59 protein-coding genes, 1 tRNA gene and 1 pseudogene (1 of these 61 only partly in view) are annotated in these 54864 nt (G+C 68.6%); 33 read left to right on the plus strand and 28 right to left on the minus strand.

Annotated features, from left to right (window positions below):
* Together BLT27_RS13320 and BLT27_RS13325 are read right to left on the minus strand one after the other, a co-directional pair.
* Nucleotides 1-245, minus strand: a pseudogene (locus BLT27_RS13320) (IS5/IS1182 family transposase); the annotation flags it as partial.
* A 166-nt stretch (nucleotides 246-411) separates the two neighbouring features.
* Nucleotides 412-1017, minus strand: coding sequence for a DUF6498-containing protein (locus tag BLT27_RS13325; RefSeq protein ID WP_089734697.1), 606 nt, complete (start codon nucleotides 1015-1017; stop codon nucleotides 412-414).
* Nucleotides 1018-1217: 200 nt separating this feature from the next.
* Here BLT27_RS13325 and BLT27_RS13330 point away from each other — a divergent pair, with 200 nt between their 5' ends.
* A complete protein-coding gene (locus tag BLT27_RS13330) occupies nucleotides 1218-1823 on the plus strand; it encodes a site-specific integrase (protein ID WP_089734699.1) in 606 nt (201 codons plus the stop codon).
* A gap of 40 nt (nucleotides 1824-1863) precedes the next feature.
* Here the strand turns inward: BLT27_RS13330 and BLT27_RS13335 are convergent, their stop codons facing one another.
* From BLT27_RS13335 to BLT27_RS13350, 4 genes are all read right to left on the minus strand, one after another.
* A complete protein-coding gene (locus tag BLT27_RS13335; RefSeq protein ID WP_089734701.1) occupies nucleotides 1864-2181 on the minus strand; it encodes a cupin domain-containing protein in 318 nt (105 codons plus the stop codon).
* 173 nt (nucleotides 2182-2354) lie between these two features.
* The gene (locus BLT27_RS13340) at nucleotides 2355-3098 is read right to left on the minus strand and encodes a DNA-directed RNA polymerase subunit epsilon (RefSeq protein ID WP_089734703.1); all 744 of its coding nucleotides are present in this window, start codon (nucleotides 3096-3098) and stop codon (nucleotides 2355-2357) included.
* A gap of 164 nt (nucleotides 3099-3262) precedes the next feature.
* Nucleotides 3263-3580 (minus strand): DUF7521 family protein, encoded by a 318-nt coding sequence (locus BLT27_RS13345; RefSeq protein ID WP_089734705.1) that lies wholly within the window; start codon nucleotides 3578-3580, stop codon nucleotides 3263-3265.
* A 2-nt stretch (nucleotides 3581-3582) separates the two neighbouring features.
* The gene (locus BLT27_RS13350; protein ID WP_089734707.1) at nucleotides 3583-3927 is read right to left on the minus strand and encodes a winged helix-turn-helix domain-containing protein; all 345 of its coding nucleotides are present in this window, start codon (nucleotides 3925-3927) and stop codon (nucleotides 3583-3585) included.
* A gap of 150 nt (nucleotides 3928-4077) precedes the next feature.
* On the opposite strand from BLT27_RS13350, the gene BLT27_RS13355 reads away from it, so the two are divergent.
* The 3 genes from BLT27_RS13355 (at nucleotide 4078) to BLT27_RS13365 (ending at nucleotide 6119) form a co-directional block, all read left to right on the plus strand.
* The gene (locus BLT27_RS13355) at nucleotides 4078-4608 is read left to right on the plus strand and encodes a DUF7523 family protein (protein WP_089734709.1); all 531 of its coding nucleotides are present in this window, start codon (nucleotides 4078-4080) and stop codon (nucleotides 4606-4608) included.
* 87 nt (nucleotides 4609-4695) lie between these two features.
* Entirely contained in the window at nucleotides 4696-5412 is a 717-nt protein-coding gene (locus BLT27_RS13360) for a queuosine precursor transporter (RefSeq protein ID WP_089734710.1), read from the plus strand.
* Nucleotides 5413-5732: 320 nt separating this feature from the next.
* On the plus strand, nucleotides 5733-6119 hold the full coding sequence (locus BLT27_RS13365; RefSeq protein WP_089734712.1) for a PaaI family thioesterase: 387 nt from the start codon (nucleotides 5733-5735) through the stop codon (nucleotides 6117-6119).
* Between the two features lie 201 nt (nucleotides 6120-6320).
* Here BLT27_RS13365 and BLT27_RS13370 read toward each other — a convergent pair whose 3' ends face one another.
* Entirely contained in the window at nucleotides 6321-6953 is a 633-nt protein-coding gene (locus BLT27_RS13370) for a helix-turn-helix domain-containing protein (protein ID WP_089734714.1), read from the minus strand.
* A 133-nt stretch (nucleotides 6954-7086) separates the two neighbouring features.
* On the opposite strand from BLT27_RS13370, the gene paaA reads away from it, so the two are divergent.
* The 10 genes from paaA to BLT27_RS13415 all read left to right on the plus strand — a co-directional run bounded on the left by paaA (nucleotide 7087) and on the right by BLT27_RS13415 (nucleotide 14196).
* Complete coding sequence (gene paaA, locus BLT27_RS13375; RefSeq protein WP_089734716.1) at nucleotides 7087-8031, plus strand: 1,2-phenylacetyl-CoA epoxidase subunit PaaA; 945 nt, start codon at nucleotides 7087-7089, stop codon at nucleotides 8029-8031.
* Between the two features lie 4 nt (nucleotides 8032-8035).
* Nucleotides 8036-8365 (plus strand): 1,2-phenylacetyl-CoA epoxidase subunit PaaB, encoded by a 330-nt coding sequence (paaB, locus tag BLT27_RS13380; RefSeq protein ID WP_089734718.1) that lies wholly within the window; start codon nucleotides 8036-8038, stop codon nucleotides 8363-8365.
* Nucleotides 8365-9237, plus strand: coding sequence for a 1,2-phenylacetyl-CoA epoxidase subunit PaaC (gene paaC, locus BLT27_RS13385; RefSeq protein WP_089734720.1), 873 nt, complete (start codon nucleotides 8365-8367; stop codon nucleotides 9235-9237). Before paaB ends, paaC begins: the two co-directional genes overlap by 1 nt.
* A complete protein-coding gene (paaD, locus tag BLT27_RS13390; protein ID WP_089734722.1) occupies nucleotides 9230-9700 on the plus strand; it encodes a 1,2-phenylacetyl-CoA epoxidase subunit PaaD in 471 nt (156 codons plus the stop codon). Before paaC ends, paaD begins: the two co-directional genes overlap by 8 nt.
* A complete protein-coding gene (paaE, locus tag BLT27_RS19850) occupies nucleotides 9697-9864 on the plus strand; it encodes a 1,2-phenylacetyl-CoA epoxidase subunit PaaE (protein ID WP_175526465.1) in 168 nt (55 codons plus the stop codon). The genes paaD and paaE overlap by 4 nt, the downstream gene beginning before the upstream one ends.
* 532 nt (nucleotides 9865-10396) lie before the next feature.
* Nucleotides 10397-11251, plus strand: coding sequence for an NOP5/NOP56 family protein (locus BLT27_RS13395; RefSeq protein ID WP_089734724.1), 855 nt, complete (start codon nucleotides 10397-10399; stop codon nucleotides 11249-11251).
* Nucleotides 11248-11910, plus strand: coding sequence for a fibrillarin-like rRNA/tRNA 2'-O-methyltransferase (locus tag BLT27_RS13400; protein ID WP_089734727.1), 663 nt, complete (start codon nucleotides 11248-11250; stop codon nucleotides 11908-11910). The genes BLT27_RS13395 and BLT27_RS13400 overlap by 4 nt, the downstream gene beginning before the upstream one ends.
* A gap of 51 nt (nucleotides 11911-11961) precedes the next feature.
* Nucleotides 11962-13047, plus strand: coding sequence for a glutamate--cysteine ligase (locus BLT27_RS13405; protein WP_089734729.1), 1086 nt, complete (start codon nucleotides 11962-11964; stop codon nucleotides 13045-13047).
* 47 nt (nucleotides 13048-13094) lie between these two features.
* Nucleotides 13095-13643: a helix-turn-helix domain-containing protein gene (locus BLT27_RS13410; RefSeq protein WP_089734731.1), complete on the plus strand. Its 549-nt coding sequence runs from the start codon at nucleotides 13095-13097 to the stop codon at nucleotides 13641-13643.
* A 64-nt stretch (nucleotides 13644-13707) separates the two neighbouring features.
* Entirely contained in the window at nucleotides 13708-14196 is a 489-nt protein-coding gene (locus tag BLT27_RS13415; RefSeq protein WP_089734733.1) for a phosphopantetheine adenylyltransferase, read from the plus strand.
* Between the two features lies 1 nt (nucleotide 14197).
* On the opposite strand, the gene BLT27_RS13420 is transcribed toward BLT27_RS13415, so the two are convergent.
* The gene (locus BLT27_RS13420) at nucleotides 14198-14506 is read right to left on the minus strand and encodes a transcription initiation factor IIB family protein (protein WP_089734736.1); all 309 of its coding nucleotides are present in this window, start codon (nucleotides 14504-14506) and stop codon (nucleotides 14198-14200) included.
* An 87-nt stretch (nucleotides 14507-14593) separates the two neighbouring features.
* On the opposite strand from BLT27_RS13420, the gene BLT27_RS13425 reads away from it, so the two are divergent.
* From BLT27_RS13425 to BLT27_RS13440, 4 genes are all read left to right on the plus strand, one after another.
* Nucleotides 14594-14677: transfer RNA gene (locus BLT27_RS13425), tRNA-Leu, on the plus strand.
* 233 nt (nucleotides 14678-14910) lie between these two features.
* Nucleotides 14911-15414, plus strand: a complete 504-nt coding sequence (locus tag BLT27_RS13430) for a type IV pilin domain-containing protein (RefSeq protein ID WP_089734738.1) — start codon at nucleotides 14911-14913, stop codon at nucleotides 15412-15414.
* 64 nt (nucleotides 15415-15478) lie between these two features.
* Nucleotides 15479-16291 (plus strand): diadenylate cyclase DacZ, encoded by an 813-nt coding sequence (gene dacZ, locus BLT27_RS13435; protein ID WP_089734740.1) that lies wholly within the window; start codon nucleotides 15479-15481, stop codon nucleotides 16289-16291.
* 74 nt (nucleotides 16292-16365) lie between these two features.
* Entirely contained in the window at nucleotides 16366-17133 is a 768-nt protein-coding gene (locus BLT27_RS13440) for a mechanosensitive ion channel family protein (protein WP_175526468.1), read from the plus strand.
* 29 nt (nucleotides 17134-17162) lie between these two features.
* Here BLT27_RS13440 and BLT27_RS13445 read toward each other — a convergent pair whose 3' ends face one another.
* On the minus strand, nucleotides 17163-17678 hold the full coding sequence (locus BLT27_RS13445) for an acyltransferase (protein ID WP_245707758.1): 516 nt from the start codon (nucleotides 17676-17678) through the stop codon (nucleotides 17163-17165).
* A 49-nt stretch (nucleotides 17679-17727) separates the two neighbouring features.
* Entirely contained in the window at nucleotides 17728-19056 is a 1329-nt protein-coding gene (gene purD, locus BLT27_RS13450) for a phosphoribosylamine--glycine ligase (RefSeq protein ID WP_089734744.1), read from the minus strand.
* Nucleotides 19057-19335: 279 nt separating this feature from the next.
* Here purD and BLT27_RS13455 point away from each other — a divergent pair, with 279 nt between their 5' ends.
* On the plus strand, nucleotides 19336-21456 hold the full coding sequence (locus tag BLT27_RS13455; RefSeq protein ID WP_089734746.1) for a thioredoxin domain-containing protein: 2121 nt from the start codon (nucleotides 19336-19338) through the stop codon (nucleotides 21454-21456).
* Between the two features lie 2 nt (nucleotides 21457-21458).
* Here BLT27_RS13455 and BLT27_RS13460 read toward each other — a convergent pair whose 3' ends face one another.
* Entirely contained in the window at nucleotides 21459-21845 is a 387-nt protein-coding gene (locus tag BLT27_RS13460) for a TlpA family protein disulfide reductase (protein WP_089734748.1), read from the minus strand.
* Nucleotides 21846-21972: 127 nt separating this feature from the next.
* Here BLT27_RS13460 and BLT27_RS13465 point away from each other — a divergent pair, with 127 nt between their 5' ends.
* Nucleotides 21973-22947: a PLP-dependent cysteine synthase family protein gene (locus BLT27_RS13465; RefSeq protein WP_089734750.1), complete on the plus strand. Its 975-nt coding sequence runs from the start codon at nucleotides 21973-21975 to the stop codon at nucleotides 22945-22947.
* 9 nt (nucleotides 22948-22956) lie between these two features.
* On the opposite strand, the gene BLT27_RS13470 is transcribed toward BLT27_RS13465, so the two are convergent.
* The 5 genes from BLT27_RS13470 to cyaB all read right to left on the minus strand — a co-directional run bounded on the left by BLT27_RS13470 (nucleotide 22957) and on the right by cyaB (nucleotide 27483).
* Nucleotides 22957-23841 (minus strand): alpha/beta fold hydrolase, encoded by an 885-nt coding sequence (locus BLT27_RS13470; protein ID WP_089734752.1) that lies wholly within the window; start codon nucleotides 23839-23841, stop codon nucleotides 22957-22959.
* A complete protein-coding gene (locus BLT27_RS13475; RefSeq protein WP_089734754.1) occupies nucleotides 23838-24308 on the minus strand; it encodes a DUF5804 family protein in 471 nt (156 codons plus the stop codon). The genes BLT27_RS13470 and BLT27_RS13475 overlap by 4 nt, the downstream gene beginning before the upstream one ends.
* Nucleotides 24309-24358: 50 nt before the next feature.
* Nucleotides 24359-25537 (minus strand): tRNA sulfurtransferase, encoded by a 1179-nt coding sequence (locus BLT27_RS13480; RefSeq protein ID WP_089734756.1) that lies wholly within the window; start codon nucleotides 25535-25537, stop codon nucleotides 24359-24361.
* Between the two features lie 66 nt (nucleotides 25538-25603).
* Nucleotides 25604-26824, minus strand: coding sequence for a methionine adenosyltransferase (locus tag BLT27_RS13485; protein WP_089734758.1), 1221 nt, complete (start codon nucleotides 26822-26824; stop codon nucleotides 25604-25606).
* Between the two features lie 80 nt (nucleotides 26825-26904).
* The gene (gene cyaB, locus BLT27_RS13490; RefSeq protein WP_089734760.1) at nucleotides 26905-27483 is read right to left on the minus strand and encodes a class IV adenylate cyclase; all 579 of its coding nucleotides are present in this window, start codon (nucleotides 27481-27483) and stop codon (nucleotides 26905-26907) included.
* A gap of 105 nt (nucleotides 27484-27588) precedes the next feature.
* On the opposite strand from cyaB, the gene BLT27_RS13495 reads away from it, so the two are divergent.
* Nucleotides 27589-28575, plus strand: a complete 987-nt coding sequence (locus BLT27_RS13495; protein ID WP_089734762.1) for an FKBP-type peptidyl-prolyl cis-trans isomerase — start codon at nucleotides 27589-27591, stop codon at nucleotides 28573-28575.
* 198 nt (nucleotides 28576-28773) lie between these two features.
* Here BLT27_RS13495 and BLT27_RS13505 read toward each other — a convergent pair whose 3' ends face one another.
* From BLT27_RS13505 to BLT27_RS13515, 3 genes are all read right to left on the minus strand, one after another.
* Nucleotides 28774-30006, minus strand: coding sequence for a digeranylgeranylglycerophospholipid reductase (locus tag BLT27_RS13505; protein ID WP_089734764.1), 1233 nt, complete (start codon nucleotides 30004-30006; stop codon nucleotides 28774-28776).
* A gap of 123 nt (nucleotides 30007-30129) precedes the next feature.
* Nucleotides 30130-30756, minus strand: a complete 627-nt coding sequence (locus BLT27_RS13510; protein WP_089734766.1) for an RAD55 family ATPase — start codon at nucleotides 30754-30756, stop codon at nucleotides 30130-30132.
* A 26-nt stretch (nucleotides 30757-30782) separates the two neighbouring features.
* The gene (locus BLT27_RS13515) at nucleotides 30783-31406 is read right to left on the minus strand and encodes a MinD/ParA family ATP-binding protein (protein ID WP_089734768.1); all 624 of its coding nucleotides are present in this window, start codon (nucleotides 31404-31406) and stop codon (nucleotides 30783-30785) included.
* A 76-nt stretch (nucleotides 31407-31482) separates the two neighbouring features.
* Between BLT27_RS13515 and BLT27_RS13520 the strand changes: the two genes are divergently transcribed.
* Nucleotides 31483-32163, plus strand: coding sequence for a 2,5-diamino-6-(ribosylamino)-4(3H)-pyrimidinone 5'-phosphate reductase (locus BLT27_RS13520; RefSeq protein ID WP_089734771.1), 681 nt, complete (start codon nucleotides 31483-31485; stop codon nucleotides 32161-32163).
* Nucleotides 32164-32165: 2 nt separating this feature from the next.
* On the opposite strand, the gene BLT27_RS13525 is transcribed toward BLT27_RS13520, so the two are convergent.
* The 4 genes from BLT27_RS13525 to grxC form a co-directional block, all read right to left on the minus strand.
* On the minus strand, nucleotides 32166-33104 hold the full coding sequence (locus BLT27_RS13525; RefSeq protein ID WP_089734772.1) for a DNA polymerase beta superfamily protein: 939 nt from the start codon (nucleotides 33102-33104) through the stop codon (nucleotides 32166-32168).
* A gap of 63 nt (nucleotides 33105-33167) precedes the next feature.
* Nucleotides 33168-33455 (minus strand): DUF7545 family protein, encoded by a 288-nt coding sequence (locus tag BLT27_RS13530; RefSeq protein ID WP_089734774.1) that lies wholly within the window; start codon nucleotides 33453-33455, stop codon nucleotides 33168-33170.
* Between the two features lie 38 nt (nucleotides 33456-33493).
* Nucleotides 33494-34975, minus strand: coding sequence for a sensor histidine kinase (locus BLT27_RS13535; protein ID WP_089734777.1), 1482 nt, complete (start codon nucleotides 34973-34975; stop codon nucleotides 33494-33496).
* Between the two features lie 56 nt (nucleotides 34976-35031).
* Complete coding sequence (gene grxC, locus BLT27_RS13540) at nucleotides 35032-36390, minus strand: glutaredoxin 3 (RefSeq protein ID WP_089734779.1); 1359 nt, start codon at nucleotides 36388-36390, stop codon at nucleotides 35032-35034.
* Between the two features lie 131 nt (nucleotides 36391-36521).
* Here grxC and cysS point away from each other — a divergent pair, with 131 nt between their 5' ends.
* Both cysS and BLT27_RS13550 read left to right on the plus strand, forming a co-directional pair.
* Nucleotides 36522-38009, plus strand: coding sequence for a cysteine--tRNA ligase (gene cysS, locus BLT27_RS13545; RefSeq protein WP_089734781.1), 1488 nt, complete (start codon nucleotides 36522-36524; stop codon nucleotides 38007-38009).
* Nucleotides 38010-38064: 55 nt separating this feature from the next.
* Nucleotides 38065-38718: a DUF6517 family protein gene (locus tag BLT27_RS13550; protein WP_089734783.1), complete on the plus strand. Its 654-nt coding sequence runs from the start codon at nucleotides 38065-38067 to the stop codon at nucleotides 38716-38718.
* Between the two features lie 47 nt (nucleotides 38719-38765).
* Here the strand turns inward: BLT27_RS13550 and BLT27_RS13555 are convergent, their stop codons facing one another.
* From BLT27_RS13555 to BLT27_RS13565, 3 genes are all read right to left on the minus strand, one after another.
* Complete coding sequence (locus tag BLT27_RS13555) at nucleotides 38766-40457, minus strand: DUF7289 family protein (RefSeq protein ID WP_449267427.1); 1692 nt, start codon at nucleotides 40455-40457, stop codon at nucleotides 38766-38768.
* A gap of 242 nt (nucleotides 40458-40699) precedes the next feature.
* Nucleotides 40700-41548, minus strand: coding sequence for an enoyl-CoA hydratase/isomerase family protein (locus BLT27_RS13560; RefSeq protein WP_089734787.1), 849 nt, complete (start codon nucleotides 41546-41548; stop codon nucleotides 40700-40702).
* On the minus strand, nucleotides 41545-42432 hold the full coding sequence (locus BLT27_RS13565; protein ID WP_089734789.1) for a 3-hydroxyacyl-CoA dehydrogenase family protein: 888 nt from the start codon (nucleotides 42430-42432) through the stop codon (nucleotides 41545-41547). The genes BLT27_RS13560 and BLT27_RS13565 overlap by 4 nt, the downstream gene beginning before the upstream one ends.
* A gap of 100 nt (nucleotides 42433-42532) precedes the next feature.
* On the opposite strand from BLT27_RS13565, the gene BLT27_RS13570 reads away from it, so the two are divergent.
* The gene (locus BLT27_RS13570; RefSeq protein WP_089734791.1) at nucleotides 42533-42955 is read left to right on the plus strand and encodes a DUF6069 family protein; all 423 of its coding nucleotides are present in this window, start codon (nucleotides 42533-42535) and stop codon (nucleotides 42953-42955) included.
* Nucleotides 42956-42969: 14 nt separating this feature from the next.
* On the opposite strand, the gene BLT27_RS13575 is transcribed toward BLT27_RS13570, so the two are convergent.
* On the minus strand, nucleotides 42970-44400 hold the full coding sequence (locus BLT27_RS13575; protein ID WP_089734793.1) for an OB-fold domain-containing protein: 1431 nt from the start codon (nucleotides 44398-44400) through the stop codon (nucleotides 42970-42972).
* Nucleotides 44397-45572 (minus strand): thiolase C-terminal domain-containing protein, encoded by a 1176-nt coding sequence (locus BLT27_RS13580; protein WP_089734797.1) that lies wholly within the window; start codon nucleotides 45570-45572, stop codon nucleotides 44397-44399. Before BLT27_RS13580 ends, BLT27_RS13575 begins: the two co-directional genes overlap by 4 nt.
* A 90-nt stretch (nucleotides 45573-45662) precedes the next feature.
* Between BLT27_RS13580 and BLT27_RS13585 the strand changes: the two genes are divergently transcribed.
* From BLT27_RS13585 to BLT27_RS13620, 8 genes are all read left to right on the plus strand, one after another.
* On the plus strand, nucleotides 45663-45995 hold the full coding sequence (locus BLT27_RS13585) for a hypothetical protein (protein WP_089734799.1): 333 nt from the start codon (nucleotides 45663-45665) through the stop codon (nucleotides 45993-45995).
* A gap of 84 nt (nucleotides 45996-46079) precedes the next feature.
* A complete protein-coding gene (locus BLT27_RS13590; protein ID WP_089734801.1) occupies nucleotides 46080-46637 on the plus strand; it encodes a ribbon-helix-helix protein, CopG family in 558 nt (185 codons plus the stop codon).
* 145 nt (nucleotides 46638-46782) lie between these two features.
* A complete protein-coding gene (locus BLT27_RS13595; RefSeq protein WP_089734803.1) occupies nucleotides 46783-48108 on the plus strand; it encodes an ABC transporter substrate-binding protein in 1326 nt (441 codons plus the stop codon).
* A gap of 90 nt (nucleotides 48109-48198) precedes the next feature.
* Nucleotides 48199-50235 carry a hydantoinase/oxoprolinase family protein gene (locus BLT27_RS13600; protein ID WP_089734865.1) on the plus strand — a complete coding sequence of 679 codons (2037 nt, stop codon included), beginning with the start codon at nucleotides 48199-48201 and terminating at the stop codon, nucleotides 50233-50235.
* A complete protein-coding gene (locus BLT27_RS13605; protein ID WP_089734804.1) occupies nucleotides 50232-51992 on the plus strand; it encodes a hydantoinase B/oxoprolinase family protein in 1761 nt (586 codons plus the stop codon). Before BLT27_RS13600 ends, BLT27_RS13605 begins: the two co-directional genes overlap by 4 nt.
* Complete coding sequence (locus BLT27_RS13610) at nucleotides 51992-53125, plus strand: MFS transporter (protein WP_089734806.1); 1134 nt, start codon at nucleotides 51992-51994, stop codon at nucleotides 53123-53125. Before BLT27_RS13605 ends, BLT27_RS13610 begins: the two co-directional genes overlap by 1 nt.
* Before the next feature lie 61 nt (nucleotides 53126-53186).
* Nucleotides 53187-54392, plus strand: a complete 1206-nt coding sequence (locus tag BLT27_RS13615; protein ID WP_089734807.1) for a branched-chain amino acid ABC transporter permease — start codon at nucleotides 53187-53189, stop codon at nucleotides 54390-54392.
* Nucleotides 54392-54864, plus strand: partial view of a branched-chain amino acid ABC transporter permease gene (locus BLT27_RS13620; protein WP_089734809.1) — the start only. It continues 976 nt past the right edge of the window; the window shows 473 of its 1449 coding nt (coding positions 1-473); it begins with the start codon at nucleotides 54392-54394; its stop codon lies off the right edge, out of view. The genes BLT27_RS13615 and BLT27_RS13620 overlap by 1 nt, the downstream gene beginning before the upstream one ends.

Raw genomic sequence — 54864 nt, forward strand, 5'->3', positions numbered from 1 at the left:
TAGAGTGTGGTGAAGTCAGGCATATCGTCCGGATCTAGGCCAAGTGCGTCACAAATCTCGGTCATGTACTGTAGCCGATTCGGTGTTTCACGGTAGCTGTGGCCGTCTTCGAGCCGGAAACAATGGAGAACGACGTGCTTCCAGCGGGCGAACCCGCCGCTGGCGGGCTCGCCCGCGTGCTTTCCCAACGCTTGTTTGACTAGCTGCCGACACTGCTCAACGAAGTCGAGGAGATCAACTTCCATAGCCAGAATCGATTTCCTCGGCTTCGCCCTTCTAACCCGTGACAACCGTCGATTAGATCGCTATTCAACACGGCAGATTAATCCATATTGGGCTGTGTTTCACGCTTGTAGTTCAGTCTGAATCTGTCGGGAGCGGAGCAACCGACGCCTCGCCACGGGGTGGCTGTCACGCGGTGTAGCGCTCGTCGGCCGACAACGGTATCCAGTCGTGGTCCCAGACGTGGACGAGAATGTCCAGTAGCGTCTTCAGGGTGACGAGCGTCCATATCATCCAGTACGCTCCGCCGTAGAACGCGATACCGACTGCCCCGGCGATGATGGCGAAGTTGAGCGGCGCGAGATGCAAGAACAGTTTGACCAGCAGACTGTTCGTCGTGGCCTGGCGGAACTCGCCGCTTTCGAGGAAGTCCTGACGATAGGAGACGACGTGATTTGCTGCCAGGCTGCCGGCCGACAACAAGAGCATCGCTAGCGAGAGTAGACCCAGACTGGTGAGTTCGATGCCACTGAAGAAGGCGACGAACTTGCTGTATATCCACCAGCACCAGGCGTAGCCGCCCAGAAAGAACGCGGTCTTGACGAAGCCCCTGACGCTCCCGGCGTGCCGTATCTTCGCCACGGACACGACCGCGACGATTGCACATTCGACCCAGTAGAGGAAGAGAACGACGCCAGCGTCCCACCCCACCAGGACGACTCCGACGAGCGTGAGCGCGTTCGCGAACACTAATCTGGCCACAGCGGTCCAGGTCCCCGACCGTGAACGCCACATGATACATATGTGAGCTTATGTTACCAAAGGCCTTGCTGATTCATACTACGACTGTAGGGTTACCGCTGTTTCGTGCTTGTGTGGAAGCGTGCAACGCCAGCCACCGGCCTGAACTGATTCGGTCGAAATCCGGCGTCTCACGAGACACCCCTGCCAGCGGGGGAAGACTCTAGGTGCACAACTTTCTAGAGAGGCGTGCAATGCGGAGTGAGAGAAACAAGGATGGGTCCTTCTCGGTATGGATGACCCGCGACGAGTATCACGAGCTGCCCCGCGCCGCAGACACCTTCCAGCGAGAGATCGCCATCCGCCTGATGGGCGACTGCGGGCTCCGCGTCGCCGAGGTCCTCGACGTCGAGCCGAGACACATCTCGCGGAAGTCCGACGGCACGCACTACGACCTGGAGGTCGTCTCGGGCAAGGACACCACGGGCGAGTACGAGGGCGGGAAGCACCGCGAGACCTGGCTCCCCCGCGAGCTCGAGGCGCTCATCAATCGGTACTGCCAGCAGCACGACGTCGACGACGATCAGGTGCTCATCGACAGGGGCAAGCGCACGGTGCAGTACTGGGTCGAACAGGCCGCCGAGCGCGCGGTCGAGGAGACCGGCGACGAGGATTATCGACGTGTGTCGACGCACGATCTCCGGCGTTGCTGGGCGAACCACCTGCTCGTCGAGGAGAACGTGAGCCCGCGTATCGTGATGGCGCTCGGTGGGTGGAGCAGCTACGACGCGATAGAGCCGTATCTGGCTGCTCCGACCGAAGAGAACATAATTGGCAGTATGAGCGAAGTCTCGTTATGAAGCCGAATATGCGAAGCCCCCCGGTTGTCTTCGTGGCCGGTCAGCCGGATCCGGGCATCGGACACAGGCTCGCGGTGAACACGGCCCGTTCCTCGGTATCGTTGCGTGCGCCGTGGACGACGCCGCGGTCGTGCTGGACGACGCCCGGCGCTTCGACGACGGTCTCCTCGTCGCCGCGAATCACGGTGACCGTGCCCGCCACCACGTGGAAGACGTTCGTGGAGTCGGCGTGCTCGTGCGGCGTCAACGCCGCGCCCGGGCCGAGCGCGAACGCCTTCACGAGCACGTCGTCCGTCACGACGACCTCCGCGTCGAGGACCTCGCCGTCGTCGGGGTCGAGCTGTGGATAGCTGTCCATGGCGGACGCGTCGACAGGTGACTGCAAAACGTTTCCCCCGTTGTCGCCCTTCGAGGTCGTCGGCGAGTTCGAGGTACTCTGTGTCGAGCAGACGGTGACTGCCGTCGAGACGGTCGTTGGCAGTCTCGGAGCCAACCCGGACACCGCGACCGACGAGGTGGGGGCGGCGAGAATCAGGCCGACTCGCCGTCCTCGGCGGGCGGGTCGGTGCGGATGGGCGGCAGGCTCGGGTCGCGGTAGGGCGAGCGGCCGAACACCGCGCCATCGAGCGCTTGTTCCTCGAGCTGGTCACGCAGGGTTCGGGTGAGCCGGTTCACGGCGGTCACGTCGAGGCCGTGCTCGTCCATCAACAGCCGGAACTGCCCGTCGTCGGTGAGGGACTCGAACCGTTCCGAGAGCGCGGCGAGCTCCTCGGGCGACCGTTCGCTCACCCACTCGTCGTCGTGGAGGCCGAGCCGACGTTTGCGTTCCTCGTCGACGACGTGGCGGATGACCACGAGCGCGACGCGCTGGATCGCGCGTTGGCTGCCGAACGCGGTGAGGTCGAGGTCGGCCATGATGCCCAGCGCGCGGTCGCGCTCCCAGGGCGTCAGTGCGAGGTTGTTGCAGAAGGCGTGGGTGATGCGGACCTTCTCGAGCCGGTGCATCCGCTCGCTGTGGCCGGCCATCGCGGGGTGTTGCTCGTCGTGGAGGCGGCGGAGGCTCTCGCTCACGTCCTCGTGTTCGTGGCGGGGGCGGCCGATGAGCGTCGCGCTCGGCGTGACGACGTCCCACCGCCGCACCCGCTCGTCTTTCACCGCGTCGATGCGGCCGAGCGAGCCGTCACCCGGGCCCGCGTGGACGTCGCGCGGGTCGCGCCGCTCCGGTGGCTCGCTGGAACGAGGATCGGCCGCTGGCGGCACTGCGGAGTCGGTCATTCGACTCGCCGTTGCGGCTCCAGGGTATAGAAAGGCAGGGCTCCACGTCGCGCTCGTTTTCCTCCGGAGAATCGCTCACTATGAGCCGTTATCGCGAGAAGCACTTAAACGAATCCGGGCGGCCGCCCGGGACGGACCCGCGGTGTCACGAAGGGCTCGAACCGCTACCGCGAGTACAGCGAGTAGAGGATGCAGCTCAGGCCGGCGAGCTGGGTCACGCGCACGAGGACGGTGTGGGCGTCCCGGTACGCGAGGGGGATGATGCCCTCTCGGAGGAGGATGCTCCCGCCGAAGGAGATGCTGTAGGTCACGGCCGTCAGCAGCAGCAGGCCGATGGAGAGCAGCTGCATCGGGCGGCTGTCGTGCCGGCGAAAGCCCCGGTAGGCCTGATAGCCGATGAGCAGGCCGATGGCCGTCGAGAGCGTTGCGAGCGCCACGACCAGCGCCTGCACGGGGTCGCCGATGAGTGTGAGCCCGAGCATGGTCAGAGTCTGTGCCACATGTCGGTGAACGTGTCCGCGACGTCCTGTTCGGTTCGCTGTAGTTCCATGTCGAATTCGCCCTCCGTGAGTTCGACCGAGAGCCGCTCCAGCGTGGCGAGGTAGACGCTGTAGTGGTTGCCGTCGTCCTGGAGACGGGTCTCCTCGCGCAACAGGCCACACTCCTGCAGGGACTCGGTCCGTCGGTACACCGTCGGCAGCGAAGCGTCGCACTCCTCGCTCAGCGCCTTGGCCGACTTCGGCCCCTCGCTGGTGGCTTCGAGGATCGCGCGGGCGTACTCGTCGTCGAGCAGCGCGACGACGTCCGAGAGCGCCGGGTCCTCGGTCACTGCCACCGGGTTCTCGTCCGTTCACGTAAAAACTGTCCGTCGTGTTCCGGGTCGGAAAAACCGACTGCGGTCGGGGTTCGGCCGGGGACCCGCCGAGGCCAGGTCCCGGGGACCGGGGTGTTTATCGGGGGCGGGGACTGGATTCACAGTATGACGCTCGCGGCACGGACACGAGAGGCAGCGGCTGCACATCCGTTCCTCGTCGACGCGCTTCGCGCCGGCGTCGTCAACTACGCCGCGGCGGCGCGGTTCGTCGACGTCGAGGGGGAGCCGGAGGCAGTCGCGACTGCGCTTCGCCGATACGCGGAATCGCTCCCCGACTACGCGCCGTCGTCCCCCTCGGTCCGGGTGACGATGCAGCGCGGACTGGGTCGCGTCGGTGACGGCGACGGGGCAGCGGACGACGGGTCGGACGAGGCAGTCCTTCGCGTGAACGGCGCGGGGTACGGCCCGACCGACGACGGGGACCGGACGGCGGTGCTCGCGACCGGCGCGGTCGATGCCGCCTTCGCCGCGGCCGCCCTCGACCGCCTCGCGCTCGCGGACGTGACCGTGCACGCGATGGGCTTCGACGGCGAGGCGCTCGTCGCACTCGTCGGCCGGCGAGCGGGAGCCGACGCCATCCGGGCCGTCGAAGCCGCTGCGGGGTCCGTCCCAGACCGGCCGTCTGCCGACGACTGAGGTGTTCGCCCGCGGCTGTCGAGACTCCCCGGACGACTGGGGCGAACCAGAATCCTCAAACGAGTCGCGGGAGTTCGCTCGATAGATATGGCTGACCCGATTCGGAAGGGCGACGCAGCGGACGTCGGACAGATCGCACTCGTGGGGCTGTTCATCACGGCGCTGGCGACGGCACAGGTCACGGCGAGCAAACTCCTCGCGTTCGGGATTCCGCTCTCGCTCCCGCATACCGGTGACACGCTGATACTGCCCGGTGCGGCGCTGGCGTACGCGCTGACGTTCTTCGCGAGCGACTGCTACTCGGAGGTGTACGGTCGTCGCGCGGCGACGGCGATGGTGAACGTCGGCTTCGCGATGAACTTCGTCGTCCTCGTGCTGGTCTGGAGCACCATCGCCTCGCCCGTGGCCGGCAACAGCCCGGTCGCGGCGTCGACGTTCGAGACGGTGCTCGGCGCGAGCACGAACATCGTCGTCGGCTCGTTGCTGGCGTACGTCGTCAGCCAGAACTGGGACGTCTTCGTGTTCCACCGACTCCGTGCGGCGACCGACGGCGAGTCGCTGTGGCTGCGCAACATCCTCTCGACGGCGACGAGCCAGGCCATCGACACGGTCATCTTCGTCACGGTCGCGTTCTACGTCGCCCCCAGGGTGTTCGGTGTTGGTGGTGGCCTTCCTGTCTCGGTCATCTTCGCCCTGATGGTCGGGCAGTACGTGTTCAAGCTGCTCGTCGCGGTAGCCGACACGCCGTTCGTCTACGGCGTCGTGTCGCTCGTCGAACGGTACGAGGCGAACCAACTGGAGTAGCAGAGCCCTACTGACGGCCTTCGGGCCGCTACCGCTGGCCGGAAACCGCAAGCCGGCGATGGAACTCTCTCTGGGGTGGTAGTTCCAGGAAGGGGGGTTGGGGGGAGTATGGGGGTGGCGACAGCACTTCACTGCGTTTCGCCGTCTGCACCTTGGGTGGGCAGGTAGGTAATCTTTAACTCTAATCACTTAGTGTCCAATCGAACCGGCATCTAAACAGTTAGAGTCGCGATTCGGGCTCGGTGGGGAACACGATGCGAAGAGTGGTTCGGACGTGGGGTTCCTGAAGGGTTAAGAGGATGCACCGAGCAGGGCGGAACATGGACATCGAGTCTTTCTTCGAGGAGATGCCGTTCGCCGACCTCCTTGGCGTCGAGGTGACCGAAGCGACCGACGGCCACGCGGAGGGTCGCCTGGAGATGCGCGAGGAGCTCTCCTGGAACGCCGACCAGCTGATGGCCCACGGCGGGGTGACGTTCACGCTCGCGGACACCGTCGGCGGGGCGGCACTCGTCTCGCTCGTCGACCAGCCGGTCCCGACGATAGACATGCGTATCGACTACCTGGACGCCGGCACGGGCGACCTGTACGCGGAGGCGGACGTGGTCCGTTGCGGCGGCGACGTCGGCACCGTCGACGTGGACGTGTACGCCGCGTCCGACGACACCCTGATCGCGGACGCCAGGGGCGTCTACAAGACCGGGTAGTCGAGCGGCCCGCGGACGGCGGCTGACGGTGTCCGAGGCGTCACCCGGTGCTCGCCGACGCGGGCCGAACGAACACCCGTAAGGGGCCACAGATTTGGACGCGTTCTCGGACTGACCTGCCGCGTGGACTGGCGACCGACCACCGAGTACCGTTCGCGGTGACCGGTTCGGTGGCCCGGGACGAGTCGCGGGTCGCCTCGACTAGTCGAACACCTGCGCCATGAGCGCGGCCTGTCCCCGGCGGAGCCGTTCGAGGAACGCCGACTTGCCGATGCCGAGCTCCGCCGCGACGTCGCCGGCGTCGGCCCGGCGCGGCACCTCGAAGTAGCCCATCTCGTTGGCCAGCCGGAGTGCCTCCTCCTGTGCGGGCGTGAACCCCCATCGCCGAGCGACCGCCTCGTCGTCCTCGCTCCCGAGTGGGTAGATGCGTTCGAGGGTGACGCCGACGGCCTCCCCCGCGGCCTCGAGGACACCTTCGAGCACATCGTAGCCGACGACGGCACCGGTGTAGGTCTCGACGCCGTCGGCGTAGCTCAGTGCCTCCGCCATGAACCCCGCGTCCGTCAGCTGGTGGACGACGCAGGGATGCTTGGAGAGACAGCGGTAGTTGACCCGCTCGTCTGTCGAGGAGGCGTGGAGGTACCGGATGCGTTCGTCGGCGTCGAGCACCGGCGCGATGGCGGGGTCGCCGGTGAACTGGAGGAGCGCGTTGCCGTCGGCCCGACGCTGTGGCGGCTTCGCCTCGACGGTGGTGTCCGTCTCACGCGTCGCGGTCGCGAGCGGACAGTCGTCACCCGTCACCGCGAACTCGACGACGAGGCACTCCTCTATCATGGAACGGGGTTCGCAGTGTGGACCTATGGTGTTGTCGTCGAGCCGAACATCTTGCCGCGGGTGGTATATAAACCCCACACATAGACGGGTTAACCTGTTAGTCGTTGGGCTCCGAAAATTGGGATGAACTATCATGGATATCGAGGAGGTCAAACAGCGGGCAGGACCGCGGGAGTTCAGTCCGAAGGACGAGATGCCGGAGGAGTACCGGAAGGCGGCGACCCGGATGATCCAGTTCCACGCGAACTCCGAGATCATGGGTGCGTACCTGGAGAAGCCGTTCATCCGCCAGGCACCGAGCCTGGACCGCAAGCTCGCGTTCAGCGCGAAGGTGCAGGACGAAATCGGGCACGGACAGCTGCTCTACCGGGCGGCCGAGAGCCTGGGCATCAAGACCCGCGACGAGATGCTCGACGAGCTCGCCGAGGGGAAGGGGAAGTTCCTCAACTGCTTCCACTACCCGATGGAGAGCTACGTCGAGACCCCGATGATCGCGTTCTTCGTCGACGGGGCGGCGATGCGCCGGCAGGCCACACTCAAGTCCACCTCGTGGGAGCCGTACGCCCACGCCATGGACAAGGTCTGTTTCGAGGAGGGCTTCCACGTCAAGCACGGTGAAGCCATCCTCTACGAGCTGATGACCGGCTCGAAGAAGGAACAGGAGATGACCCAGGAGGCGTTCGAGAAGTGGTGGCCGCGTATCATCCAGTTCTTCGGCCCCACCAACGAGAAGTCGACCCACCACGGCTTCGCCAGCGAGGTCGGGCTCAAGCAGATGAGCAACGACGACCTCCGGACCGCGTTCCTCAACGCCTACATCCCGAAGGCCGAGAAGTACGGCCTGGAGATTCCGGACGAGCCGCGCATCTCGAAGAACGACGACGGCACCTACGAGGTCGTCGAGGAGGACCTCGACTGGGACGAGTTCTTCACCATCGCGAAGAACGACTACGAGCCCGGCGTCGGCCAGATCAACGGCCGGAAGGCCGCTCAGGACGCCGTCGAGTGGGTCCGCGAATCGCTCGACAGCCACGAGAACCGGCTCTACGGTTCCAGCCAGCCGCAGGCGGCAGACTGAGACCATGATCTGGGAAGTATTCAGACAGGAGAAGTCGGGCGACTACCACAAGCACTGTGGGAACGTCCACGCACCGGACCGGGAGATGGCACTGCTGTTCGCCGAGGTCCAGCACGGGCGCCGCAAGCCCACGAACAGCCTGTGGGTCACCCCGCAGAAGGAGATCGGCGAGGTCGACACCGAGGACACGGCCTTCGGCGGGACGACCGACAAGTCCTACCGGTGGGCCATGACCTACAACTTCGAGGCCGCCGCGTCCGAGGTCGAGGAGTCCGAGAGCGAGCAGGCGACGGCCGACCGCGAGCGCAAGGCCCAGATCGAGGGTGGTAGCTGATGGCGGCCGTCGAGGAGCTCTCCGAGCCCGGTGAGCTGACCGCCGAGGAGCGCGAGGCCGTGCAGCACCAGCTGTTCCGGCTGGCGGACGACGAGTTCGTCGTCGCCGAACGCTACACGGAGTGGCAGGTCAAGGCTCCGACCCTCGAGTCGGACCTCGCGTTCTCGAACATCGCACAGGACGAGCTGGGTCACGCCCGGCTCTGGTACGACCTGCTCCAGGACTGGGGGGCCGAGGAGTCCGAGCTCATCTGGGAGCGCGACCCGTCGGAGTGGCGTCACTCCACGCTGGTCGAGCTGCCGTTCGACGAGGGCGACTGGGCGGACCCGGTCCTCCGCTCGTACCTCTACGACGTGGCCGAGGACATCCAGCTCCGCGCGCTGCAGGACTCGTCGTACCCGCGCATCCGCGACCGCGTCGGGAAGATACTCGGCGAGGAGGACTACCACCGCGAGCACGCGGCGAACTGGCTCGAACGGCTCTGCGAGGAGGACGAGAGCCGCGAGCGCGTCCAGGCGGCCCTCGACCGGCTGTTCCCGTACGCACTGACGCTGTTCGCGCCGACCGACGAGGAGGTCGAGGACCGCATCGACGACCTCGGCATCCGCACCGAGCCGCTCGTCACCATGCGCGAGGAGTGGCTCGACGAGGTCGTCCCGTACCTCGAGTCGCTGGGCCTCAGTATCGACGACGCCGAACTGCCCGAGCAGTACGACGTCCACCACAACCAGTTCGACCTCCCCGATGCCGTCGGCCGCGACCAGTCCCACACCGACGACTGGTACGACCTGCAGGAGGATTTCACGCACTCGTACCGGGAGCTCGGCCGCACCAGCGCCGAACGCATCATGAAGGACCCCGACGATGAGTAACGCCTACGACACCGACATCCCGGACTCGGTCGACCCAGTCGACGACGACTGCGTAGAGCCCGCCGGGGAGGCCTGTGCGTACACCGAGTACGTCGAGGGTGAGGCGTACGACGACGTGCCCGCGACCGGCGAGGGTGCCGAGGGCATCGAACGCGACGTCTGGGACACCCTATACGAGATCGAGGACCCGGAGATGCCGATCTCCATCGTCGACCTCGGGCTCATCTACGGCGTCAGCGTCGACGACACCGACGACGGCACCGTCGCCACGGTCGACATGACGCTGACGTACTCGGGCTGTCCCGCACGGGACATGCTCCAGGACCAGATGCAGGAGGCCGTGGAGGCCGTCGAGGGCGTCGACCGCGCCGACCTCCGCCTGGTCTGGTCGCCGGAGTGGAACCTCGAGCTGGTGACCGAACAGGGCGAACAGGACCTCCGCGAGTTCGGACTCAGCATATGAGACGCGCGGACCCATCCGTCACGACCAGCGGCGACATGGAGGGAGCCGAGTGTCCGTACTGCGGCTCCGAGAACACCGTCCGCGACCACCCGAAGGGCCCGTCGCTCTGCCGGTCGATGCACTACTGCAACGACTGCGAACAGCCCTTCGAGAAGTTCGAATAACCGGCCTGTTTCCTCCGCTTTCGGCAGTTTGGGCGGCCGCTCACGCTGATGATTCGGTCGCACCGACCACGCGCCGGTGCGCTGCCGACACCGTCCACCCGGGCGTTCCGGGGGTTCCGGTACCGGCGAGTCACTCCCGAACCACAGCCGCAGCTCCGGGTTCACGTTGCGGTACGTGCTGTCGCAGAGAGAATCGTGCGGGCGCTCAGTTCGGTCCCGCTACCTCGAGTGTGTAGTCAGAACGGATCCACGCGTCCTCGTTCTCCGAGTCGAAGATCTCGACTCGGCCGTCGTCGGATTCGCGTGCTCTGAATCTCGTGTCGATAGCTTGGGGGCCGTCTGCGGTCGTGTCGTTCGCGCTGTTCATAGTCTCTGTCGGGCGTTGTGGCCCGAATCGCGGTATCAAATGGAGACGGGTCCGCAGGCATAAGCTTTCCGCCGTGACTGGTTCCGGCCTCCAAACCCTTTAATCACGTTCTAGGACTGGAGCGAGTCGGTGGCCTTTACTCGTCTGGCAGGCGAAGACGCGTCCATGACAGGAGATGGGTGGTTCGCTGGCTGCGATGCCGGCGACACCGCCACGGGGGCAGAGCACGTCCGCGAGGGCCGTGCCGACGCGCCGGCGGACTGGCCCGCACGGGCCGTCGAGTCCGGCTTCGCACCCGACGAGGAGACGTACTACACGGCGCTGCACGAGGCCTGCGTGGCCGCCACACGGGACGAGGCCACCGAGGCCGAGCGCGCCGGGGACCAGCAGCTCGTCCACGCCGTCCGCGCGATGGACGACTGCATGCGGACGGCCAACGAACTCGCTGAGCGGCTGAGCGAGTGGGCGGGTGCGCTGTTCGACGCGGACGGCGGCGGCGTCGAGTTCGCGAGGGCGGTCGCGGACCGCGAGCCGACGACGCCCGACGAGGAGCGCGCGGTGTCGCTCGCCGGGCGCGTGGTCGACCTCGCCGACGAGGCTGCGGACCTGGAGGCGTACGTCGAGACCCGCGCACCGACGGTCGCGCCGAACCTCGCCGCGATGGCCGGGCCGGTGCTCGCCGCGCGGCTCGTCGCGCTCGCTGGCGGGCTGGAGTCCCTCGCGAAGAAACCCAGCGGGACGGTACAGGTGCTCGGCGCTGAGGACGCGCTCTTTGCACACCTCCGTGGTCACGCGTCGTCGCCGAAACACGGCGTCATCTACACCCACGAGTACGTTCGAGGGACGCGGCCGGCGGACCGCGGGTCCGCTGCCCGTGCGGTCGCCGGGAAGCTGGCCATCGCCGCCCGCGTCGACCACTACTCGGGCGAGCGCAAGCCGGAACTCGACGCCGAGCTGGACGAGCGCATGGCGACCATCCGGGCGCGGGCCGAGGACGACGAGGAGGGCGACGACGGATGACCGCGACGCCACTCGCCGACGGCGGCGACGGTCACCTCCCCGACGGTGTCGAACCCAGGACGTTCGACGGCGACCAGCGCCTGGCCACCCGCGGCGAACCGGTGTACGGCGAGCCCGTGCAGGACGGCTGGCGAGCGTGGGACCCCGGTCGCTCGAAGCTCGGGGCGATGCTGGGCCGCGGGGTCGAGACCGGGTTCGCGGGCGGCGACACCGTCCTCTACCTCGGTGCGGCCAGCGGGACCACCGTGAGCCACGTCGCGGACTTCGCCGGTCCGACGTACGCCGTCGAGTTCGCGCCCCGCCCGGCACGGGACCTCGTGCGGGCCGCCGAGAGCCGGCCGAACCTGTTCCCCCTGCTGAAGGACGCCCGCAAGCCGGCGACGTACGCCCACGTCGTCGAGTCGGGTGTCGACGTGTTGTTCCAGGACGTGGCGACGCGGGGGCAGGGCGAGGTCGCCTGTCGGAACCGCCAGTTCCTCGCGGACGACGGCTGGCTCGTCGCCACCATCAAGGCCCGGAGCGAGGACGTGACGGGCCCCACCGAAGTCACGTTCGGCCACGTCGTCGAGACAATCGAGTCCGAGTACGAGGTCGTCACCACGGAGCGGATGGACCCGCTCCACGAGGACCACCTCGCCGTCGTCGCGCGTCCGCGGTGAAGCTGCCCGACTCCGCACGCCTTTTGAGGCATCCCCTCGAAGGGTTGTCCGATGGAGCGAGGGTCACCCGACGCGTTCGCCGAGCAGGGAACGCTCGGGGTCGAAGAGGAGTTCTTCGTGGTCGACGAGGCCGGCTACCCCGTCTCGGGCAGTGACGAGCTGGTCTACGAGGGCGAGCGACCGGCGCGACTGGCGGACCGCCTCGACCACGAGCTGTTCAAGACCGTCATCGAGACACAGACACCGAAGTCCGAGAGCCTCGCGGCGGCGCGGGAGAACGTCCACGCCGTCCGGGAGGCACTCGTCGAGTACGCCGCCGAACACGGCTTCCGGGTCGCGGCCGCAGGGCTGCACCCGGCCGCCCGGTGGCGCGAACTCGAACACGCAGAGAAGGACCGCTACCGGGCCCAGCTCGAACGCATCCAGTACCCACAGCACCGGAACACGACCGCCGGGCTGCACGTCCACGTCGGCGTGGACGACCCCGACAAGGCGGTCTGGGTGTCGAACCGGCTGCGCTGGCACCTCCCGGTGATGCTCGCGCTCTCGGCGAACTCGCCGTACTGGAACGGCTACGACACCGGGCTCGCCTCCGCCCGCGCGAAGATCTTCGAGGGACTGCCCAACACGGGGATGCCCACCGCGTTCGCGGACTACGAGGCGTACCAGCGCTTCGAGAACCGGATGATAGACAGCGGGTCGATCAACGACCGCGGCGAGCTCTGGCACGACGTGCGGCCCCACTCCGGCCACGGGACCGTCGAGGTGCGGACACCGGACGCGCAGGCCGACCCCGCTGTCGTCCTCGCGTTCGTCGAGTACACCGAGGCGCTCGTGACCGACCTCTCGGAGCGGTACGAGGACCTGGCGGCCCCCGACGGCACGGACGGCTGCATGCGCCGCGAGGTGCTCGACGAGAACAAGTGGCGGGCGCTCCGCTACGGCCACGCCGCCTCGTTCGTCGAGCGCGAGGGAACTGGCACGGTCGACCTCGGCGAGGTCGTCGACCGCGAGTGCGACCGACTCGGCGTCTCGGGCATCCGCGACGTGTACGACGCCGACAGCGGGGCCACCCGGCAGCGACGCGTCCTCGAATCGGAGGGTCTCGACGCGCTCTGTCGGGAGCTCCTGGTGTGAGCAATGGGTTTTTACCACTCCGAGGCTTGTGTCCTCCTGTAGAGGACATGTCTTCTGACGACACAGACCACGACGAGCACGTGACCGACGACGAGTTCGAGGACTTCGACGACCGATCGAGACGAGACAGGGCCGTCGAAGGGTTCGACCAGGGCCTCGTCGACCTCCTCTCGTGGGTACTCGACACCGAGACCCGCGCGAAGATCTACGTCTACCTCCAGAAGCGCCCCGGCAGTACGAGCGAGGAGATCGCCCAGGGGACGGGCCTGTACCCCTCCACCGTCCGGGAGGCGCTCGCCGAACTGCACGACGAGGAGAAGGTCCACCGCGAGAAGCGCGAGAGCGCCGGCGCGGGGAACAATCCCTACGAGTACACGGCCATCCCGCCGAGTGAACTCGTGGGCGGTGTCGTCGGGCAGGTACAGGAGGAGCTGAACACCGTCTTCAACCTCGACAAGGTGCTCGACGAGGAGCGCCGCAGCGAGGACAGCACGGCCGAACCGGTCACGATAACCGTCGAGGAGGTCTCCGACGCGGACGCGGACGACGGCGACGGGGACTCGACGGCAGAGGACGGCCAGCCCACGTCGGAGTAGTGCTCGCCGACGGCCGACCCACGCTTTCGACTCTTTTATTGCACGGGCAGGCTTTGGCCCGTGCATGAAAGTCGCGCTGGGCGGGACGTTCGACCCGGTGCACGACGGGCACCGTGCACTGTTCGAGCGAGCGTTCGAACTCGGCGACGTGACGGTCGGCCTGACGAGCGACGAGCTCGCTCCGAAGACCCGTAACGTCGACCGATACGTCAGGCCCTACGACGAACGAGCCGCGGCCCTCGAACGGGAGTTGACAGAACTCGCCGCGGAGCACGACCGCGAGTTCGAGGTGCGCGAGCTGACCGAGCCCACCGGTATCGCGACGGAACCACAGTTCGACTATCTGGTGGTCTCGCCCGAGACCCGCGACGGCGGCGAGCTGGTCAACGAGGTCAGGCGCGACCGCGGCCACGAGCCGCTCACCGTGGAGGTCGTCGACCACGTCTACGCCGAGGACGGCGAGGTCATCTCGAGCACCCGAATCGTCGAGGGCGAGATCGACGAGCACGGCAACCGCACGCCAGAGCGCGACGGCCGCGACGCCACTCGGTAGCTCACCAACTGGGCGGCTGCAACCCGGCCGACTCGAGGACATCCTTCCACCGTTGCTGAATCGACAGCCGTGAGACGCCCGCAGCCTCGGCCACCTCGGTCTGGCTGCGGCCCTCGCTCGCCACCAGCGCGCCGGCGTAGAGACTCGCCGCCATCGCCGGCCCTTTCGAGCGGTCGGACTCCGGCACCGAGGAGAGGAACATGTCCACTGCGTACGAGCGTGCGTCGGCGCTCAGGTCGAGTCGGTCGGCGGCGGCCTCTATCTCGGCCAGCCACTCCTCGTTCTCGACCTGGTCCCGTGCGCTGTACATGCCCGGTCGTAGCGCGTTCTCGTACATAAATCGCCTGCCGTTGGAACCCGACAGGTTCTTACAGCCCTCGGGTGAAATTTGGGCCGAGCGCGGGTAGCCAAGCCAGGAAACGGCGCAGCGCTTAGGACGCTGTCCCGAAGGGGTCCGCCGGTTCAAATCCGGTCCCGCGCACTGAGCGAGGGAGCGCAGCGACCGAGCGAAGGAGCAGGACCGGATTGTGAACCAGGGAGAGACAGTGCTGCAAACCCGGCTCGGAGGGCGTCCCGAATCACCACGAGCTATTCGACGAGTTCTCAGTTTCAGAAAAGGAATTCGCCGGACGTATCTTAATATTCGAAACTGAATCTGGATAAAATACGCACTCGGCCAGCAGGTATTAATACTCGAATGGCCATGTCCCGCGTATGAGAGGGCAACGAGGTGTATCGTCCGTGGTGGCGACGGTGCTCCTCATCGCGGTGGTGCTGGTGGTCGCGGTCGCCGCGGGGAACTTCGCGCTGCAGTTCGCGGACAGCACGCAGGAGCCGGCACCGCAGGTCCACGCGTCGATGACGCCCATCGAGGCGTCGGACGGCTACCTGAACATCACGAAGAACGGCGGGGACGAGCTGCGGGTGGCGGAGCTCGAGATCCAGATCCGGAACGCGAGCGGCGGCGGGACGGTCCGCCTGGTGAACCTCCCGGCGACCGGCGGCTCGCTGAACGGCACGACCCTGGAGGGCGATGCGGGCATGGTCACCAACGCGAGCGGTGTCATCGTGAGCACCGACGCGAACGTCGAGTGGACTGCTGGCGACGAAATCGGCGTCGAGCTGCCGAACGTCGACGCCGGCGACAGGCTCGTCGTCCGTATCATCCACCCCGAGACGGACAGCATCGTCTGGGAGGAGACCGTGACGGTGTCGTAGGCGTTCTCTCGGCGTCGTGCCGGCCCCGCAAACCTTTTTCATACCCGCTTTGTTGGTTTTCCCAATGGCGAACATGGCAGCGTTGTTCGGCGAGATCTTGTCGGACGTCGATACGGTAGTGCTCTTCTCCCCGAGTGGGTCTTACTACGAGCGGTTCTCGGAGGCGGAGGACCTCGACGTCCTCGTGGTGGGGACCGAGAACGCCGTCGGTGCGGAGACGTTCGTCGAACTACCGCTCGAGTTCGAGGAGATCGCCCAGCGAGTGCGCTTCGGCCTGGAGGGCGCGCTCGAAGCGGGCTACATCGACGACGGCGACGTGTTGCTCTGTGCGACGAGTGTGTTCGATGGGAGCATCGACACCGTGTCGCGGGTCCGTGCCGACGGGTCGAGCCAGTCGGGCGTGTACGACCTGTTCTCGAGTTCGCGTGCGGAGCCGGCCGTCATCAAGGACGTATTGGAGCTGGCGGTCGAGCTGGGGAAGAAAGGCCAGAAAGGAAAGCCCGTCGGCGCCCTGTTCGTCGTCGGCGACGCCGGGAAGGTCATGAACAAGTCCCGTCCGCTGTCGTACAACCCGTTCGAGAAGTCCCACGTCCACGTCGGCGACCCCATCGTGAACGTGATGCTGAAGGAGTTCTCCCGGCTGGACGGCGCGTTCGTCATCTCCGACTCGGGGAAGATCGTCTCGGCGTACCGCTACCTGGAGCCGTCGGCCGAGGGCGTGGACATCCCGAAGGGCCTGGGCGCGCGCCATATGGCGGCCGGTGCCATCACCCGGGACACGAACGCGACGGCCATCGTGCTCTCCGAGAGCGACGGGCTGGTACGGGCGTTCAAGAACGGCGAACTGTTGCTGGAGATCGACCCGGAGGACTACTAGGGATGTCCGTGCTCGGTGGCTTGCTGTGGCTCTCACAGCAGACGACGGCGACGGCGAACCAACCCGGAGCGGATGTGCCGACGTGGGAGGCACTGGTCAACGAACCCCTCGTCAGAGCGGCGGTCGTCCTCTTTCTCGGTATCGCGCTCGGCATCGTCGTCGGGAAGCTGAACCGCCGGCTGCTGACGGCCGCTGGCGTGCCGGAGATGGTGGAGGGGACGCCGTTCGAGAGCAGTGCGCGCAGCCTCGGCAGCTCGACGGTCGACATCGTCGCGCGACTGAGTGCGTGGTTCATCTACGGTATCGCGGCGCTGGCGGCGGTCCACGTGGCAGAGATCGTCCGGACGGGCCAGTTCTGGCTCGGCGTCGTCCGCTTCGTCCCGGACGTGTTCGTGGCCGTGCTCGTGCTCATCGTGGGCTTCGTCGTCGCCGACAAGGCCGAACTCGTCGTCTCCGAGCGCCTGCGCGGCATCAAGCTCCCCGAGGTGAACCTGCTCCCGCGCGTGGTGAAGTACAGCGTCATCTACGTCGCCTTCCTCGTCGCGCTCGCCCAGGTCGGCGTGCACATGCTCGCGCTGCTCGTGCTGTTCGCGGGCTACCTGTTCGGGCTCATCTTCCTCGGTGGGCTGGCGTTCCGCGACCTGCTCCGCTCGAGCGCGGCGGGTGTCTACCTGCTGCTCAATCAGCCGTACGGTATCGGCGACCAGATAGAGATCGACGGCCACGAGGGCGTCGTTCAGGAGGTGGACCTGTTCATCACGCAGATCGAGTCCGAGGGCCGGGAGTACATCGTCCCGAACCACCGCGTGTTCAAGACCGGCGTCGTCCGCGTGCGCCAGTAGGTGTTCGTCGTCGCTTCTTCGGTGACGTCTCAGTCGTCGGCCAGCTCCTCGCTGGACATCGGCCGAGCGGGGACCCCGGCGACGGTCTCCCCCGGTGGGACGTCCTCGGTGACGAGCGAGTTCGCCGCCACCTGCGCACCCTCGCCGATTTCGACGCCCGGGAGGACGATGGCACCGGCGCCGATCATCGCTCGGTCGCCGAGGACGACATCGCCGACCCGGTACTCCTCCTGCAGGAACTCGTGGCACAGCAGCGTCGCGTCGTAGCCCACGATGACGTGGTCGCCGAGCGTGATGTGCTCCGGCCAGAACACGTCCGGCGTCGCCTCCAGACCCCAGGAGACGCCCTCGCCGACGGTCATCCCGAGCCGGCGCATCAGCCAGTTCTTCACCCGGAGACTGGGGGAGACGCGGACGATCCAGATGAGGACGTAGTTGAACGCGACCCTGAGCGGCGACTTCGCGTCGGGCCAGTGCTGGAGGGAGTTCCGCGGGCCGGTCGTCGGGTGTCGCGTGACGCGGTCGCGCCGTGGTTCGTCGCTCACGAACTGCGGTTGGATGGCACAGTTCTTGAAACCGACCGGTTCGGCGGCCTCAGTCGGTGAGCTGTTCGACGTGGTCGATGCGGCTCTGGACGAGTTCCTCGGTACCGATGTCGTGGCGGACGTGGAACCCCTCCTCGCCGGCGACGGCGATGGCGTCCTCGGCGATGGCCTCGGCCTCGCCGATAGTGTCCGCGACGCCGACGACCGCGAACGAGCGCGACGTCGTGGTGTAGAGGCCGTCGTCACCCTCGTCGACGGAGGCGTAGAACAGGAACGCGTCGCCGTCGTGGTCGGCCGCCGCGGCGGCCGCGCTCTCCGCGTCGACCTCGATGCGAGTGCCGTCCCGTGGGTCTGTCGGGTAGCCCTCCGGGACGGCGTACTTGCAGACCGTGGCGCGCGACTGGAAGTCGAGTTCGGGGATGCGCGACCCGCCGTCGCGGGCCCCGACCAGCACCTCGTAGAAGTCGGTGTTCAGGATGGGGAGGACGTTCATGGCCTCGGGGTCGCCGAAGCGGGCGTTGAACTCGACGACCTTCACGCCGTCCTCGGTGAGCATGAACTGGCCGTAGAGGACACCGCGGTAGTCGTCGAGGGCCTCGACGGTCGCTTCCAGCACCTGCAGCGCCTCGAAGCTGTGCAGTTCGGTCATGAACGGGAGCTGGAAGTCGGCCTCGGTGTAGCTCCCCATGCCGCCCGTGTTCGGTCCCTCGTCGCCCTCGTATGCGCGCTTGTGGTCCTGCACGGCGGGCGTGATGAGCACGTCGTCGCCGGCCACGAGCGCCTGCACGGTGAACTCCTCGCCGACGAGCCGCTCCTCGAGGACGACCTTCTCGTAGTCGGACTCGCGGAGGTACTCTTTCGCCTCCGCTTTCGTTATCTGGTCGCCGGTGACGCGGACGCCCTTCCCGCCGGTCAGCCCCGCGGGCTTGACAGCGAGGTCCCCGTCGTACTCGTCGATGTAGTCGCAGGCCAGCTCCATGTCGGTGAAGATGGCGTAGTCCGGACAGCCGGGGATATCGTTCGCCTCCATGAACTCCCGCTGGAACGACTTGTCAGTCTCGATGCGCGCGTCGGCCTGTCGCGGGCCGAACGCGTAGATACCCGCCTCCTCCAGCGCGTCGACGACGCCCTCCGCGAGGGGCTTCTCCGGGCCGATGACCGAGAGGGTCGCACCGATGGACTCGGCGTAGTCGACGACGGCGTCGGTGTCGCTGGTGTCGAGCGTCTCGAAGCCGTCGGTGAGCGCGGCGATACCGGGGTTCCGGTTGCCGGCGCAGGCGTAGAACTCGAACTCGTCGCGTTCCTCGGAGCGGTCGAGCGCGTGCGCGATGGCGTGTTCGCGGCCGCCACCGCCGACCAGGAGCACGGTCTCTGTCATACCCGAAGTCGGTACGCAAGGGAGTGTAATGGTTTCGGTTCTTCCGGTCGTAAGTATACACGTGGGTGGATACAAAAAGCTCTCCAATCGTCGCGGAGCCGCTGGCAACTACTGCGCGGACAGCCCCGCACCGAGTGCGATGCCGACGCCCACCATCTGCCCGTCCAGCCCTCCATCGTCGACCTCGTCCAGCATCTCCCTCCGCACACCGGCGACCGGCAAATATGCTCCGCTCCCGGAGTCGGACGGTTTTACCCGTCACCGGCCCAAGGAGGTTGCATGAGCGACCCCACAGCCCGGAACCGGCTCGACGAGGAGGCGTCGCCGTACCTGCGCCAGCACGCGGACAACCCCGTCAACTGGCAGCCATGGGACGAGGCCGCGCTCGAAGCGGCGAAGGAGCGCGACGTGCCCATCTTCCTCTCGGTCGGCTACTCGGCGTGCCACTGGTGCCACGTCATGGAGGAGGAGAGCTTCGAGGACAGCGAGGTCGCCGAGGTGCTGAACCAGGACTTCGTCCCCATCAAGGTCGACCGCGAGGAGCGCCCTGACCTCGACTCCATCTACCAGACCGTCTCGCAGCTGGTCTCCGGCCGGGGCGGCTGGCCGCTCTCCGTCTGGCTCACACCCGAGGGCAAGCCGTTCTACGTCGGCACGTACTTCCCGCGAGAGCCCCGTCGGAACGCGCCCGGTTTCCTCGACCTGCTCGGGAACATCGCGAACTCGTGGAGCAAGGCCGAGGACCGCCGGGAGATGGAGAACAGGGCCGAGCAGTGGACCCGCGCCGCGAAGGACCAGCTGGAGGACGTCCCTTCGGCCGGCGAGGACGCCCCGGACGAGGACGTCCTGACCGACGCCGCCGACGCCGTTCTCAGAGCCGTCGACGGCGAACACGGTGGCTTCGGCACCGGCCAGAAGTTCCCGCAGGAGGCACGCCTGCACCTGCTGCTCCGGGCGTACGACGGCACGGGTCGGGACGCCTACCGCGACGCGGCGGTCCAGACCCTCGACGCGATGGCCGACGGCGGACTGTACGACCACCTCGGTGGCGGCTTCCACCGCTACTGCACCGACCGCGACTGGACCGTGCCGCACTTCGAGAAGATGCTGTACGACAACGCCGAGCTGCCCCGGGTGTTCCTCGCTGGCTACCAGCTCACCGGGACGGAGCGCTACCGGACCGTCACGGAGGAGACCCTCGCGTTCGTCGAGCGGGAGCTCACGCACCCGGACGGTGGCTTCTTCTCGACGCTCGATGCCCGGTCGCCCGACGAGGACGGGGAGCACGTCGAAGGTGCGTTCTACGTCTGGACGCCCGGGGCGGTCCACGAGGTGCTCGACGACGAGCACGCCGACCTGTTCTGTGACCGCTACGGCGTCACCGACTCGGGCAACTTCGAGCACGGGCAGACCGTGCTGACCATCGACCGGGAGATAGCGGACCTGGCCGACGAGTACGACCTCGACGCAGCGACCGTCGAGGAACGACTCGACGAGGCTCGTGCGGCGCTGTTCGAGGCCCGTGGTGACCGGCCACGCCCCCGACGCGACGAGAAGGTGCTCGCGGGCTGGAACGGGCTGATGGCGTCCGCGTTCGCCGAGGCCGCCATCGTGCTCGACCCGGAGTACGCCGACGCGGCCGCGGAGGCGCTCGGGTTCGTCAGGGAGCACCTGTGGGACGGGGAATCGAAGACCCTCTCGCGGCGCTTCAAGGACGGCGACGTGAACGGCGACGCGTTCCTCGAGGACTACGCGTTCCTCGCCCGCGGCGCGTTCGACACCTACCAGGCGACGGGCGAGCCAGCGCACCTCGGCTTCGCGCTCGACCTCGCCCGGGTCGTCGTTCGGGACTTCTGGGACCCCGACGAGGGGACGGTGTTCTTCACGCCGCAGGACGGCGAGGAGCTGGTCGCTCGCCCGCAGGAGCTCCGCGACCAGTCCACGCCGTCGAGTCTCGGCGTCGCGCTCGACGTGCTGTTGTCGCTCGACGGCTTCGCACCCGACGAGGCGTTCGCCGACGTGGTGGAGGCCACGCTCGCGACCCACGGCACGCGCGTCGAGACCAGCCCGCTGGAGTACCCCACCCTCGCGCTCGTCGCGGACCGCTGGAGCGCCGGCGACGCGGAGCTGACGGTCGCCACGGACGACCGCCCACTGCCCGAGCGCTGGCGCGAGACGCTGGCCGGAACGTACCTGCCCCGGCGACTGCTGGCTCCCCGCCCCGCGACCGACGACGACCTGGCGATGTGGCTCGACGACCTCGAGCTCGACGAGGCACCGGCCGTCTGGGCCGAGCGGACGGCCCGCGACGGCGAGCCGACGGTGTACGCCTGCCGTGGCTTCGCCTGCTCGCAGCCGACACACGACATCGAAGAAGCCCTCGACTGGTTCGAGACGTAGGGCTACGTCTCGGCGTCGAGCTGTTCGGCCAGCCAGACCGCGATGGGACGGTCCGCCTCCTCGACGAAACGGGCCAGCTCGGCGCCCGTCTCGCCGTCCTCGACGACGACCGTCGGGATGTACTCGATGCCGTACTCGGAGACGCCGGGACCGACCTTCTCACCGTCCTCACGTTCGACCGGGTAGTGCTCGACGTCCTGGACCTCGGCCGCATCGAGCGCCGCCCCGAAGTCCGGCAGCTGGCTGCGACAGTCCTTGCACCAGTCCCCGCCCCAGACCTTGACGACGATGCGGTCCGCGAGCGCCTCCCAGACCGCGAGGGTTTCCTCGTAGGCGTCGGGTGCCCACGCGGGGTTCGGCCGCATCGTCTCGAGTTCTGCCTCGCTCATACCCCGGCCTACCCCGCCGACGGGGAAAACGCTCCCGCTCCTCGCAGGGGTTGCCGATGGTCCGCAGTCCCCGGCCACATCTGCCGCCGCCGGCCGCCCCTTAGTCGTCCAGCCCGTACCGGTCGGCGTGAAACGGAGCATACTGGACGCAGTCGGCTCGCCGCTGGTGCAGGTGACCTCGCCGCCGGGCGCGACGGTCGCCGCCAAGGTCGAGTCGTTCAACCCCGGCGGCTCCGCCAAGGACCGACCGGCCCGGGAGATGGTCCTCGACGCCGAGCGACGCGGGGAGATCGAACCCGGCGACAGGCTCGTGGAGCCGACGAGCGGGAACACCGGTATCGGCATCGCGATGGTCGGCGCGGCGCGCGGCTACGACGTGACCATCGTCATGCCCGCGGGGATGTCCGAGGAGCGGAAGGGCATCCTCCGGGCGTACGGGGCCGACATCGAACTCGTCGAGGGGGGCATGGTCGACGCCCGGGACCGTGCGGACCAGATAGAGGCGGAGACCGGCGCGTTCCAGCTCCGGCAGTTCGAGAACCCCGCCAACCCCCGGGCGCACTACCGGACGACCGCCGAGGAGATACTGGAGCAGGTCGACGGCCGCGAGATAGACGCCCTCGTCGCGGGTGTCGGCACGGGCGGCACCATCTCGGGCAACGCCCGCCGGCTGACGGAGGAGTTCCCCGACATGCGCGTCGTCGGCGTCGAACCAGAGGACAACGCGGTCCTGACGACGGGCGAGGCCGGCGAGGACGAGTTCCAGGGTATGGGACCCGGCTTCGTCAGCGACAACCTCGACCGCGACCTCATCGACGAGGTCCGCACCGTGAACTTCGAGGCGGCCGAGGCGGAGTGCCGCCGCCTGGCCCGCGAGGAGGGCATCTTCGTCGGCCAGTCCTCCGGCGCGTCCTGTCTGAAGGCCCGCGAAGTCGCCGCCGAGATAGCGGAGCCGAGCGCGGACTGCCCGGCGTCCGGACGCGACGCCGTCGAGCCGGGCGGCGTCGAGACCGACGGCGGCGACTACACGGACTGCCCGCTCGTCGTGACGGTGTTCTGGGACTCCGGCGAGCGGTACATGTCGGCGGGGACGTTCGACTGACCTGCCCCCTCAGGATTCGTCGGTACTCTCGCGGTCGACGGGGGACGGCACCCGCTCCCGCAGGAACTCCAACAGCGTCTCATCGAACTTCTCCGGGTGTTCGCGCGTCGGCCAGTGGCCGCAGTTCTCGAAGACGACAAGCTCCGAGTCCGGAATCCGTTCGTGGGCACGTCGCGCCCACGCCGCCGGGAACAGCGGGTCGGACTCGCCGTGGACGAGCAGCGTCGGCACCCCGACCTCTTCGAGCCGGTCCGCGAAGTTCGTCCGGGCGCGGCCGTCGGGGGTTATCTCGTTCCGCTGGAAGGCGGTGAACGCCCGGCCGGCACCGCGCTGGCTGGCGCGCTCGTTGACCGACTCGACGAACGCCTCGTCGAGCGTCGACGGGTCGTGGACGACGTTCGCGAGACCGGTGACGGTCGCGGTCCTGGAACTGCCGAGCATCGACCAGCCGGTCGCGTTCGCGCCGGGGACGTTGGCCAGCGCGTACAGCATCGGGCCGCCGGGGACCCGCGCGCCGAGCCCGTAGCTGTCGACGAGGCCCAGCGCCCGGACGCGGTCCGGGTGGTCGAGGGTGTAGCCGAGCGCGACGGCACCGCCCATCGAGATGCCGACGAGGGCGAACTCGTCGAGCCCGACCGACTCGACGAACCCCTCGAACACGTCGCGGTAGGTGTCGATGGAGTGGTCGTCGACGGGGTCGCTGTCGCCGTACTCCGGCCAGTCCGGGGCGTACACCTGGTACGACTCGGCGAGCGTCTCGACGGTGTGTCGCCAGGAGAGGTCGGCGTCGTCGACGCCCGCACCGTGGAGGAGGACGACCTGGGGCCCCTCAATGCCCGCGCGCCGGTAGTGGATGCGCAGGCCGTCGACGCGGGCGATTCCGTGGCCAGTCATCCGGCGAACTCCTCCTCGCTGACGCGGACGACCATCGTCTCCTCGACCTCGGGCCGGAGGTCGTACGCCGGGAGCTCGCCGTCGACCCGCTGGGCGAACAGGGGCTCGACGGGCTCCGGTGGGCCGTCCTCTGGATCGAGCAGGCCGTACAGCTTGCAGAACTGGTCGGTCTCGGCGGGCGCGACGGCGTCGTTGCGGACCGCCGTGGCGAGTCCGCGGGAGAGCCACTCCTCGTCGTCGACGCTCGGCTCGCGGACGAGCACCTCGTCGACGAACCGGACGATGTACCAGTCGAGGTCGTTCAACAGGGAGACGGCCGCCCCGAGGCTCACCGTGCGGAGCGCGATCGCGTTCTCGTAGGGCTCCCAGAGGTCGTAGGTCGACAGGGCCTCGCGCGAGGTCTCGCGCGAGAGGAGCTCGTACCGGAGGACCACGTCGGACGAGCCGATGAGACAGACGTCAGTCACTGCAGTCCCGTTCGTACCCAGAGGGTATGTGGATTTCGCTCGGCCGGGTCTCAGAACGACAGTCGCTCGGCCCGCTCGACGGCCGCCCGGGCTCGCTCGCGAAGGTCGGCGGGCTCCTCGCGGGCGATTGTCTCGGCCGACCCGTGTGTCTCGGGCTGGTCGGGGACGACACGGTTACAGCCCGCCGGCACGGTCGAGTCGACGAACGTGTCGATGGCGCGGGCCTGCGAGACGATGTCGTGTTTGTCCCACGAGAACAGCGGTCGGTGGACCGGCAAGTCGATGGCCTGCGAGGTGACGGCCATGTTCCGGGCCGTCTGACTCGACTTCTGGCCGAGCGCCTCGCCCGTGACGACGCCGACCGCACCCGTCTCCTCGGCGACGGCCTCGCCCGCCATGAGCAGGAACCGGCGGAACGCGAGCATCCGGCCGGTCTCCATCGTGTCGACGAGGTCGGCGACGACATCGCCGGCCGGGACCCGCCAGAGGTCGAACGACTCGTCCGGGACCCTGGCGGAGAGCGTCCGGACGGTCTCGACGGCGCGAGCCTCGTGGTCCGCCCCGCCGTACTCGCCGAGGTCGACGTAGACCGGCACGACGGGGCTCCCCCGACGCATCGCCTCGTACGCCGCGACGGGCGAGTCGATGCCGCCGCTGACGAGCGCGACGAGTGGCTCCTGCGTGCCGTAGGGCAGCCCACCGGGGCCGTCGTACCGGTCGCAGAAGACGAACGCCTCGTCCTCGCGGAGGTCGACCTCGAAGACGACGTCGGGGTCGTCGAGGTCGACCGCGGGGTCGAACTCGCCCTCGACGGCCTCCCAGATGGCCTGTCCACCCGAGCGCTCGAGGTCCTCGCTGGTGTAGGGCAACGTCTTGTCCGCCCGGTTGACGCTGACCGCGAACGTCCCGTCGTCGTAGACGGCGCGGCCAGCCGCCGCGAGGGCGTCCTCGACGGCGTCACGGTCCGACGGCACCGTCACCGCGGGACTCGTCGAGACGACACCGAATGCACGGGCGGTGGTCTCCGCGGCCCGCCCGGCTTCGCCACCCACGTCCCGCACGATCGGTCGGGACCAGTGCCGGTCCACCTCGGCCGCGATGCCGTCGGCCGCGAGCAGCGACTCGACGTGGTCCAGCAGCCGGTGCTCCATGCGCCGCTTGACCCGGGTGCTCTTGACGTTCAGGTCGCCGTGTCTGACGAGGACGGCGTCGGCACCGGGCGGTTGCATGGTCGGCGATAGCCAGTCGACGTATAAACCGCCGTCGGAGCGCGACGGCCGGGACAGCGCCCGGATTCAGAAGGTCGTCAGCTCGCCGTCGATGACGCGACGGGTGATCTCGGTCACGTCGGCCAGCTCGCGGTCGACGATGGCGGACACGTCGTCCTCGATGTCGGCGACGTCGACGCCGTCGGCGGTGACGACGTGTGCGTCGGCGACGTGGGGTTCGTCGATGGGACGGCCGATCTGGGAGAGCAGGCGGATGCGCAGGTCGCGGATACCGTCAACCTCGCTCACGACGGACTCGGCGATCTCCGTCGACAGCAGGTTGTAGATCTTCCCGATGTGGTTGACGGGGTTCTTGCCGGAGGTCGCCTCCATCGACATCGACCGGTTGGGCGTGATGAGGCCGTTCGCGCGGTTGCCGCGGCCGACCGAGCCGTCGTCACCCTGCTCGGCGGACGTGCCGGTCGTGGTGAGGTAGATGGCACCCTCGTCGTAGTCGTCGGCCGTGTTGACGTGGACGTCGACGGTCCGGTCGGTTATCCCGTTGGCGACGTCGGTGACGAACTCGCGGACGCCCTCGACCTCGTCGATGTAGTCCGCCATCCCCTCGACGTAGCTGTCGACGATGGCGACGGCGACCGTGATATCGACGTGGTCACCCTCGCGCTTGCCCATGATCTTGATGTCCTGGCCGACAGCCGGGTTGTCCGCGGCGTACGGGCCGTTGAGCCGCCGTTCGGCCTCGAGGACGATGCGCTCGGTCTCGGTCAACGGCGCGTGGCCGACGCCGAAGGACGTGTCGTTGGCCATCGGGACCGTCGCACCCTCCTCCGAGAAGACCTCCTGCAGGTCGCCCGACCCTTCGCCGAGCTTCACGTCGACGACGATGTCGGTGCCGAACTCCAGTTCGGGGAAGTACTCGCCGAGGTAGTCGCGGGCGGCACGCAGCGCGACCGTCTCGGTCGGGATGTTGTACTCGGTGCCGTCCTCGTCGACGTAGTGCTTCGTGGCCCGGCCGACGATGAGGAGATAGATCGGCTCGATGACCTCGCCGCCGCCGAAGGCAGGGGCCGCAGAACCGGCGACGAGCTGGGTCTCGTCGGTGTTGTAGTGGAGGACCTTGCCCACGCGGTCGAGGTAGGTGCGGGCGAGCGCCTGCGAGACGCTCTCGGCGATACCGTCGCAGATGGAGTCGGGGTGTCCGAGCCCCTTTCGCTCCACGATCTCGACCTCCTGGTCCTCGACCGCGTACCGGTCGATGGGTTCGACGCGAATATTGCGCTCTGTCATTGTTCCGAGTTGAACAGGCCCGGTTCTATAACTTGCGAAACGAATCACCGCCGGAGAAATGCGCTGCAGTAATTCCCTCGTCAGGAGTCGAGCAACAGCCCGAGGTACGAGGTCCGGATACCGTCGGCGGAATCGAGGCCGAGAGACTCCAGGACCGCGACCGCCCCGTCACGTGCGTCCTCGATGTCGTCGCTCTCGACTTCGGTCTCAACCTCGACGAACTCGCCGAGCCCGGCGACCTCGTCGAGCGTGACGGTGTAGCCCGAGAGCGCGAACCGACGACGGCGCTTCCGGACCGTCGCCGCCGGCTCGAACCCCAGTCCGTCGAGGAGACCCTCCATCGCGTCACGGTCGGCGACGGCGGTCTCGAACTCCTCGCGGGTCTTCGAGCGGTCGTCCACGAGCGGCCCCTTGTACGTCACCATCGTCGTGCCTTCGCCGGCGGGCCAGTCGAAGCCGGCGTCGTCGCCCTCGACCTCGTCCAGCGGCACCTCCTGTCTGATGCGCAGCGCCTCGTCCGTCGCCGCGAAGTCCCGGTGCGGTGCGTCGTAGTACACGTCGGTCTGGCCGACGGCGTCGACCGGTTCGGCGTCCTGCTCGTCGAGACGCCGCCGCACTGCGTCGTGACCGGCGCGGACCTTCAGTTCGACCTCGTACATGTCCGGCACCTCGCTCACGAGGGACAAAAGCCCTCCCGACTCCACACCAGCGACTCGCGGGTCCAAAACGTGGTTCTTAAATGCCGCGTGGGAGACGTTCATTGTATGACCGATGACCAAGAGGCCGAGATGGCCGACAACGAGGAGACCGAGGAGACACCGGACGTCGAGGACGAGGCCGAGACGACCGAAGAGGAAGTGACCGGACTGCAGGACGGCGACTTCGTCGAGCTCGACTACACCGCCCGAACCGTCGAGAGCGAGCGCCTCGTCGACACGACCGACCCCGAGGTCGCCGAGGAAGAGGGCATCGAGGAGGAGGACCGCGAGTTCGAACCGCGCGTCATCGTCCTCGGCGAGGGCCACATGTTCGACCAGGTCGAGGAGGAGCTCCGGGGCAAGGAGGTCGGCGACGCCGGCAGCGTCGTCATCCCCGCGGTCGACGCCTTCGGCGAGTACGACGACGAGCAGGTCCGCACGGTCAGCGTCGAGAAGCTCCCCGAGGACTCCCGACGCCCCGGCTCGCAGGTCCAGGTCGACGGCGAGCAGGGCTTCGTCAACGCCGTCATCGGCGGCCGCGCCCGCGTCGACTTCAACCACCCGCTCGCGGGTGACGACATCGAGTACGACTACGAGGTCGCCGGCGTCGTCGAGGACCGCGTCGAGAAGGCACAGGGCCTGATGGAGATGATGTTCGACGCCGAACTCGACATGTGGTTCGAGACGGACGAGGTCGAGGAGGAGGTCCAGGTCGAGTCCGACGACGAGGACGAGGACGCCGAGCCCGAGTTCGAGACCCAGACCGTCGAGAAGGAGACGCTGTACATCGAGTCCACGCCGCAGCTGCAGATGAACCAGCAGTGGATGATGGGCAAGCAGCAGGTCGCCCAGCAGCTCATGCAGCACCTCGACATCGACCGCGTCATCGCCCAGGAGACCATCTCCGGCGGCATGGGCGGCATGATGGGTGGCATGGGCGGCATGATGGGCGGTATGGGCGGCGGTGGCGGTGCCGACGCGGCCGACATCGAGGAGGCGCTCGAGGAGGCCGACATCGACGCCGACGACATCGAAGCCGACCTCGACGAGTAAGTCGCGACCGCGAGACTGAACCACTTTTGCGGTGCCGGTTCTCCGCCGACGCATGGACAACAGCGACGCGCTGGTCGCGCTGCTTGCCCTGGCGGAGGACCGCGATGTCGACGCGGGCTCGGCGCTCGAAATGTCGCGCGCGAAGTACGAGGAGAGAATCGCGGAGACGGGCGACGCCGGCGCCGGAGGGTGGCGGAGCTACCGGGTGTACCAGTCCTTCAGCGTGTCGAACACCAGTTTCGCGTCGCCCACCCGGAGCATCTTCGCCAGCTCGAGCTTGTTGCCCTGGTTCGCCTCGGTGAGGTCGTCGGCCGACATCCGGGAGAGGTCGTCCATCAGGTCGTCGTAGCGCTCGTTGGAGGCCCGGTAGAGCAGTTCGGTCATGAACAGCCGGGTCTTGACCTTCGGCGCGACGCGCTCGTGCCAGAGCTGGTCGTAGATGGCCATCTCCGAGGCGCTGGTGTCGCGGCCGCTGTGGGTCAGCACGCGGTCCGCGACCGCCGCGGCCGCCCGGCCAGAGCGCATGCACTTGTCGATGCCCTCGCCCCAGAGCGGGTCGACCGTCGGGACGGTGTCGCCGATGGCCATGAAGCTGTCCGTGCTCATCTGACCGGGGAGCTGGATGTGCGCGGAGCCCCGATGCTGCTCGCCCTCGATGCGGGTCGCGTCCTGGAGGCGTGGGTCCTTCTCCTCCCAGTACGACAGGTAGTCGTCGATGCTGAAGCCGTCCTTCGCGTTCTCGTGGTGTGCCTCGCTCTGGATGTAGCAGACGCCGACCTTCGCGGTGTCGCCGCCGGTGTGGAAGATCCACGAGTAGCCACCGGGCGCGAGGTCGTGGTCGAGCCGGAGCATCATCGCGTCGGTGAGGTCGGCGTAGCCACCCGCGTCGATGTCGACGCCCTCCATCTCGAACTCGATGCCGATTGCCTGCCGCTCGCGCTTGAGTTCCACGACGTCGAGCGCCTTCGCGAGTGGCGCGCTCGGGCCCGTGGCGTCGATGATGACCTCGCCGTACACCTCCTCGTCACCGTTGTAGCGGACGCCCACCGGCTCGCCGCCCTCGACGATGGGCTTCGAGACGCGGGCGTCGAAGATGTACTCCGCCCCGTCGTCGCGCGAGTCCTCGACCAGCCAGCGCTTGTAGTCGGCGAACTCGAGGACCGCCCCGGGCTGATGCCGCGCGTAGTAGTGGTTCGGCGACTCCAGCACCACCTCGTCGGTGAAGTTCATCACGACCTCGTCCGGGATGTTGAAGTCGGACATCGTCGACGGGAACGTCCCCGCGGTCGACTTGTTGCTCCGGCTCGGGAACTCCTCCTCTCCCTCCGTTTCGAGTACGACAACGTCGTACCCCCGTGCGGCGAGGTCCCGTGCGGCCTGCCCACCAGCAGGGCCGGCACCGGCGATGACCGCGTCGTATGTTTCAGTCATTGTAGAGTAGACAGCGTCGCAGTGTTCGGTGAACGCCGTTACCCCTACATTCGAATCCGGAGTGTAATTCTTTCTGATTCGTGTCCGTCCCGATGAACAGTTCGAGGGGCGGAGAAGAGCACCCTACGCGATGTCGCGGCTGGTGTCGATGGCGACCTCGTCCGCGAGCTCCAGTTTGACCGTCTCGACGAGTGCGGTCCCGCCGCGGAACTTCGGCACGGAGAGCCGGTTCTCGAGCTCCGCGCCGCGGACCTGTGTCTCCAGCGCGAACACCACGTCGGCCATGTGCTTCGTCGTGTCCCGGTTCGTGGGGATGTGGTGGCCGTCGAGACAGTGCATGAACGCGATGGAGCCGGTGTTGACCATGTGCGTCTGCAGCTCGGTCATGAAGCTCCGGTAGCGGTTCCGGTCCCCCCGCTCCAGCACGTCCGCGGTATCGATGACGAGGTTCGCACCCTCGGGGAGCGCGCGGATGAGCCGGTTGGCCTGGTCGAGCGGCTCGGAGCCCGAGATGTCACGCACCGTGGGTGAACCCACCGGCGCGTTGGTGTTCTCGATGGCGTCGCGGACGGCCTGGTCGGACCGCTCGGTAGTGAGGTAGAGCGTCCCGCGTGCGGCGGTCAGTTCGTAGAGCAGTAGCTCGGACTGGCTTGCCGGAGACGCGGTGAACGCGACGATAGACCCCGGGGGGAGTCCACCGTTCAGCTTCCGGTCCAGAACGTCGATTCCCGTCTCTAACCGACCGGCCATGTACGTACCTCGTTAGCCGGCCGCTCCTAAATAACTGTTTGCCTCCGGAGACGTCCCGCGACGCCGTCGTAGGCGCGCCAGACGGCCGGGTCAGAGAGCGGGTCGGTCGCGGCCGGGACCGTCCCGAGCACCGGCGTTTCCAGGAGTCGTTCGACGCCCTCGGGGCGCTCGCGGGTGCCGACGAGGACGACCCCGGCGACGGCCACGCCGAGTTGCCGCGCGATGGCGGCGGTCTTGGCGGCGTCACGGAGCGCCTGCGGCGTTCCGTCCGCCACGAGGAGCACGTGGTCGACCACGCGGAGCGGGGCGACTGCGTCCGGCCCTGCACCGGCGGGCGTGTCGACGAAGGTGGGTCGGTCCCGCAGGCGGGCGAGCGCCGACGAGACACTGGCACCGTCGGTCACACGGGGGGCCGCGACGACTCGCACGCCGGGGATCGTCGCGACGGACTGTTCGGGGACGCCGTCGCCGTCGAGCACCGCGTCGAGCGACGGCTCCCGGTCGCAGCCGGCGAGCGCGTGGAGGTCCGGCATCTCGCTATCGGTGTCCACCGCCCGGACCGGGCGGCCGTCGCGAGCGAGTGCCCCCGCCAGCCCGAGCGTCGTCGTCGTCTTCCCTACGCCACCCTTGCCGCCGGCGACTGCGAGCATGACCACTCTGGTCCCGGCATCGCACTTGAACCACGGGACCGAAACCAGTTTGCCGCCGCCCGCCGTGGCTCCGGGCGTGTACGTCCACGTCAACGCCGCGACGAGCGCGGACGGCAAGCTCGCCTCCCGCGACCGCAGTCAGCTCCGCATCAGCGGCCCCGAGGACTTCGACCGCGTCGACGCCATCCGGGCCGACAGCGACGCCGTCGCTGTCGGGGTCGGCACCGTCCTCGCCGACGACCCGTCGCTGACGGTCACGGACGAGGAACGAGTCGCCGACCGCCGGGCCGACGGCGGGTCGCCGCAGCCGGCCCGCGTCGTCTTCGACTCCCGCGCACGGACACCGACCGACGCAGTGGTGCTCGACGACGCCGCGACGACCTACGTGCTCGTCGCCGAGGCAGCACCCGAACCGCGACGGGAGGCGCTCGCGGCCGCCGGCGCGGCGGTCCTCGTCGCCGGGACCGAGCGCGTGGCCCCCGCCACCGGGCTGGCCGCACTCGCGGACCGGGGCGTCGACCGGCTGATGGTGGAGGGCGGCGGCGAGCTCATCTTCTCCCTGTTCGAGGCGGGCCTGGTCGACGAACTCACCGTCTACGTCGGTGCGATGGTCGTCGGCGGCCGGGGGGCGCCGACCCTCGCCGACGGCGAAGGGTTCGTCGAGGCCTTCCCCGAGCTGTCGCTCGACGGCGTCGAACGCCTCGACGACGGCGTGCTGCTGCGGTGGACGGTCGAGGGGCAGCCCGACGGCGCGTAGCGTCAGTCCGCCGCGAACACCGCCTCGACGAACTCGTTCACCCGGGCCGTGTCGATGCCGCGGACGGCGTGGCGCTCGGGCGGAATCTCCGCCGGCAGCGAGAGCGAGCCGTCCGTGAACAGCCCCGGGACCGGCTCCGAGCCCCGGCCGGCGCGTTTCCGCTCGACGAGGAGCCGCGCCCGGTCGAGCACGTCGTCGCCGAGCCAGCCGGCCGCCTCACACTCGTCGAGGAACGAGGGGAAGTGCAGCGTCGGGAACTCGTGGGTGTCGCGGACGTACCTCGCGTACAGCGCGGCCCTGACGAGGTACGTCGTCCGGTCGACGGTCGGGTCCCACTCGCCCAGCTCGTAGGATTCGTCGGCTTTCGGGACGCGGGTGCGCCCGCCCGTCGCCGGCGCGGCCAACCCCTCGCCGTCGTCCGGGACGCAGACCCACTCGTCGTCGGCCTCGTCCACGACGACGAACGCCGGCTCGCCGTCCCGGAGGAGCCGCCGCTGGCAGTACTTCCGGAACTGGCGGTCGGCGAACGACCGGTAGTGGTGGTAGAGCCGTATCGGCTCGAACTCGTGTCCCACGTCGGCCCCCAGCGCGGCGAGTGGCTCGCAGGACCGGTACCGGAGCGGCGAGTGCAGGAACTCCAGCGTGGCCGGGTTCGAGTCGACCAGCAGCTCGGCGAACCGGCGGACGTTCCAGGCCGTCAGCTCCACGTCACCGCGTTCGTCGTGGACCGTCGGCACGTACTCCGCTATCGTGGCGTAGCGCACGGGCGGCTGCCGGAACAGGACGGTCACGTCGTAGTCGCTGCCGGGGTGGTCGAGCCCCCAGGCGCGGCTCCCCACGTCGCGGGCGGCGACGACCGTGCAGTCGTGGTCGGCCTCGAGCGCCGCGATGGCGTCGGCGAGGGCTGGCGGGGGGTCCCGGTTGCCGGTGGCTTCGGTCACGACTGGTGGTGGTCGCGCCGGCGTAAAAAGCGTGTGTCGCGTGTGGTACGTCGCCGCAGGGGGTCAGTGCTGGTGGCCGGTCGCCTCGCCGAAGGTGACGCCGAAGCGCTCCTCGAAGAGCGCCATCGTCTCCGACTCGACGTCGTCTATCTCCGGGGCGTCACCCTCGCCGTGGTGTGCGAGGTGGTGCGCTCGGGAGGCGAACGAGAGCAGTGTGATGTCCGCGACGACCTCGGCGGGCGACTGGCCCTGCTCGGCGAGCATGTCGATGAGGTCTGCGGGTAGCTCGACCTCGTCCTCGTCGTCGTCGGATTCGATGGCGAACGTGATTGTCTCGACGTCGTCTGACATAGTTCCGGATTCGTTGGCAGGCATAAACCTCTGTGGGTTCAATGCTCCGAGACGGTCCGACGAGGGCCGTGGCGCACGTCCGCACCGTCGAAGACGAACCGCGCGCCGCCCGCGTCGCTCTCCGCCACCGACACCGCCCACCCGTGGCCCTCGGCGACCGTCTCGACGATGGCCAGCCCGAAGCCGGTGCCGTCCTCGCTGGTCGTGAACCCCCGGTCGAACACCGACTCACGTTCCGCCTCGGGAATCCCGGGGCCGTCGTCGGAGACGACGAACCCGTCGCCGGTCGATTCGACGGTCACCGTGACGTCCCCGTGGCCGTGTTCGATGCTGTTGCGGAACAGGTTCTCGAACACCGTCTGGAGCCGCTCGGGGTCTGCGGTGACGATGGCGTCCTCGTCGACGACCAGCGTGGCGTCCGCCGTCGGCAGCGAGTGCCAGGCCCGCGTGGCCGTCTCGACCAGCGACACCTGCTCCGGGTCGCCGACCGCCTCGCCCTCGCGCGCCAGCGTCAGGACCTCGCTGATGAGCCGGTCCATCCGTTCGACGGCCTGGTCGACTTCGTCGAGATACGCCGTCTCACCGGTCTCGCGGGCGATTTCGACGTTGCCGGAGATGACCGACAGCGGCCCCCGGAGGTCGTGACTGACGACGCCCGTGAACTGGTCGAGCCGTTCGTTGCGTCGCTCCAGCTCGCGGTGCTTGCTCGCGCGGTCCAGCGCGACGCCGACGTTCCGGGCGAGCAGCGTGAGGAGTTCCACGGTCTCCTCGCCGAGCTCCCCGGCGTGTGGGACCGCCGTACACAGGAGTCCGTACTCGCCGACGGGGGCGAGGAGCACCGACGAGAGCGGCAGGTCCGGGAACGCACGACCCGGGTGTGACGAGTAGTCCTGCACGACCGTCCGCTCGCCGGACTCGAACGTCTCCATCTCGAGTGTGCCCGGTGGGACTGGCGGGAGTTCGAGGTCCTCGTACCCGGCGAGGACGCGTGACGCGTCGCTACCGGCGACCGGGAGCAGGTGGTCGCTGTCGTCGGTCTCGAGCCAGAGCGTGACGAACGGCTGGTCGAAGACGCACTGGGCCACGTCGATAGCGGCCTTCGCGATGACGCTCGTCCGTTCGGTCGCGAACAGGTACTGGGTGGCCTCGTTCAACGCCGCGAGGCGGTCCTCGTGGGAGCACAGCCGGTCCCCCTCGCGGACGATGACGACCGTCTCACCCGACGTGGAGCGAACGAAGGTCAGGTCGTACTCCCGCTCCGCACCGCCGTCGGCGTCGAACTCGCGGACGGTCCCGAACCAGCGGCCGCTGCGTTCGACCGCGGTCAGCCCGTCGGTGACGCAGTCGTCGTGACTCGACGGGAGACACGCGTCCCAGTGCTCGTCGAGCAGCTCGGCCGGTTCGTCGTAGCCGTAGAGAGCCGCGTACTCGCCGTTCGCGAAGACGTGCCGTCCGGCCTCGTCGAACACCGCGACGCCGACCCTGGTCGACGACCGAACCCCGGCCCCACAGGCGTCCATTCTGGTATATGGATTCGACGAAGCATAATAAAACCGCTAGGGGACCATTCAGGGTTTCAGTCGTCGGCCTCGGCGGCCGCCTCCGCCGTCGCGTCCATCGCCGTCGCGTGCTCCTCCAGGTAGTCGTCCGCGTCCAGCGCAGCCTTGCAGCCCATGCCGGCCGCGGTGACGGCCTGCTGGTAGTGGTAGTCGACGACGTCGCCGGCACCGAAGATGCCCTCGACGGCGGTCGCGGTCTGGCCGCCGCCGAAGCCGCCGGCGGTCTTGAGGTAGCCCTCCTCGTCCATCTCGACGCCGGTGCCCTCGAGGTACTCCGTGTTCGGCGTGTGGCCGATGGCGTAGAACACCGCGCCCACGTCCTTCGCGTACTCCGTCGTGTCCGCGTCGTCGAGCTTGTCCGTCGGGTGCCCCCCGGGGTTCTCGACGAGCGTCACGTGGTCCACACCGTCCGCCTGGGAGCCGTGGATCTCGGTGAGCTCGGTGTTCCAGAGGACCTCGATGTCGCCCTGCTCGGCCTTGTCCATCACGCGGTCGATCCAGACGTCCTCGGCGCGGAACTCGTCGCGGCGGTGGGCGATGTAGACCGTGTCGGCGAACTTGGTGAGGAAGTTCGCCTCCTCCATGGCAGCGTCGCCGCCGCCGACGACGAGCATGTCCTCGCCGCGGAAGAACGCGCCGTCACAGGTCGCACAGGTGGAGAGCCCGTAGCCCATCAGCTCGTCCTCGCCGGGGACACCGAGGGTGCGGGCGCTCGCGCCGGACGCCGCGATGACCGCGTCGGCGGTGTAGACGTCGCCGTCGGTGAGCTCGACGCGGAACGGGCGCGAGGAGGCGTCGATATCCGCGATGATGCCGTTCCGGGTGTCGGCACCGAACTTCTTGGCCTGCTCCTTCATGTTGTTGATGAGGTCGGGACCGGAGATCCCCTCCGGGAAGCCGGGGTAGTTCTCCACGTCCGTGGTCAGCGTGAGCTGGCCACCCGGCTCGTCGCCCTCGACGAGGAGCGGCTCGTTGTTCGAGCGCGCCGCGTAGATGGCCGCCGAGAGGCCGGCGATGCCGGTGCCCGCGATGAGCAGTGTGCGGTGTTCGACGGTCTCCTCGGCGTCGTCACAGACGTCCGAGGTCGGTTCGCCGCCGTCGGTGGCCTCCGCGAGCCCGAGCAGCTCGTCGAGTTCGCCCTGCTCCTCCAGTTCGCAGGTGTCGTCCCAGCCGCCGACGAGCTGGTCGTCGATGAACACCTCGGGCGCGGTCTTGCGACCGTCCGCACGGTCGACCATCTCGTCGAACAACGCCTCGTCGCCGGTCACGTTGTACTCCACGTAGTCGACGCCTTTCTCGTCGAAGAGGTCCTTCGCCTTCTCGCAGTACGGGCAGTTCTCCTTCGTGTATATCTCCACGTGCGGCGTCTCTGTCATGCCCAGAAGTAGCCCTCGTAGGTGTTTTATATTTGCGTTGTTCGACGTGCTTGCCGCACTCCCGGCACGTGATGACGAACCACATCGGGGCACCAATCGTTTTAACCGCTCCCGCCGGAAACCACGGGGTAATGACCCTGCACGTGACGAACACGTTGACGGGCGAGAAGGAGCCGTTCGAGCCGAACGACCCCGACGACGTCCTCCTCTACTACTGCGGGCTGACGGTCTCGGACCCGGCGCACCTCGGGCACGCACGTGGCTGGGTCCACGTCGACGTGATGCACCGCTGGCTGGCACAGTTGGGCTACGACGTGCGACACGTCGAGAACTTCACCGACGTGAACGAGAAGATCGTCGCCCGGGCGGGCGACCCCGAACTCGGTGGGGACGAGGCCGCAGTTGCAGAGCACTACATCGCGGACGTCCTCGACGACATGCGCGGCCTGAACCTGAAGCGGGCAGAGGTGTACCCCCGCGTCTCGGAGCACGTCCCGAAGATCGTCGACCTCGTGGAGACGCTGGTCGAGAAGGGCTACGCCTACGAGGCCGACGGTTCGGTGTACTTCGACGTGACCGCGTTCGATGACTACGGGAAGCTCTCGAACCAGCGCGTCGAGGAGATCGAGGAGCAGGGTGACCCGGACGAACTGAGCGAGAAGCGCCACCCGGCCGACTTCGCGCTCTGGAAGGCCGACGGCGTCTCCCCGGACGCGGTCCACGAGCACCGGAAGGCAGACCACCCCGGCGACGACGGGGCGACGCCGTCGGGTCAGACCTGGCCGTCGCCGTGGGGCGAAGGGCGACCCGGCTGGCACATCGAGTGCTCCGCGATGGCGATGACGCATCTCGACTCGACAATCGACATCCACGTCGGCGGGCAGGACCTGGTCTTCCCCCACCACGAGAACGAGATCGCCCAGTCCGAGGCGGCGACCGGCCAGCAGTTCGCGAAGTACTGGCTCCACGTCCGCCTGCTGCAGACGAAGGCCGAGAAGATGTCCTCAAGCCTGGGCAACTTCACGACCGTCGGCGACGCGCTCGAAGCCGAGGGCGCGAACGTCGTCCGGATGTTCCTGCTCTCGACGGCGTACCACAACGAGGCCGTCTACAGCGACGAGACGCTGGCGGAGGCCCGCGAGCGCTGGGAGCGCCTCGAGCGGGGCTACCGGACCGCCGTCGGGGCCTGCGACTCCGTCGACGCCCGGACGAACGAGGACGACCGCGACCTCCGCAACACCGTCGACCGCGCCCGTCGGGAGTTCACCGAGGGGATGAACGACGACTTCAACACCCGCGAGGCGACGACGGCGCTGCTCGAACTCGTCGGTGCGGTGAACCGCCACGTGGACGACCGCGAGACGTACGACTACCGCGGGCTCCGGCTGGCGGTCGAGACGTTCGCGGAGCTCGGCGGCGACGTTCTCGGGTTCCAGTTCCGCGCGGAGACCGACGGGAGCGCCGAGGTCGCGGGCGAGCTCGTCGAACTGGTCCTCTCGGTCCGCGAGACCGAGCGAGAGGCCGGCAACTACGACCGCGCCGACGAGCTCCGCGACGAGCTGGAGGCCATCGGCGTCACGGTGGAAGATACGGACGACGGCGCGACGTTCCGGCTCTGACGCCCCTCGATGCGTTGCCACTCGTTTTAAGCTCCCGTACCGACTGGTGTCGCCCATGAACGCCAATCGACGACAGTTCCTCGCGGCGACGGCGGGTGCTTCGCTGGCCGCGACAGCCGGCTGTCTGGGCTTGCTGTCCGACGCGACGACGTTCGAGGCACAGCAGGCGGCGACGGCCGAGGCGGTCGCCAGCGACGGGAACTACGTCAAACAGGAGCCGCGCGAGCTCCGCGCCGAGCGGACGTTCTCCGTCGGGGACCAGGAGCAGACAGTGACGGTCGTCAACTGGGTGACCGAGTACTACAAGACGATAGACGTGGGGCCGCTCAGCGGCCAGCGCGCGGGGGTCTTCGCCGCGGTCTCGACACCGCAGGTCGAGATTCTCGGGGAGTCGTTCAACCCGCTCGCCGATGCCAGTCCCCGCAATATCATCAGTCGCTTCCAGCAGCAGTACGGGGGGATGACCGTCGGCGACCGCGTCGGGCAGACGACACTCGGTGCACTGGGTGCGAGCGCACTGGTGTCGACGTTCGAGGGGTCGGCGACCATGGCGGGCCAGCAGGTCGACACCAACTTCGTCGTAAGTGGCTCGGTGGAGAACGCGGGCGACCACGTCGTCTCGCTGGGCGTCTTCCCACGGGAGCTCGACGAGCAGGGGACCGTCCACGCGATGATAGAGAACCTCGAACACCCGGTCTCGAGCGAGTAGCCCGACGGCCGGTTCGGCGACGTGTCGGAGACGGAGTGGTCGAGCGCTCAGGCGGCTCTCGCCAGCGGTTCCGCGGCTACCGGGGACACGGCGGCAGGCGGTGCGGCGATGGAGCTGTTCGAGCCCGCCTGTGACACCGTGATATCGTACACTGAGAGGTGCAGGTACGTGATCGGCGGCGGGTAGAGGCCGTGGTCGAGCTGGAGCGACGGCTGGATGTCCACGAGGTCCTGGTCGTACTCGATATCGGTGCTCTGCCCGACGATGGTCGGGCCGGCGATGATGGCACCCGACACCTCGCTGTTGCCCGCGACGACGCAGGTGTCCCAGCCCTCGCACTTGCTCCCGGTCCCGAACGGTTCTGCCGCCGCGTTGGGTTCGCTGTCCTCGAGGACAGCCTCGTTCCGGGGGGCGTAGATGGTCCCGTACAGGTCGGCCTTGCTCCCGCCGGTGATGGCGATCTGCATCTCCGAGGTGCCGTACACCTGGAAGTACTGGGACTCGCCGTCGACGCCGGCCTCGCTGTTCCCCATCCCGAAGTTCCCGGTCGAGTAGATGCGGAAGGCCCGGCTGCCGCCCCCGTTGACGACCTCGATGTCGCCGCCCTGGAGCGAGATGTTCCCGTCGACGATCATCGTGACGTTCCCCGCGCTCAGGTCCACCGTGAGGTCCTCACCGCTCTCGAGGACGAAGCCGTCGTCGTCGTAGTACGTCGCCCCACCGCTGAGGAACGCACCGCCGTACTCGGGATGCATGATCGGCGTCGTCGAGTCGTTCTCCGCGTCACGGACCTTCTTCTCGATGACGTCGTCGATGATGCGGAGGTCGTTCGTCGCGCCCTCGGTGACGTTGCCGGTGACCCTGCTGTGGTCGGAGACGTTCCCGGCCGCGGAGACGTTCCCGTCGATCTCCGAGTTGCCGCCGTCGAACTGGATGTCGCCGCTGGTCGCGAACACGCCCTGCGAGAACGTGCTGTCGATGGCCGGCTCACCGAGGCGCATGACGACCGTCTCGTTCGCGTGGTCGACCGTGATGCTGGCGTCGCTGGTCTGCTGGCGGAGGTAGTCGGCCCAGCCGCCGTAGTACTTGCTCTGGATCTCGACGGTGACGAGCTGGCCCTGGACGACCGACTGGCGGTCCAGTGCCACGCCCGAGCCGTTCCGCCGAAGGTCGATGGCGCTGCTGGTGAGCGTCCGCTCACCCGTCACGATCGGAATCCAGGCGTTCAACGACCCGTCGTCGTAGTCGAACGGCGGTGGCGACACCATGGTGGCGTCCGCCCCGGTCCCACGCCACACGCCACCGGCCTGGTAGGCGAGTGTGTCGTCCTCCCGGGTGTACTCGACGGACCCGATGGTGCGGTTCGCGATCAGCGCCTCGTCCGTGTAGACCCGGATGCTCCCGGTCTCGTCGTGACGGACGGCCGCGTCGTTCGCGCGGATGTCGAACGCGACCCGCTCCGTCGTCCCCTGGCCGAAGGCGACAGACGTGACCGACTGGCTGAACTCGACGAACGCGAGTTCGACGCGCTGGTTCTGCGCGTTGTCCTCCGCTCGGTCGAGCGTGACGCTGCCCACGAGCGCGACCGATAACATACCCAGGACCACGAATCCGATGAGCAGTGCGACGGCCAGCACCGACGACTGTCCACGCCCGGTCGCTTCGCTCGTTCGGTCGCCCGATACATCTTGCCTTTCCCTGTGTTTCGACGCTCCCCCTTCCCAAGGGGCTCGTCTCATCAGTACGCCGGACGCAGGGCAACCGTAAATAAAGAATGTAATATAAAAATCACGAACGTGGATGGTAACAACGCGAAAAGGATAGGTTCAACGTGAATTTGACAGAACATATCCCTCAGAACTCTGTATGGATGCTTTCGGGGCAGCTATACCGACACCATCTCCAACGGAAACTGCGGCCACAACCCTATTGTGTCGGTACTCGTCAATCGGTTGAACGGAAAACCCGGGGACGACACCGCCTACCCGGACCACTCAGGCTCGCGGTCCTCGAAGAAGGCGTCGATGCCCTCGTTCTTGTCCTCCCCCGCGAACAGCAGCGCGAACAGTTCCGCCTCGTACTCGATGCCAGCCTCGAGTTCCATCCGCGACGCCGCCTTCACCGCCTTCTTGGCGTGTTCGAGCGCCACCGGCGACTTGGACGCCATCTTTCCCGCGAGGTCGTAGACGCGCTCGTCGAGGTCTTCCGGCTCGTACACTTCGTCGACGAGGCCGATGTCGTCGGCCTCCTCGGCGTCGATGAGCTCGCCCGAGAGCACCAGCCGCATCGCCTGCCCCTCGCCGACGAGCCGGGGGAGTCGCTGTGTCGCGCCCCCGCCGGGCATGATACCGAGGTTGATCTCGGGCTGGCCGAACTTGGCCCCGTACTGCGCGATGCGCACGTCACAGCCGAGTGCGAGTTCGGAGCCGCCGCCGAGGCAGTGGCCGTTGATGCGGGCGACGACGGGCTTCTCCAGGTCGTCGACGTACTCGTAGACGCGGGGTCGCTTCGACGCCTCGCGCTGTTCGAGGGCGTCGCGCTCGCGCAGCTCCGTCACGTCCGCGCCGGCGACGAACGCGCTGGACTCGTCCGAGCCGGTGAGGACGACCACGCGCACGTCGTCGTCGGCCTCGACCGCGTCGAGAACGTCCTTCAGCTCGCGGCGGAGCTGCGCGTTCAGCGCGTTGCGGGCGTCCGGCCGGTCGAGCGTGACCGTCGCCACACCCTCGGCCGCGTCGCCGACCGCGACACGAACCAGTTCGCAGTCGGCTGCCGCCGCCTCCGCGTCCACGGTCCCGCCGTCGTCGTCCGCCGCTTCGTCACCGCTCATTCACCGTCACCCCAGTCGCCGGAGGTGCCGACGATCTCGCCGTCCTCCCAGACGTAGAAGCCCTCGCCGGTCTTCTTGCCGAGCTTGCCCGCCCGGACCTTCTGCTTGAGCAGCTGCGGCGGCTTGAACCGTTCGCCGAGCTCCTCGCGCAGGTACTCGAGGATGTCCAGCCGGACGTCCAGCCCGACGATGTCCCCCAGCTCGATGGGTCCCATCGGGTGGTTGTAGCCCAGCTCCATCGCGGCGTCGATGTCCCGCGGCGAGGCGACGCCCTCCTCGAGCATCCGGACGGCCTCGACACCGAGCGTGACGCCCAGCCGCGACGAGGCGAACCCCGCCGAATCACGGACCGTGACGGCCGTCCGGTCGATTCCCTCGACGAACTCCTCGGCGAAGGCGACCGTCTCCTCGCTCGACTGCTCGGGGACGACGACCTCGACCAGCTGCATCAGGTGGACCGGGTTGAAGAAGTGCAGTCCGACCGCGCGGTCGTCGTGGTCGAGCGCACTGGCGATCTCCGTGATGGACAGCGAGGAGGTGTTCGTCGCGATGACGGTGTCCTCGTCGACGGCCGCCTCGACGCCCGCGAACGTGTCCTTCTTCAGGTCCATCTGCTCGGGGACCGCCTCGACGACGAGGTCGGCACCCGCGACGGCCGGTTCGAGCTCGACCGCGGTGTCGATGCGCGCCAGTGTGGCCTCCATCTCCTCCGGGGTGACCTTGTCACGGTCGACGCCGCCCTGGAGGTTCGACTCGATGGTCGCCAGACCGTCCTCGACGAACTCCTGTTCGATGTCGCGCATCGTCACGTCGTGGCCGGCCATCGCCGTGACCTGCGCGATTCCGTTCCCCATGGTCCCCGCACCGAGTACACAGACCTTCATATCTGGGACCGTGATTGCCCGGCAAGTAAGCGTTGTCCGTTCCGGCGGGGTGTGCCACTTCAGTCCTAGCTTGAAGGTCGTGGGCGTCGTCTGCACCGGTATGAGCCAACGCACGACGACGCTCGAACGCCTGCGCCAGCCCGTCGCTGGCTACGGCCTGCCCGCACGGGCGGTGGTCGCCATCGTGACGGCCCTCCTCGGAAACCTCGCCATCGTGAACCTGGCTATCTCCGCCGACCTCGCGCCCGACCTCATGGCGCTCTCGTACCCCCCGGTCGTACTCCTGACCGTGGTCGGTGTCCTCGGAGCAACCGTCGTCTACCGGCTGCTCGAATCACGCGTCGACGCGCCGACCCGGACGTTCACCCGGCTCGCGTGGGCCGTGCTCGTCCTGTCGTTCCTCCCCGACATCGGCATCCTGCTGGCCGACGACACCGCGACGGCCGCTGGTGTCGGCGCGCTCGCGTTCATGCACCTCACGACCGCAGTCGCCTGCATCGCGTTCGTCCCGTCGGGCGAGTAAGGGGCCGCCGCCGGTCACTCCGCGGGCGTGACCTTGCAGCCGTATCGCGTGACGCCCTCCTGCGTGTAGATGCGGCGGAACTCGGCTGTCACGGCGTCGCCGACACCCACCGAGCCCGGGTCCGCGTCGGTCACCTGCACAGGGACACTCACGCTGCCGCCGTCCGGACCGTCGAGCGCGACGACCGCGACGGCGAAGTCACCGGACTTGGACTGCTGCTCCGCGAACTCCGGCGGTGCGCCCCCCTGCGAGATGGTCGTCACCGCCTCGACAGTGCCGGTCCCCGGGAGCTCGACCGGCTCCGTGCCCTCGCGCCCGTTGCAGGACTCGCAGGCACCGGCCGGCGGGAAGTTCAGCGCGTCACAGGACAGACAGCGGCCGGCCTCGAGCCGGTAGCGCTGCGGAATCGAGCGCTTCCAGGACGGGACGGAGACGTACGCGCCGCCGCCGTCCGGGGGGCCGGAGGTGACCTCGCCGCGCTGGCGGAGGTACTCGGCGTAGGAGAGGTTCGCACCGCCGTCGAGGGCGAGGTCCGCCGCGACGCCCTCCTCGTCGTCGTGCACGACGACGAGCGCGTCCGCACCGGCACCCGAACCGACGCCGACGACGAGCGTGGTCTCCACGCCCGCCGCGAGCGCTCGGGCGAGCGAGAGCGGCGCGCTGGCCGCCCCGGTGTCGCCGAGCTCCTGCACCGTCGCGACCTCGTAGATGGCCGCGTTGTCGACGCCGAGCGCGCCGGCGACGCGGTACGGGCGCTTGCCGTCGGCGGCCTGGATGGCGACCGCGTCCGGCTCCGGGTCGGCGTCGAGCGCGTCGACAGCGCCCGTGACGACCTCGCGGAACGCCGTCCGGTCGTACGTCGTCACGTCGAGGCCCTCGGTGCGGTCGGTCCCCGCTTGCCGGAACCGGGTACCGGGGTACGGCGTCGCGTACTCGGCGCTGTCGGCCACCGTCGCCGCCCCGTCGCCGCCGAGGACGAACGCCACCGCCCCGGCCCCGGCCGCGTGGTCGACCGCGTCGTCGAGGTGCCCCTTCGGACAGTCCGCGGCGACCACGAGGGCGAGCCCGTCGTCGAGGTCGGCCGCCACGGCGTCGGCGAGTGCCGAGGTACCGGCCCGAGTACTCCCACCGTGGAACCGGCGGGTCGCCGTCTCCGGCACGCCGAGTGCCGCGCCGAGCCGACTCGTCAGGTCCGCCTCGGCGAGCGGCGGGGTGGTCGAGGCGAAGGCGAGGTGCGAGACCTCGTCACCGTCGCTCCCGTCGGTGGCGAGCGCGCGCTTCGCGGCCGCGGCCGCCATCGTGAGGGCGTCCTCGTCGGCTCCCGGGACCGCCTTCTCTTCGATGCCCGACGCGTGGAACTGGCCCCACGCCTCCTCGAACGCCTCGGCGGTGATGCGGAAGCGCGGTGCGTACGCCCCGACGGCGCGGATGGAGTTCCCGGTCATGCTCCGACCTCCTCGCGCTCGAACGCGTGAACGACGGCCGCCCCGCCGCTCCCGCCGACATTGTGTGTTAGTCCGCGAGTTGCGCCCTCGACCTGTCGCTCGCCAGCCTGCCCGGTGAGCTGCTTGAACGCCTCGACGACCTGCCCCGCACCGGTCGCGCCGATGGGGTGTCCCTTGGACTTGAGGCCGCCGGAGGTGTTGACGACGACCTCGCCGCCGTAGTCGCTCCGGCCGTCGGTGACGAACGCGCCGGACTCGCCCGGTTCGCAGAGGCCGAGGTCCTCGTAGGCCATCAGCTCCGCGATGGCGAAGCAGTCGTGGACCTCCGCGAAGTCCAGCGACTCCGGACCGAAGCCGGCCATCTCGTAGGCTGTGGCGGCCGCTTCGGCGGATGCGGGGACGTTCACGTAGGAGTCGCGCTGGAACAGCCCGACGCGGTCCGACGCCGCGCCCACGCCGGCCACGCGCAGGGCCTCGTCGGCGTACTGGTCGACGACATCCTCGCTGACGACGATGGCCGCCGCCGCGCCGTCGGTCGTCGGGCAGCAGTGATAGAGGTTCAGCGGGTCCGCGACGACCGGCGCGTCCATCGCGTCCTCCAGCGAGCAGGTGAACCCGAGATGGGCGTGGGGGTTGTCCGCACCGTGGGCGTGGTTCTTCACGGCGACGTGGGAGAGCTGCTCGCGCGTGGTGCCGTACTCGGCCATGTGCGCGCTTGCCATCTGGGCGTAGACCCCGGCGAACGTCGTGCCGGAGAGTCGCTCCCACTCCGTCTCGCCGCTGACGCCGAGCCAGTACTTCGTCGCGTCACCGGAGGCGTCGGTCATCACCTCGACGCCGCCCGCGAGCACCACGTCGGCCATCCCGGACTTGACCGCCTGGACGGCCTGCCGGACCGCGTAGCCCGACGCGGCACAGGCGTTCTCCACTCGCGTCGTCGGCACGCCGTGGAGCCCGACGTGCTCGGTGACCGCCGGCCCGGAGAGCCCGAGCTGACGGCCGCCGACGCCGAGCGTTCCCACCACGGCCTCGTCGAAGTTGTCGGTGTCGATACTCCCCGCGACGCTGTCGACGGCCGCGTCGAAGGCCGTCTCGAACAGCGACCGGTAGCTCTCGTCGGGGAACGAGCCGAAGTCCGACTGCCCGGCCCCGACGACGTACGCATCTCGCATAGCGGGAGTCGGACGGCGGAGCGCATATAGGTCGGGGAAAGCGGCGGTTCCAACGGGAACTCTCTTGTACCGTGGCTGATAGCACCGGGTATGTTCGAGGGACCGGAGCAGTACGCGAAGGGCATCCTCATCGGCATCCCACTCCTCGCGTTCGTGTTCCTCGTGGCTCTCAGTTCGAGGGTGCAGTTGGTGGGGACCGTCCTCCTGCTCTCGCTCGGGCCGGCGCTGGTCGGCCTCGCCTTCCTCGGGCACCTGAGCGGGCTACACGCGGTCTCGTCCTGGCGTGTCTTCCTGTTCGGTGGCGCCGCAGGGGTCGTGACGCTGCTGTTCGCCGGGGCAGCACTGGTCACCGGAACTGGCGCTCTCGCCGTCCCCGGGTTCGGGGCGTCGCTGTTCGCCGGCGCCGCCGCCGTCCTCGCCTGAGGCTTGGGGAGTGACCGGCGGCGTCTCGTCCGCGGGGCGGGTGAACGCCGTGAGATACAAGCCCGTTCCCCCTCTCTACGGACCATGAGCAACTCGCGGATCACTGTCTCGCTCGACGAGGACGCTCAGGAGGCGCTCGCGGACGTCACCAAGCGCACCGGCCAGGGCCAGAGCGAACTCGTCCGGCGGGCGCTGACGTTCTACGCGGCGAACTTCCAGGCGGCGACGACAGACGCGAGCGAGAAACTGGAGGACTACCACAAGATGCTCTCGGGCGGGGAGCACGTGCTGCTGGACGTCGACTTCCTGCACTGCTTCCTCGACTTTGTCTCCGACGAGGAGGGGAACCGGGCCGAGGAGTTCCTCGAGGCGGCCGACGAGGTGTCGGCGTACCACGCACGGGAGTACGAGGACGAGTTCGACAGCCTCGACGAGATGCTGGAGTGGCTCTCGCTCTGTGGCTTCCTCTCGGTCCGTCGCAGCGACGAGAACCGCTACCACGTGGTGTTCCCCTCGGAGGAGATCCGCTGGTTCATGACCCGGTTCATCGAGCGCAGCGCGGTCCGCCTCCCGTTCGACATCGAGATCGAGGAGGGGTACACGAAGGTCATGATGACCGAGCACCCACTCGACGACGGCTGACAGCAGGCTCTGGGTCGCCCGGGTCCTGTCACCCGGCGAGTATGAACGCTTCATACGTCTTCATACGTCCGCGTATCGGGGGGAAGAGACGTGTTACTCGGTAACAACAGGCTATAAGCGGGTTCATCGACTGGTACCTTTCGTCATGGCACAGGATGACACGTTCGCGGACAGGCTGCGGCGGCGGCGGTTCCTGCGCCTGGGTGGGGCGGTCGGTGCGGCGGGCCTCGCCGGGTGTCTGAACCAGGGCGAACTGCAAGGTGAGACCGACGACGGTGGCGACCAGACCGACGGTGACGACGATGGCGGCGGGGGCGGCGGTGGTGGCTCGTCCGACCCCATCCAGGTGGGGACGGCGATCCCGTTCTCGGGCGACCTCAGCGACTTCGGTGAGCCGATGCTCAACGCCATGCAGATGGCCGTCGAGGACATCAACGCGGCCGGTGGCCCCCTCGGGCGCGAGGTCGAGATCGTCGACGAGGACACCGGCACCGACCCCACACAGGGCGTCAACGCGGCGAACAAGCTCGTGGAGACCGACGGCGTCTCCGGCGTCATCGGTGCGGTCTCCTCGGGCGTCACCATCAGCATCGCGCAGTCGGTGACCATCCCGAACGAGGTGCTGCACATCACGTCGGCGTCGTCGTCGCCGAGCATCTCGACGCTGGACGACGACGACTACGTGTTCCGCACCCGGACGAACGACCGGTTCGTCGCGAAGGTGATGGCCCGCATCATCCAGGAGCAGGCGGACAGCGCGGCCGTCATCTACGTGAACAACGACTTCGGGCAGGCGCTCGCCGACACGTTCGAGGCGACCTTCGAGGGCACGACGACGGCGACGGTCGGTTACTCTTCAGGACAGTCCAGCTACGACCAGATCCTCTCGGAGGCGTTCAGCGACGACCCCGAGTTCGTCGCGTTCGCGGGCTACCCCGAGTCCGGGACGACGATGCTCAGCCAGTGGAACGAGGGCGGCTACGGCGGCAACTGGGTGCTACACACCAGCATGCTGTCGGAGGACGTCATCAGCAACGTCGGTGCCGACATCATCGACGGGATGTACGGCGTCCGGACGCAACCGCCGACTGGGGGCGCCACGGACTCGTTCGTCAGCGACTACGAGAGCGCCTACCCCGACACCGACGTGTTCTCGCCGTACTCGTGGAACTCCTACGACGCGCTCGTGTCGTACTGCCTCGCCGTCCACGCGGCGGGCACGACCGACTCCGCGGCCGTCAAGGAGGAGATGCGGACGGTGTCGAACCCGCCGGGTGACACGTACAGCTACGCCGAGTTCGGCGACGCGGTCGCCGCGCTCGACGACGGGTCCGAGATCGACTACAGCGGGCCGAGCGGCAACGTGAACTACGACGACAACGGCGACGTGGCAAGCGACATGGTCGTCGTCGAGGTCGTCGACGGCGAGTTCCAGGACCAGGAGGTCATCCCGGCCGACGAGCTGGTCTGAGCAGACAGGCTGTCATCCCCCATTTTCGATACACATGCACGCTGTAACAGCACGACGGAAACGCAGGCGAGGAGCAGAGGTGAGGTGCACGTGAACGAGGACGCCCGCATCGGCGTCGACATCGGCGGCACGTTCACGGACCTCGTGACCATCGCGGACGGTGCAGTCCGCGTCCACAAGACGCCGTCGACGCCCTCGGACTCCGAACGGGGCGTCATGGACGGGCTCGAGGGAGTCGCTGCCCGGTACGGCATCGACCCGGAGGACATCGGCTTCTTCGGCCACGGGACGACCGTGGCGACGAACGCCGTCCTCGAGGGCGAGTGGGCCGACACCGCGCTCGTGACGACCGCGGGGTTCCGCGACGTGCTCGAGATCGGCCGGCAGGCCCGACCGGACATCTACGACTTCGACGCGGAGAAGCCGACCCCGGTGGTCGAGCGCGACCGCCGCTACGAGGTCGTGGAGCGCCTCGACGAGCGCGGCGAGGTCGTCGAGCCGCTCGACGAGGCGTCTGTCGAGGCGCTCGCGAGCGAGCTCGCCGACGTCGACAGCGTCGCCGTCAGTTTGCTCTACTCGTTCGAGAACGACGCGCACGAGCAGCGCGTGAAGGAGCTGCTTCGGGCCCAGGGCGTCGACGCCTCGTTCTCGCTCTCCTCGCGCGTACTCCCCGAGATCCGGGAGTACGAGCGCACGCTGACAACGGGGCTGAACGCCGCGCTCAAGCCGGTGATGGACAGCTACATCGGCCGGCTGGAGACGCGCGTCGCCGAGGAGGGCGTCGGGACTGACGTGAAGATAATGCAGTCGAACGGCGGCATCATCACCGCCGACGCGGCGCGCGACCGGCCGGTGAACACGCTGCTCTCGGGCCCCGCCGCGGGCGTCCAGGGCGCGACGTACGTCGCCGGGCTCGCGGGCATCGAGGACTGCATCACGATGGACATGGGCGGCACCTCCTGCGACGTGTCGCTCGTCGAGGGCGGCGATCCGCTCGTCACGACCGACGTCGAGGTCGGCGACTACCCCGTCTCGGTTCCGATGATCGACATCCACACCGTCGGGGCGGGCGGCGGCTCCATCGCCTGGACCGATGCCGGGGACGCGCTCCGCGTGGGCCCGCGATCCGCGGGCGCCGAGCCTGGCCCGGTCTGTTACGGCCGGGGCGGCGAACGGCCCACCATCACCGACGCGCACGCCATGCTCGGCCGCATCGACCCCTCGCGGTTCCTCGATGGGCCATCGCCGGACGACGCCGTCCGGCAGGCGGTCCGCGACCACGTCGCCGACGAGCTCGACATGGGCGTCGCCGAGGCGGCACAGGGCATCCTCGACGTGGCGAACGCGAACATGGCCCGGGCGCTCCGGGTCGTCTCCGTCGAGCGGGGCTACGACCCGCGCGACTTCGGCCTCGTCGCCTTCGGCGGCGCGGGCCCGCTGCACGCCTGCAAGCTGGCGCGCGAGCTGGAGGTGCCGCGCGTCGTCATCCCCCGGACTGCGGGGGTCCTCTCGGCGCTCGGCCTGCTCATCAGCGACGTGCTGTACGACTACTCCACCTCGAAGGTCCGCCCGTGGACCGACGTGGAGCCCCGCACCCTCGCCGAGAGCTTCACGACGTTCCGCGAGCGTGGCAGCGACCGGCTCGACACGGAGGGCGGGACCGCAGACAGCCTGCAGTTCGAGCGCTCGGTCGACCTGCGCTACGCCGGGCAGTCGTTCGAGCTCACGGTGCCGGTTCCGGGCGGCGAGGTCGACGAGGACACCCTCGAGACCGTCGTCGAGCGGTTCCACGACCGGCACCGCCAGCGCTACGGCCACGCCTACGAGGACGAGCCGGTCGAGCTCGTCACCGTACGCCTCCGGGCACGCGGGGTCGTCGACACGCCCGACCTGCACCCCGAACCCGTCGAGGGCACCGTCGACGACGCGGTCCGCGAGACGCGGGACGTGGTGTACGACGGCCGGACCCACGAGACGCGCATCTACGACCGGCGGCTGCTGCCGACCGGCACGGGCTTCGACGGCCCGGCCATCGTCGAGGGCACGGAGAGCACGGTCGTCGTCCACCCCGACCAGGCCGCCAGCGTGGACGAGTACGGCACGCTGCTCGTGGAGGTGAACGCATGACAGATTCGGTCACACTCGAGGTCATCAGGAACGCCTGTATCGCCGTCTGCGAGGAGATGAACGCGAACCTCATCCGGACGGGCTACTCGCCGAACATCAAGGAGCGCCGTGACTGCTCCTGCGCGCTGTTCGACGCCGAGGGCGAGATGATAAGCCAGGCCGAGAACATGCCGGTCCACCTCGGCGCGATGCCGTTCTCCGTCGCGGCGGCCATCGACCGGTTCCCGCCGGAGACGCTCTCGCCGGGGGACGCCATCCTGCTCAACGACCCGTTCTACGGCGGGGCGCACCTGCCCGACCTCACGCTCGTGACGCCGGTGTTTCACGAGACAGCCGACGGCGACACCGAGCTCGTCGCGTTCGCGGCGAACCGCGCCCACCACGCCGACGTCGGCGGGGCGCGGGCGGGCAGTGTCGCAGCCGACTCCACCGAAATATACCAGGAAGGGCTGCGCATCCCGCCCGTGAAGCTGTTCGAGGGCGGCGAGCCGAACGAGTCGGTGTTCGACATGGTGCTCTCGAACGTCCGGACGCCGGACGAGCGCCGCGGCGACCTCCGCGCGCAGGAGGCCGCGAACCAGACCGGCAAGCGTCGGTTCCTCGAACTCGTCGAGAAGTACGGGCTCGAGACCCTGACCGAGGCGCTCGACGAGATCCAGGAGTACTCCGAGGCCCGGATGCGCGCCGAGATCGACGAACTGGCGGACGGCACCTACGAGTTCAGCGACGTGCTCGACGACGACGGCCTCGGCAACGAGGACCTGCGCATCCAGGCGGCCGTCACCGTCGACGGCGACAGCGTCACCGTCGACTTCGAGGGCACCGCCGACCAGACCGAGGGCCCGGTCAACGCCGTGCTCGCGGTCACCGCGTCGGCGACGTACTACTCGGTGCGCTGCGTGACCGACCCCGACATCCCGCCGAACCACGGCTGCTACCGGCCCATCGAGGTGAAAGCGCCCGAAGGCAGCATCGTCAACCCGGAGCCGCCGGCGGCGGTCGTCGGCGGGAATCTGGAGACCTCCCAGCGCGTCACCGACGTCGTGCTGGGGGCGTTCGCCCAACAGGCACCCGAACGCGTCACCGCGGCCGGCCAGGGCACGATGAACAACATCACCTTCGGCGGCACCGACCCCCGGACGGACACGCCGTATGCGTTCTACGAGACGCAGGGCGGTGGTTTCGGCGGCCGGGTCGGCACGGACGGGATGGACGGCGTCCACGTCCACATGTCGAACACGATGAACACGCCCGTCGAGGTGCTGGAGACGGCGTACCCGCTGCGCGTACGTCGGTACGAGCTCCGGCAGGACTCCGGCGGTCCCGGCGAGTTCCGGGGCGGGCTGGGCATCCGGCGGGACATCCAGGTCCGGGACCACGAGGCACACTTCAGCCTGCTCGCGGACCGCCACACCCACCAGCCGTACGGGCTGGAGGGTGGCGAGCCGGGCGAGTCGGGCGCGGCCGAGTTGGAGACCGCCGACGGCGAGACGCGCCGTCTCCCGCAGAAATCGACGCACGAGCTCCCCCCGGGTTCGACGGTGCGCATCCGGACGCCTGGGGCCGGCGGCTACGGCGACCCTGCCGACCGTGACCCCGAGGCCGTCCGGCGCGACGTGCGCCACGGGAAGGTGTCGCGGGCCGCTGCCCGGGCGGCGTACGGTGTCGACGTGGCTGCCGGTGCGGCTGCAGGCGTCGAGGCGGCCGCCGGCGAACCGTACGAGCCGACCGACGACGCGGAGGGAGACGATGACTGATGCACCGCGACCCGCTCCGGTACGTCCCGCACGTGCTGGTCACGAGCGTGGGCTACGTCGTCTTCGCCTACGCGGCGCTCCCGTCGCTGCTGACGGCGCGCCTCGACATCGGCCTCTCGTCGTTCGGGCTGCTGATGAGCGCGCCGCTGCTGGCGTTCGTCGTCGTCCAGCGCCCGGCCTCGCGGTGGGTCGGTCGGTACACGACGACCCGGGTGCTGTTCGCAGGCGGCCTCGCACACCTCGCGCTGGGGCTGTCGCTGGACCTCAGAGCGTCGTTCCCCGTCGTGCTCGCGCTGCGCGGCCTGTGGGGGCTGACGGGCGGGCTGTTGCTCACCGTCGGCGCGACGCACATCTCGCGGCTCTCCGAGGGTGCGGACGCGACCAGACAGCAGGGCGTCTACGGCGGCCTGCTCACGCTGGGCGGGATGCTCGGCTTCCTGCTCGCCCCGACCCTTGTGCGGGAGTACGGGTGGCTGTCGCTGCACGCGCCGGGTGCGCTGCTGTCACTCCCGGCTATCGCGGTCGCCGGCGCGAACCTCTCGGACCGGCGGACGGCACCCACGGCGACGACGACGGAGCGGGGTGGCGTCGTGCTGCACCCGGTCGTCGTGCTTGCAGCGACCTGCTACGTCGCCATCATCGGCTCGTACATCACGCTCTCGACGTTCGTGACGGCGTACTTCGCGGACCTCGGCGTGGTGGCGCGGCTGAACGTGGTCGTGCTCGGGTCGGCGACGGCAGGGCGCATCGTCGGCGGGGAGACCTCGTGGCGACTCGCGCTCTCGGACCGGCGGCTCATCGCCGGGAGCACCGCCGCCGCCGGGCTGGGTTTCGGCGCGATGGCCGCGACCGGGAGCACGGCCGCGCTCGTCGTCCTCCCCTTCGTCGTCATGCTCGCCGTCTCGGTGCCGTTCGGGGCGGTGTACAACCTCGCGGCCGGCGCGACGGACGCGGAGGGGACCGCCATCGCGACCATCGTCGCGGCGGGCAACGTCGCCGCGCTCGTCCTCCCGCCGGTCACGGGCACAATCCGGGAGACGACGGGGAGCTACGGCGGCGCGTTCCTGGTCCTCGGCGGACTGAACGCCGTCGCCGCGGTCGCGACGTACTACACGATACGGAGGCAGTCATGAGACGGAACGGACGGTCCCGCGGGTCGCGACAGGTCCGTGGGACGCAGGGGGTGAGCATCGCGTGGTAGACACCGGGCTCCTCGACGCGCTGGCCCAGGGGCTGGTCACCGGGAGCATCATCGCTGCCGGTGCCATCGGCCTCTCGCTGGTGTACTCCATCGCGGAGGTGCCGAACTTCGCCCACGGCGACATGATAACTATCGGGGCGTACTTCGCACTCGTCGTGAACCGGCCGGACGAGATCTCGCTCCTGCCGGGGTTGCCGGGCGGCGCGGTCTCGCTCGTCGTGGCGGGTGCGTTCGCGCTCGTCGCGGCGGCCGCGTTCGGCGCGCTGTACGAACTGGCCATCTTCCGGCGGTTCCGGTCCAAGGAGGCGGACCTCATCACGATGGTCATCGTCTCGCTCGGGCTCGCGCTCGTCCTGCGCAACCTGGTGCTGTTCGTCGCCGGCTCGCGCAACATCAGCTACGAGACGGCGGTGGTGCGCGACGTGAACTGGGACCTCTACCTCACCGGCTCCGGCCTCACCGTCCAGCGCACCCAGCGGCAGGCCGGCGACATCGCCCTGCTCGGGGAGTGGGGCTACCCGGTTTGGCTCCTGCTCGGCATCCTCGCTGCGGCAGCGGCCGTGGGATACGGCGTCTACCGCTGGCGGTCCACGGACGCGGACTTCCGAACCGTCCACCTCGTCTCTCCCCGCGTGCTCGGGGTGCTCGGCGGGGTCGCGACGCTGCTCGCACTCGCCTACGCGCTCCGGTTCGACCCGCAGGGCACCGACGCGCTCTGGTCGACCCGCATCGGGACGAGCTACAAGGACATCGCCATCGTGGTCGTCGTGGCCGTCGCGATGTTCCTGCTCAACCTCGTGCTGAAGGCGACCAGACTCGGCAAGGGGATGCGCGCGACCGCCGACAACATGGACCTCGCGGAGGTGCGTGGCGTCGACGTCGACCGCATCCAGCTCGTCGTCTGGGTCATCGCGGGCCTGCTGACCGCGCTCGCGGGCGTCCTCGCCGGCTGGAGCGCCTCGAACGTCAACCCGAACATGGGCTTCACGCTGCTGTTGCCCGTCTTCGCGGCGGTCATCCTCGGGGGCATCCGGTCGCCCTACGGGGCCGCCGCCGGGGCGATACTCATCGGCATCAGCATGGACGTCGGGGTGTACCTTCTCCCGTCGGGACTGGCGACGTATCGGACGGCGATCGCCTTCATCGTGCTCATCGGGGTCCTGCTCGTCAAGCCCGATGGCCTGTGGGGTGATGTCTGATGGCGTTAGCGGACTTCGCCGTCTCGCTCCTCACGTTCGTCGCCATCTACGGGCTGTTCGCGCTCGGGCTGAACCTCAAGTTCGGCTTCACGGGGCTGATCGACTTCGGCCACGTGGCCTACTTCATGATCGGCGGCTACGTCACCGCCGTCCTCACGATGCCAGCGCAGGTGACCGGCTACGACGGCCTCGGTGGGTACGCGCTCCCCGAACTGCTCGCCGTCGTGCCCGGCGGCGATGTCCTCGGCTGGCTGCTCGGCGTGGCCGGCGGCATGGTCGCCGCAGCGCTCGTCTCGCTGCTGGTCGGCGTGCCCACCCTGCGCCTTCGCGAGGACTACCTCGCCATCACGGCGCTCGGCATCGCGACCATCCTGAACGAGGTCGTCCGGAACGAGACGTGGCTGTTCAACGGCCCGTTCGGCATCCGGACCGTCCATCAGCCCGCGTCGGCCGCGTTCCCGCTCGGACTCGG

This window comes from Haloarchaeobius iranensis, assembly GCF_900103505.1.
Taxonomy (GTDB): Archaea; Halobacteriota; Halobacteria; order Halobacteriales; family Natrialbaceae; genus Haloarchaeobius; species Haloarchaeobius iranensis.

Coding starts and splice junctions, on each gene's coding strand:
- BLT27_RS13325 (WP_089734697.1), bottom strand. CDS start 1,017: ATGTGGCGTTCACGGTCGGGGACCTGGACCGCTGTGGCCAGATTAGTG.
- BLT27_RS13330 (WP_089734699.1), top strand. CDS start 1,218: ATGCGGAGTGAGAGAAACAAGGATGGGTCCTTCTCGGTATGGATGACC.
- BLT27_RS13335 (WP_089734701.1), bottom strand. CDS start 2,181: ATGGACAGCTATCCACAGCTCGACCCCGACGACGGCGAGGTCCTCGAC.
- BLT27_RS13340 (WP_089734703.1), bottom strand. CDS start 3,098: ATGACCGACTCCGCAGTGCCGCCAGCGGCCGATCCTCGTTCCAGCGAG.
- BLT27_RS13345 (WP_089734705.1), bottom strand. CDS start 3,580: ATGCTCGGGCTCACACTCATCGGCGACCCCGTGCAGGCGCTGGTCGTG.
- BLT27_RS13355 (WP_089734709.1), top strand. CDS start 4,078: ATGACGCTCGCGGCACGGACACGAGAGGCAGCGGCTGCACATCCGTTC.
- BLT27_RS13360 (WP_089734710.1), top strand. CDS start 4,696: ATGGCTGACCCGATTCGGAAGGGCGACGCAGCGGACGTCGGACAGATC.
- BLT27_RS13365 (WP_089734712.1), top strand. CDS start 5,733: ATGGACATCGAGTCTTTCTTCGAGGAGATGCCGTTCGCCGACCTCCTT.
- BLT27_RS13370 (WP_089734714.1), bottom strand. CDS start 6,953: ATGATAGAGGAGTGCCTCGTCGTCGAGTTCGCGGTGACGGGTGACGAC.
- paaA (WP_089734716.1), top strand. CDS start 7,087: ATGGATATCGAGGAGGTCAAACAGCGGGCAGGACCGCGGGAGTTCAGT.
- paaB (WP_089734718.1), top strand. CDS start 8,036: ATGATCTGGGAAGTATTCAGACAGGAGAAGTCGGGCGACTACCACAAG.
- paaC (WP_089734720.1), top strand. CDS start 8,365: ATGGCGGCCGTCGAGGAGCTCTCCGAGCCCGGTGAGCTGACCGCCGAG.
- paaD (WP_089734722.1), top strand. CDS start 9,230: ATGAGTAACGCCTACGACACCGACATCCCGGACTCGGTCGACCCAGTC.
- paaE (WP_175526465.1), top strand. CDS start 9,697: ATGAGACGCGCGGACCCATCCGTCACGACCAGCGGCGACATGGAGGGA.
- BLT27_RS13395 (WP_089734724.1), top strand. CDS start 10,397: ATGACAGGAGATGGGTGGTTCGCTGGCTGCGATGCCGGCGACACCGCC.
- BLT27_RS13400 (WP_089734727.1), top strand. CDS start 11,248: ATGACCGCGACGCCACTCGCCGACGGCGGCGACGGTCACCTCCCCGAC.
- BLT27_RS13405 (WP_089734729.1), top strand. CDS start 11,962: ATGGAGCGAGGGTCACCCGACGCGTTCGCCGAGCAGGGAACGCTCGGG.
- BLT27_RS13410 (WP_089734731.1), top strand. CDS start 13,095: ATGTCTTCTGACGACACAGACCACGACGAGCACGTGACCGACGACGAG.
- BLT27_RS13415 (WP_089734733.1), top strand. CDS start 13,708: ATGAAAGTCGCGCTGGGCGGGACGTTCGACCCGGTGCACGACGGGCAC.
- BLT27_RS13420 (WP_089734736.1), bottom strand. CDS start 14,506: ATGTACAGCGCACGGGACCAGGTCGAGAACGAGGAGTGGCTGGCCGAG.
- BLT27_RS13430 (WP_089734738.1), top strand. CDS start 14,911: ATGAGAGGGCAACGAGGTGTATCGTCCGTGGTGGCGACGGTGCTCCTC.
- dacZ (WP_089734740.1), top strand. CDS start 15,479: ATGGCGAACATGGCAGCGTTGTTCGGCGAGATCTTGTCGGACGTCGAT.
- purD (WP_089734744.1), bottom strand. CDS start 19,056: ATGACAGAGACCGTGCTCCTGGTCGGCGGTGGCGGCCGCGAACACGCC.
- BLT27_RS13455 (WP_089734746.1), top strand. CDS start 19,336: ATGAGCGACCCCACAGCCCGGAACCGGCTCGACGAGGAGGCGTCGCCG.
- BLT27_RS13460 (WP_089734748.1), bottom strand. CDS start 21,845: ATGAGCGAGGCAGAACTCGAGACGATGCGGCCGAACCCCGCGTGGGCA.
- BLT27_RS13470 (WP_089734752.1), bottom strand. CDS start 23,841: ATGACTGGCCACGGAATCGCCCGCGTCGACGGCCTGCGCATCCACTAC.
- BLT27_RS13480 (WP_089734756.1), bottom strand. CDS start 25,537: ATGCAACCGCCCGGTGCCGACGCCGTCCTCGTCAGACACGGCGACCTG.
- BLT27_RS13485 (WP_089734758.1), bottom strand. CDS start 26,824: ATGACAGAGCGCAATATTCGCGTCGAACCCATCGACCGGTACGCGGTC.
- cyaB (WP_089734760.1), bottom strand. CDS start 27,483: ATGTACGAGGTCGAACTGAAGGTCCGCGCCGGTCACGACGCAGTGCGG.
- BLT27_RS13495 (WP_089734762.1), top strand. CDS start 27,589: ATGACCGATGACCAAGAGGCCGAGATGGCCGACAACGAGGAGACCGAG.
- BLT27_RS13505 (WP_089734764.1), bottom strand. CDS start 30,006: ATGACTGAAACATACGACGCGGTCATCGCCGGTGCCGGCCCTGCTGGT.
- BLT27_RS13510 (WP_089734766.1), bottom strand. CDS start 30,756: ATGGCCGGTCGGTTAGAGACGGGAATCGACGTTCTGGACCGGAAGCTG.
- BLT27_RS13515 (WP_089734768.1), bottom strand. CDS start 31,406: ATGCTCGCAGTCGCCGGCGGCAAGGGTGGCGTAGGGAAGACGACGACG.
- BLT27_RS13530 (WP_089734774.1), bottom strand. CDS start 33,455: ATGTCAGACGACGTCGAGACAATCACGTTCGCCATCGAATCCGACGAC.
- BLT27_RS13535 (WP_089734777.1), bottom strand. CDS start 34,975: ATGGACGCCTGTGGGGCCGGGGTTCGGTCGTCGACCAGGGTCGGCGTC.
- grxC (WP_089734779.1), bottom strand. CDS start 36,390: ATGACAGAGACGCCGCACGTGGAGATATACACGAAGGAGAACTGCCCG.
- cysS (WP_089734781.1), top strand. CDS start 36,522: ATGACCCTGCACGTGACGAACACGTTGACGGGCGAGAAGGAGCCGTTC.
- BLT27_RS13550 (WP_089734783.1), top strand. CDS start 38,065: ATGAACGCCAATCGACGACAGTTCCTCGCGGCGACGGCGGGTGCTTCG.
- BLT27_RS13555 (WP_449267427.1), bottom strand. CDS start 40,457: ATGAGACGAGCCCCTTGGGAAGGGGGAGCGTCGAAACACAGGGAAAGG.
- BLT27_RS13560 (WP_089734787.1), bottom strand. CDS start 41,548: ATGAGCGGTGACGAAGCGGCGGACGACGACGGCGGGACCGTGGACGCG.
- BLT27_RS13565 (WP_089734789.1), bottom strand. CDS start 42,432: ATGAAGGTCTGTGTACTCGGTGCGGGGACCATGGGGAACGGAATCGCG.
- BLT27_RS13570 (WP_089734791.1), top strand. CDS start 42,533: ATGAGCCAACGCACGACGACGCTCGAACGCCTGCGCCAGCCCGTCGCT.
- BLT27_RS13575 (WP_089734793.1), bottom strand. CDS start 44,400: ATGACCGGGAACTCCATCCGCGCCGTCGGGGCGTACGCACCGCGCTTC.
- BLT27_RS13580 (WP_089734797.1), bottom strand. CDS start 45,572: ATGCGAGATGCGTACGTCGTCGGGGCCGGGCAGTCGGACTTCGGCTCG.
- BLT27_RS13585 (WP_089734799.1), top strand. CDS start 45,663: ATGTTCGAGGGACCGGAGCAGTACGCGAAGGGCATCCTCATCGGCATC.
- BLT27_RS13590 (WP_089734801.1), top strand. CDS start 46,080: ATGAGCAACTCGCGGATCACTGTCTCGCTCGACGAGGACGCTCAGGAG.
- BLT27_RS13595 (WP_089734803.1), top strand. CDS start 46,783: ATGGCACAGGATGACACGTTCGCGGACAGGCTGCGGCGGCGGCGGTTC.
- BLT27_RS13605 (WP_089734804.1), top strand. CDS start 50,232: ATGACAGATTCGGTCACACTCGAGGTCATCAGGAACGCCTGTATCGCC.
- BLT27_RS13610 (WP_089734806.1), top strand. CDS start 51,992: ATGCACCGCGACCCGCTCCGGTACGTCCCGCACGTGCTGGTCACGAGC.